Annotated in this window: 54 protein-coding genes; 51 read left to right on the top strand and 3 right to left on the bottom strand. The window is 41.4% G+C overall.

All coding sequences use genetic code 11. The features are described from left to right. The first annotated feature begins 263 nt into the window (after window positions 1-263). The 6 genes from HMPREF1210_RS08715 (at window position 264) to icmF (ending at window position 8,823) form a co-directional block, all read left to right on the top strand. Entirely contained in the window at window positions 264-1,457 is a 1,194-nt protein-coding gene (locus HMPREF1210_RS08715) for an acetyl-CoA C-acetyltransferase (RefSeq protein WP_016428292.1), read from the top strand. A gap of 36 nt (window positions 1,458-1,493) precedes the next feature. After that, window positions 1,494-2,345, top strand: a complete 852-nt coding sequence (locus HMPREF1210_RS08710) for a 3-hydroxybutyryl-CoA dehydrogenase (protein ID WP_016428291.1) — start codon at window positions 1,494-1,496, stop codon at window positions 2,343-2,345. Between the two features lie 12 nt (window positions 2,346-2,357). Continuing rightward, complete coding sequence (locus tag HMPREF1210_RS08705; protein ID WP_016428290.1) at window positions 2,358-3,494, top strand: acyl-CoA dehydrogenase; 1,137 nt, start codon at window positions 2,358-2,360, stop codon at window positions 3,492-3,494. Between the two features lie 284 nt (window positions 3,495-3,778). Beyond that, window positions 3,779-4,918 carry an acyl-CoA dehydrogenase gene (locus HMPREF1210_RS08700; protein WP_016428289.1) on the top strand — a complete coding sequence of 380 codons (1,140 nt, stop codon included), beginning with the start codon at window positions 3,779-3,781 and terminating at the stop codon, window positions 4,916-4,918. A 12-nt stretch (window positions 4,919-4,930) separates the two neighbouring features. After that, on the top strand, window positions 4,931-5,566 hold the full coding sequence (locus HMPREF1210_RS08695; RefSeq protein WP_036659863.1) for a TetR/AcrR family transcriptional regulator: 636 nt from the start codon (window positions 4,931-4,933) through the stop codon (window positions 5,564-5,566). Next, window positions 5,563-8,823 carry a fused isobutyryl-CoA mutase/GTPase IcmF gene (icmF, locus tag HMPREF1210_RS08690; RefSeq protein WP_016428287.1) on the top strand — a complete coding sequence of 1,087 codons (3,261 nt, stop codon included), beginning with the start codon at window positions 5,563-5,565 and terminating at the stop codon, window positions 8,821-8,823. Before HMPREF1210_RS08695 ends, icmF begins: the two co-directional genes overlap by 4 nt. Window positions 8,824-9,177: 354 nt before the next feature. Here the strand turns inward: icmF and HMPREF1210_RS08685 are convergent, their stop codons facing one another. Continuing rightward, a complete protein-coding gene (locus tag HMPREF1210_RS08685; RefSeq protein WP_231391069.1) occupies window positions 9,178-10,665 on the bottom strand; it encodes a hypothetical protein in 1,488 nt (495 codons plus the stop codon). A 632-nt stretch (window positions 10,666-11,297) separates the two neighbouring features. Here HMPREF1210_RS08685 and rpoE point away from each other — a divergent pair. The 11 genes from rpoE to HMPREF1210_RS08630 all read left to right on the top strand — a co-directional run bounded on the left by rpoE (window position 11,298) and on the right by HMPREF1210_RS08630 (window position 21,906). After that, complete coding sequence (gene rpoE / locus HMPREF1210_RS08680; RefSeq protein WP_016428284.1) at window positions 11,298-11,849, top strand: DNA-directed RNA polymerase subunit delta; 552 nt, start codon at window positions 11,298-11,300, stop codon at window positions 11,847-11,849. A gap of 295 nt (window positions 11,850-12,144) precedes the next feature. Next, window positions 12,145-13,740: a CTP synthase gene (locus HMPREF1210_RS08675; RefSeq protein WP_016428283.1), complete on the top strand. Its 1,596-nt coding sequence runs from the start codon at window positions 12,145-12,147 to the stop codon at window positions 13,738-13,740. 249 nt (window positions 13,741-13,989) lie between these two features. Then, window positions 13,990-14,349 (top strand): response regulator, encoded by a 360-nt coding sequence (locus HMPREF1210_RS08670; RefSeq protein WP_036659477.1) that lies wholly within the window; start codon window positions 13,990-13,992, stop codon window positions 14,347-14,349. Window positions 14,350-14,442: 93 nt separating this feature from the next. Further along, on the top strand, window positions 14,443-15,300 hold the full coding sequence (locus HMPREF1210_RS08665) for a class II fructose-bisphosphate aldolase (protein WP_016428281.1): 858 nt from the start codon (window positions 14,443-14,445) through the stop codon (window positions 15,298-15,300). 91 nt (window positions 15,301-15,391) lie between these two features. Beyond that, window positions 15,392-16,042, top strand: a complete 651-nt coding sequence (gene fsa / locus HMPREF1210_RS08660) for a fructose-6-phosphate aldolase (RefSeq protein ID WP_016428280.1) — start codon at window positions 15,392-15,394, stop codon at window positions 16,040-16,042. A gap of 32 nt (window positions 16,043-16,074) precedes the next feature. Further along, a complete protein-coding gene (locus HMPREF1210_RS08655; protein WP_016428279.1) occupies window positions 16,075-17,370 on the top strand; it encodes a UDP-N-acetylglucosamine 1-carboxyvinyltransferase in 1,296 nt (431 codons plus the stop codon). Between the two features lie 86 nt (window positions 17,371-17,456). Continuing rightward, window positions 17,457-18,425 (top strand): class II fructose-bisphosphatase, encoded by a 969-nt coding sequence (gene glpX, locus HMPREF1210_RS08650; protein WP_016428278.1) that lies wholly within the window; start codon window positions 17,457-17,459, stop codon window positions 18,423-18,425. A gap of 127 nt (window positions 18,426-18,552) precedes the next feature. Beyond that, the gene (gene rho, locus HMPREF1210_RS08645; RefSeq protein WP_016428277.1) at window positions 18,553-19,836 is read left to right on the top strand and encodes a transcription termination factor Rho; all 1,284 of its coding nucleotides are present in this window, start codon (window positions 18,553-18,555) and stop codon (window positions 19,834-19,836) included. Window positions 19,837-20,017: 181 nt separating this feature from the next. Continuing rightward, the gene (gene rpmE / locus HMPREF1210_RS08640) at window positions 20,018-20,233 is read left to right on the top strand and encodes a 50S ribosomal protein L31 (RefSeq protein WP_016428276.1); all 216 of its coding nucleotides are present in this window, start codon (window positions 20,018-20,020) and stop codon (window positions 20,231-20,233) included. A gap of 337 nt (window positions 20,234-20,570) precedes the next feature. After that, complete coding sequence (locus tag HMPREF1210_RS08635; RefSeq protein ID WP_016428275.1) at window positions 20,571-21,572, top strand: YeiH family protein; 1,002 nt, start codon at window positions 20,571-20,573, stop codon at window positions 21,570-21,572. An 88-nt stretch (window positions 21,573-21,660) separates the two neighbouring features. Further along, window positions 21,661-21,906, top strand: a complete 246-nt coding sequence (locus HMPREF1210_RS08630) for a hypothetical protein (protein ID WP_016428274.1) — start codon at window positions 21,661-21,663, stop codon at window positions 21,904-21,906. A 174-nt stretch (window positions 21,907-22,080) separates the two neighbouring features. On the opposite strand, the gene HMPREF1210_RS17665 is transcribed toward HMPREF1210_RS08630, so the two are convergent. Next, the gene (locus HMPREF1210_RS17665) at window positions 22,081-22,236 is read right to left on the bottom strand and encodes a DUF1540 domain-containing protein (RefSeq protein ID WP_016428273.1); all 156 of its coding nucleotides are present in this window, start codon (window positions 22,234-22,236) and stop codon (window positions 22,081-22,083) included. 334 nt (window positions 22,237-22,570) lie between these two features. On the opposite strand from HMPREF1210_RS17665, the gene HMPREF1210_RS08625 reads away from it, so the two are divergent. The 32 genes from HMPREF1210_RS08625 to HMPREF1210_RS17350 all read left to right on the top strand — a co-directional run bounded on the left by HMPREF1210_RS08625 (window position 22,571) and on the right by HMPREF1210_RS17350 (window position 50,009). Beyond that, complete coding sequence (locus HMPREF1210_RS08625) at window positions 22,571-23,185, top strand: thymidine kinase (protein ID WP_016428272.1); 615 nt, start codon at window positions 22,571-22,573, stop codon at window positions 23,183-23,185. A gap of 227 nt (window positions 23,186-23,412) precedes the next feature. Then, window positions 23,413-24,492 (top strand): peptide chain release factor 1, encoded by a 1,080-nt coding sequence (gene prfA, locus HMPREF1210_RS08620; protein ID WP_016428271.1) that lies wholly within the window; start codon window positions 23,413-23,415, stop codon window positions 24,490-24,492. Continuing rightward, the gene (gene prmC, locus HMPREF1210_RS08615; protein ID WP_016428270.1) at window positions 24,476-25,342 is read left to right on the top strand and encodes a peptide chain release factor N(5)-glutamine methyltransferase; all 867 of its coding nucleotides are present in this window, start codon (window positions 24,476-24,478) and stop codon (window positions 25,340-25,342) included. Before prfA ends, prmC begins: the two co-directional genes overlap by 17 nt. Window positions 25,343-25,386: 44 nt before the next feature. Further along, complete coding sequence (locus tag HMPREF1210_RS08610; RefSeq protein ID WP_016428269.1) at window positions 25,387-25,962, top strand: stage II sporulation protein R; 576 nt, start codon at window positions 25,387-25,389, stop codon at window positions 25,960-25,962. An 82-nt stretch (window positions 25,963-26,044) separates the two neighbouring features. After that, a complete protein-coding gene (locus HMPREF1210_RS08605) occupies window positions 26,045-27,079 on the top strand; it encodes an L-threonylcarbamoyladenylate synthase (RefSeq protein ID WP_016428268.1) in 1,035 nt (344 codons plus the stop codon). A gap of 57 nt (window positions 27,080-27,136) precedes the next feature. Next, on the top strand, window positions 27,137-27,628 hold the full coding sequence (locus tag HMPREF1210_RS08600; RefSeq protein ID WP_016428267.1) for a manganese efflux pump: 492 nt from the start codon (window positions 27,137-27,139) through the stop codon (window positions 27,626-27,628). A gap of 9 nt (window positions 27,629-27,637) precedes the next feature. Next, complete coding sequence (locus HMPREF1210_RS08595; RefSeq protein WP_016428266.1) at window positions 27,638-28,081, top strand: low molecular weight protein arginine phosphatase; 444 nt, start codon at window positions 27,638-27,640, stop codon at window positions 28,079-28,081. Between the two features lie 452 nt (window positions 28,082-28,533). Beyond that, window positions 28,534-28,974, top strand: a complete 441-nt coding sequence (rpiB, locus tag HMPREF1210_RS08590) for a ribose 5-phosphate isomerase B (protein WP_016428265.1) — start codon at window positions 28,534-28,536, stop codon at window positions 28,972-28,974. A 14-nt stretch (window positions 28,975-28,988) separates the two neighbouring features. Continuing rightward, window positions 28,989-29,540, top strand: coding sequence for a TIGR01440 family protein (locus HMPREF1210_RS08585; protein ID WP_016428264.1), 552 nt, complete (start codon window positions 28,989-28,991; stop codon window positions 29,538-29,540). Between the two features lie 21 nt (window positions 29,541-29,561). Further along, entirely contained in the window at window positions 29,562-30,800 is a 1,239-nt protein-coding gene (glyA, locus tag HMPREF1210_RS08580; protein ID WP_016428263.1) for a serine hydroxymethyltransferase, read from the top strand. A gap of 398 nt (window positions 30,801-31,198) precedes the next feature. Next, window positions 31,199-32,584 (top strand): amino acid permease, encoded by a 1,386-nt coding sequence (locus tag HMPREF1210_RS08575; RefSeq protein WP_016428262.1) that lies wholly within the window; start codon window positions 31,199-31,201, stop codon window positions 32,582-32,584. A gap of 369 nt (window positions 32,585-32,953) precedes the next feature. Beyond that, the gene (gene upp, locus HMPREF1210_RS08570) at window positions 32,954-33,583 is read left to right on the top strand and encodes a uracil phosphoribosyltransferase (protein ID WP_016428261.1); all 630 of its coding nucleotides are present in this window, start codon (window positions 32,954-32,956) and stop codon (window positions 33,581-33,583) included. 19 nt (window positions 33,584-33,602) lie between these two features. Beyond that, window positions 33,603-34,718: a non-hydrolyzing UDP-N-acetylglucosamine 2-epimerase gene (wecB, locus tag HMPREF1210_RS08565; RefSeq protein WP_036659473.1), complete on the top strand. Its 1,116-nt coding sequence runs from the start codon at window positions 33,603-33,605 to the stop codon at window positions 34,716-34,718. 474 nt (window positions 34,719-35,192) lie between these two features. Beyond that, window positions 35,193-35,405, top strand: coding sequence for an AtpZ/AtpI family protein (locus HMPREF1210_RS08560; RefSeq protein WP_016428259.1), 213 nt, complete (start codon window positions 35,193-35,195; stop codon window positions 35,403-35,405). Between the two features lie 240 nt (window positions 35,406-35,645). Further along, complete coding sequence (gene atpB, locus HMPREF1210_RS08555) at window positions 35,646-36,356, top strand: F0F1 ATP synthase subunit A (RefSeq protein WP_016428258.1); 711 nt, start codon at window positions 35,646-35,648, stop codon at window positions 36,354-36,356. Window positions 36,357-36,415: 59 nt separating this feature from the next. Continuing rightward, window positions 36,416-36,640 (top strand): F0F1 ATP synthase subunit C, encoded by a 225-nt coding sequence (gene atpE, locus HMPREF1210_RS08550; RefSeq protein WP_016428257.1) that lies wholly within the window; start codon window positions 36,416-36,418, stop codon window positions 36,638-36,640. A 150-nt stretch (window positions 36,641-36,790) separates the two neighbouring features. Further along, window positions 36,791-37,324: a F0F1 ATP synthase subunit B gene (gene atpF / locus HMPREF1210_RS08545; RefSeq protein WP_016428256.1), complete on the top strand. Its 534-nt coding sequence runs from the start codon at window positions 36,791-36,793 to the stop codon at window positions 37,322-37,324. Beyond that, complete coding sequence (locus HMPREF1210_RS08540) at window positions 37,321-37,857, top strand: F0F1 ATP synthase subunit delta (protein WP_016428255.1); 537 nt, start codon at window positions 37,321-37,323, stop codon at window positions 37,855-37,857. The genes atpF and HMPREF1210_RS08540 overlap by 4 nt, the downstream gene beginning before the upstream one ends. Window positions 37,858-37,884: 27 nt before the next feature. Continuing rightward, window positions 37,885-39,393, top strand: a complete 1,509-nt coding sequence (gene atpA, locus HMPREF1210_RS08535; RefSeq protein WP_016428254.1) for a F0F1 ATP synthase subunit alpha — start codon at window positions 37,885-37,887, stop codon at window positions 39,391-39,393. A gap of 42 nt (window positions 39,394-39,435) precedes the next feature. Beyond that, window positions 39,436-40,293, top strand: a complete 858-nt coding sequence (atpG, locus tag HMPREF1210_RS08530; protein ID WP_016428253.1) for an ATP synthase F1 subunit gamma — start codon at window positions 39,436-39,438, stop codon at window positions 40,291-40,293. A 30-nt stretch (window positions 40,294-40,323) separates the two neighbouring features. Then, window positions 40,324-41,739: a F0F1 ATP synthase subunit beta gene (gene atpD, locus HMPREF1210_RS08525; RefSeq protein WP_016428252.1), complete on the top strand. Its 1,416-nt coding sequence runs from the start codon at window positions 40,324-40,326 to the stop codon at window positions 41,737-41,739. Window positions 41,740-41,763: 24 nt separating this feature from the next. Continuing rightward, on the top strand, window positions 41,764-42,171 hold the full coding sequence (locus tag HMPREF1210_RS08520; RefSeq protein WP_016428251.1) for a F0F1 ATP synthase subunit epsilon: 408 nt from the start codon (window positions 41,764-41,766) through the stop codon (window positions 42,169-42,171). Window positions 42,172-42,491: 320 nt separating this feature from the next. Next, entirely contained in the window at window positions 42,492-42,728 is a 237-nt protein-coding gene (locus HMPREF1210_RS08515; protein ID WP_016428250.1) for a DUF1146 family protein, read from the top strand. Between the two features lie 370 nt (window positions 42,729-43,098). After that, entirely contained in the window at window positions 43,099-44,400 is a 1,302-nt protein-coding gene (murA, locus tag HMPREF1210_RS08510) for a UDP-N-acetylglucosamine 1-carboxyvinyltransferase (RefSeq protein WP_016428249.1), read from the top strand. 507 nt (window positions 44,401-44,907) lie between these two features. Beyond that, a complete protein-coding gene (gene spoIID, locus HMPREF1210_RS08505) occupies window positions 44,908-45,885 on the top strand; it encodes a stage II sporulation protein D (protein ID WP_016428247.1) in 978 nt (325 codons plus the stop codon). A 34-nt stretch (window positions 45,886-45,919) separates the two neighbouring features. Next, a complete protein-coding gene (locus tag HMPREF1210_RS08500; protein ID WP_016428246.1) occupies window positions 45,920-46,573 on the top strand; it encodes a M23 family metallopeptidase in 654 nt (217 codons plus the stop codon). A gap of 55 nt (window positions 46,574-46,628) precedes the next feature. Continuing rightward, window positions 46,629-46,901: a sporulation transcriptional regulator SpoIIID gene (locus HMPREF1210_RS08495; RefSeq protein WP_016428245.1), complete on the top strand. Its 273-nt coding sequence runs from the start codon at window positions 46,629-46,631 to the stop codon at window positions 46,899-46,901. Between the two features lie 182 nt (window positions 46,902-47,083). After that, window positions 47,084-48,079, top strand: coding sequence for a rod shape-determining protein (locus HMPREF1210_RS08490; RefSeq protein ID WP_016428244.1), 996 nt, complete (start codon window positions 47,084-47,086; stop codon window positions 48,077-48,079). Window positions 48,080-48,132: 53 nt separating this feature from the next. Beyond that, complete coding sequence (locus HMPREF1210_RS08485; RefSeq protein ID WP_016428243.1) at window positions 48,133-48,432, top strand: DNA-directed RNA polymerase subunit beta; 300 nt, start codon at window positions 48,133-48,135, stop codon at window positions 48,430-48,432. Window positions 48,433-48,656: 224 nt separating this feature from the next. Next, on the top strand, window positions 48,657-49,100 hold the full coding sequence (gene fabZ / locus HMPREF1210_RS08480) for a 3-hydroxyacyl-ACP dehydratase FabZ (RefSeq protein WP_016428242.1): 444 nt from the start codon (window positions 48,657-48,659) through the stop codon (window positions 49,098-49,100). Between the two features lie 95 nt (window positions 49,101-49,195). Further along, on the top strand, window positions 49,196-49,582 hold the full coding sequence (locus HMPREF1210_RS08475; protein ID WP_016428241.1) for a hypothetical protein: 387 nt from the start codon (window positions 49,196-49,198) through the stop codon (window positions 49,580-49,582). A gap of 85 nt (window positions 49,583-49,667) precedes the next feature. Next, the gene (locus HMPREF1210_RS17350) at window positions 49,668-50,009 is read left to right on the top strand and encodes a hypothetical protein (protein ID WP_016428240.1); all 342 of its coding nucleotides are present in this window, start codon (window positions 49,668-49,670) and stop codon (window positions 50,007-50,009) included. A gap of 115 nt (window positions 50,010-50,124) precedes the next feature. On the opposite strand, the gene HMPREF1210_RS08465 is transcribed toward HMPREF1210_RS17350, so the two are convergent. Further along, window positions 50,125-50,562, bottom strand: a complete 438-nt coding sequence (locus HMPREF1210_RS08465; RefSeq protein WP_036659469.1) for a YwpF family protein — start codon at window positions 50,560-50,562, stop codon at window positions 50,125-50,127. Window positions 50,563-50,826: 264 nt separating this feature from the next. Between HMPREF1210_RS08465 and HMPREF1210_RS08460 the strand changes: the two genes are divergently transcribed. After that, entirely contained in the window at window positions 50,827-51,246 is a 420-nt protein-coding gene (locus tag HMPREF1210_RS08460) for a single-stranded DNA-binding protein (RefSeq protein ID WP_016428238.1), read from the top strand. A 77-nt stretch (window positions 51,247-51,323) separates the two neighbouring features. Beyond that, window positions 51,324-51,467, top strand: a complete 144-nt coding sequence (locus tag HMPREF1210_RS18210) for a hypothetical protein (protein ID WP_016428237.1) — start codon at window positions 51,324-51,326, stop codon at window positions 51,465-51,467. Window positions 51,468-51,659: the final 192 nt, after the last annotated feature.

Below are 51,659 nucleotides of genomic sequence, written 5' to 3'. Positions count from 1 at the left end.
TGCGACGAGTAACCGCAGGAGCAAATAGTTACTGCGACAATACCAGAAAAAGCCGAATGGATAGAAACCGATCGCGAACGGTCATAAACACTCCGTGAGTGATCAAAAAATCATCACGAGTGGACGAAAACACTCAACGAATGGACAGAAACTCATCACGAGTGGACGAAACCAAAAATAACCAACAGATCCACATAATAAATTGTCGCAATTCTTTAAAAAAACAAAACTGTAAGCGTATACATTCAAAGGAGGCAACAATCATGACAAAAACAGTTATTTTAGATGGCGCACGTACAGCATTCGGGAAAATGGGAGGTGCACTCTCTTCACTTACTGCAAGCGATTTAGGTGGAGTAGCCATCAAAGAAGCATTGAACCGTGCAGGCGTTGCACCAGAATCAGTGGATGAAGTCATCATGGGTACGGTTTTGCAAGCTGGGCAAGGGCAAATTCCTTCTCGTCAGGCAGCTACAAAAGCAGGCCTTCCTTGGAGCGTTAAAACAGAAACAATCAACAAAGTGTGTGCATCAGGTATGCGCGCAGTAACGTTAGCAGATCAATTAATCCGTTTAGGTGAAGAAGAAACAATCGTTGCAGGCGGCATGGAATCCATGTCAAACGCTCCGTATTATTTGCCTAAAGGTCGATTCGGGTTACGCATGGGCGATGCACAAATGATAGACGGCATGATTTATGACGGACTTTCATGTTCATTCAACCCGAAACGTGTACACATGGGCACCTACGGCAATACAACAGCTGAGCAATTCGCGTTGTCTCGCGAAGCGCAAGATGCATGGTCATTCCGCAGTCATGATTTAGCGTTGAAAGCAATCGACAACGGAACATTCGCTGAAGAAATTACGCCAGTGGAAGTTCCACAACGTAAAGGTGACACATTGAAAATTGAACAAGACGAAGCACCCCGTCGTGATACATCAGTCGAATCTTTATCAAAATTAAGACCGGTATTTGGCAAAGAGGGTAGCATCACAGCAGGTAACGCACCTGGTGTAAATGATGGAGCTGCGGCACTTGTGTTGATGAGCGAAGATAAAGCGAAGGCAGAAGGCAAGACACCTCTTGCTTATGTCATCGGTCACGCGGAAGTTGCAATTGAGCCAGAAAACTTCCCACAAACACCGGGTCTTGTTATCAATGCAATCTTAGAAAAAACAGGCAAAACATTAGAAGACATCGACTTGTTCGAAATCAACGAAGCATTTGCAGCAGTAGCTTTGGCATCTGCACAAATCGCGAACCTGGATGAAACGAAAGTCAATGTAAATGGTGGAGCAGTAGCACTTGGACACCCAATCGGAGCGAGTGGAGCTCGTATTATCTTAACTTTGGCTTACGAGTTGAAACGCCGCGGTGGCGGAATCGGAATCGCAGCTATCTGTTCTGGTGGCGGTCAAGGCGATGCCATCATGATTGAAGTGCCTAAAGCTTAATTTAAACAGTGTGAACGTATAGAGGAGGACAACAAGATGACAATTCAAAAAGTACTCGTAATCGGAGCAGGTCAAATGGGGTCAGGAATTGCACAAGTGTGTGCACAAGCTGGCTTCGACGTAAAACTGAATGACATGAAAGAAGAATTTTTCCAACGCGGTCTTATGACAATCACGAAAAACTTATCACGCAATGTTGAAAAAGGACGCATGACAGAAGGTGAGAAGGAGCAAGTACTTTCTCGCATCACAAAGTCACTAGACTTAAACGATGCATCGGACGTTGACTTAGTGATTGAAGCGGCAGTCGAAAACATGGAAATCAAACAAAAGATTTTCAAACAACTTGATGAAATTACACCGAAGCATACAATTTTGGCTTCAAATACATCATCTCTACCAATCACGGAAATCGCTGCAGCGACAAACCGTCCGGCACAAGTAATCGGCATGCACTTCATGAATCCGGTACCAGTTATGAAACTGGTTGAAATCATTCGTGGACTTGCAACTACGGACGAAGTTTACACAAGCATCGAAGAAATGACGAAAAAACTTAATAAAGTGCCTGTTGAAGTAAACGACTTCCCAGGATTCGTTTCTAACCGCATTCTTATGCCAATGATCAACGAAGCGATTTATACATTGTACGAAGGTGTGGCTACGAAAGAAGCCATTGACGATGTCATGAAACTTGGAATGAATCATCCAATGGGACCTCTGCAATTAGCTGATTTCATTGGTCTGGATACTTGTTTGTACATTATGGAAATCCTGCATGACGGCTTCGGCGACAGCAAATATCGTCCGTGTCCATTGCTTCGAAAATATGTAAAAGCTGGCTGGTTAGGTAAGAAAACAGGTCGCGGTTTTTACGAGTACGAATAGGGGGTTTCATCAATGGAATTGAAATTTACAGAAGAACAATTAATGATGCGCAATATGGTACGTGACTTTGCAAAAACGGAAATTGAACCATTCATTGAAAGAATGGAACAAGGTGAATTTCCACGTGAAGTTTTAAATAAAATGGCGGAGTTAGGCTTGATGGGAATCACCATTCCAGAGCAGTACGGTGGATCTGAAATGGACTTCACAAGCTACATAATTGCGATTCATGAATTATCAAAAGTGAGTGCTGTAGTTGGCGTTATCTTATCAGTACATACATCTGTTGGGACGAATCCGATTTTGTATTTCGGAAACGAAGAGCAAAAACAAAAGTATATTCCGAAATTAGCGGCTGGAGAATATTTAGGAGCATTTTGCTTAACTGAACCATCAGCAGGATCAGACGTAGGCTCTATGAAAACAAAAGCAGTTAAAGACGGGGAACATTATAAAATTAACGGTTCAAAAGTTTTCATCACAAACGGTGGAGAAGCTGACGTTTATATTGTGTTTGCTTCAACGGATGCGACGCAAGGTTCGAGAGGGATATCTGCTTTCATCGTCGATAAAGACACACCGGGCTTGATTATCGGTAAAGATGAACACAAAATGGGCTTGCACGGTTCACGTACAGTTCAGCTAACATTTGAAGATATGAGAGTTCCGGTTGAAAACTTATTAGGTCAAGAAGGCGAAGGCTTTAAAATTGCCTTGGCAAACTTGGATGTTGGTCGAATCGGAATTGCAGCACAGGCTTTAGGAATTGCGGAAGCAGCATACGAGGCTGCAGTTGGATATGCAAAAGAGCGCGTTCAATTTGGTAAACCGATTGCAGCACAACAAGGTGTAGGCTTTAAAATCGCGGACATGGCTACAGCTGTCGAAGCATCTAAATTATTGGTTTATCGCGCGGCAGATTTACGTTCACGCGGCATAAATTGTGGAAAAGAAGCGTCAATGGCAAAACTATTCGCTTCTAAAACCGCAGTGGAAACATCCATCGAAGCAGTTCAAGTATTTGGTGGTTATGGCTACACAGAAGACTATCCAGTAGAACGCTATTTCCGTGACGCGAAAGTTACCGAAATTTACGAAGGCACATCTGAAATCCAGCGACTAGTAATCGGGAAACACTTACTGAAATAAAGACTACTAAAATATTGGCGATTATTTTGTTGATAGTAAAGGAATCTGCGACAAGCTTGTGCTCCTGCGGGAAAACGGACTGCCAAGACCCTACAGCGAAGACAAAGGAACGAAGGCTAAGAACGCCACCTCGTGTGGCAACGCCTTTGTGACCAACATCCTGTTGGCCCGAGGAGGCAAGGAAGTTCGTCCGCGGAAAGGGAGCAGATTCCCTCGTTTTGATAAAAATCAACTTATAGTTAACAAATCTTATATATTAATTTCACTTAAAAGGGGAATAGAAAATGAACTTCAAACTAACAGAAGAACATGAAATGATTCGTAAAATGGTGCGTGACTTCGCGACGAAAGAAGTAGCACCAACTGCTGCAGAGCGTGATGAAGAAGAACGCTTTGACCGTGAAATTTTCGATAAAATGGCAGAGCTAGGATTAACAGGGATTCCTTGGCCTGAAGAGTACGGAGGAATCGGTTCAGATTACCTTGCTTACTGTATCGCAGTAGAAGAACTTTCACGCGTTTGTGCATCAACGGGTGTAACACTTTCAGCTCATACATCTTTAGCTGGATGGCCGATTTTCAAATACGGTAACGAAGAACAAAAACAAAAATACCTTCGTCCAATGGCTGAAGGAACAAAAATTGGTGGCTACGGTTTAACAGAAGCTGGTTCGGGTTCTGATGCAGGCGGCATGAAAACAACAGCTAAACTTGATGGCGATCACTATGTGTTGAATGGTTCGAAAATCTTCATCACAAACGGTGGAATTGCTGACATTTATGTAGTATTTGCAGTAACGGATCCAACTTCAAAACATAAAGGTACAAGTGCATTCATCGTTGAAGCTGATTTCGAAGGCTTCTCAGTTGGGAAGAAAGAAAAGAAACTCGGCATCCGTTCATCACCAACAACGGAAATCATTTTCGACAACTGCCGCATCCCAAAAGAAAACTTGCTAGGTGAAGAAGGCGAAGGATTCATCATCGCAATGAAGACGCTTGATGGAGGACGTAACGGCATTGCAGCACAAGCTGTTGGTATCGCTCAAGGTGCACTCGACGCTTCAGTAGAATATGCGAAAGAACGCGTTCAATTCGGTAAATCAATCGCTGCGAACCAAGGGGTATCTTTCAAATTGGCTGACATGGCAACATCAATCGAAGCTTCACGTTTATTGACGTACCAAGCAGCTTGGTTGGAATCAAACGGTCATTCGTACGGGAAAGAATCAGCGATGGCGAAATTAATGGCAGGGGATACAGCGATGAAAGTAACAGTGGAAGCTGTTCAAGTATTCGGTGGCTACGGATATACGAAAGACTATCCAGTGGAACGTTACATGCGCGACGCGAAAATCACACAAATCTACGAGGGAACTCAAGAAATTCAACGTCTTGTTATTTCTCGTATGTTGACGAAGTAAGTCGTGACGCAAATGAAGCCCAAGCGCGAAGTCCAGTCGTCTGTGAAAGATGAAAGCCTAATTTCTAAACGCCGGAATCAAATGATTCAGGGGGCTGTCGCGCTCTTTAAACAAAAGGGCTTTCATCGCACCACGACTCGTGAAATCGCAAAAGAAGCAGGATTCAGCATCGGCACACTTTATGAATACATCCGTACGAAAGAAGACGTATTGTATTTAGTGTGTGACAGCATTTACGAAAAAGTGCAGGAACGTCTTACAGCTCTTCCAACGCAAGCTGGTACACTGGATGGCTTGAAAACAGCCATCCGTCACTATTACTTGCTTATTGATGAAATGCAGGATGAGTTCATGGTTATGTACCAGGAATCAAAATCCCTGCCAAAAGATGCACTGCAATATGTATTGAAAAAAGAACTCGAGATGGTAGCAATTTTTGAAGACATTCTTCATGCTTGCCGCAAATCGGGTGAAATTCAACTGTCTCAAGATGCCGTAAAATTGGCAGCACACCATATCGTGGTTCAAGGTCAGATGTGGTCTTTCAGACGTTGGGGACTCCACCGTGATCTGACCATCGAACAGTTCATTGATCAGCAAACAACATTTTTCTTACAAGGGATACAAGGGAATGGGGGAACAGCATGACAGCAACAGTGGAAATTTATCGTCCAAAAAACCACGTACGTTTCGTGACGGCTTCAAGTCTATTTGATGGGCATGATGCGTCAATCAACATTATGCGTCGCATCCTACAATCAACAGGTGCTGAAGTCATTCATTTAGGGCACAACCGCTCAGTGGAAGAAGTTGTGAACGCGGCAATTCAAGAAGATGCGCACGGTATTGCGATTTCATCTTATCAAGGTGGACACGTTGAATACTTTAAATACATGTACGATTTACTTGCTGAAAGAGGAGCTCCACATATCCGCATTTACGGTGGTGGTGGTGGTGTAATTATTCCAAAAGAAATTAAGGAACTTCATGATTACGGCATCGCGTGGATTTTCTCACCAGAAGACGGCCGTACACTAGGTCTTCAAGGTATGATCAATCGCATGGTAGAAGACTGTGATAAAGCTGTGGAAGCAAATAACGCTGTAGAGCAATTGGCTCAAGTTGATACGGACCATCCTGAAGTGTTGGCACATTTAATCAGTGTGGCTGAAGATGGCGCAAACAATGAAAATGCTGAAGCAAAAGCATTAGTAGAAAAAGCACGCGGACTTTCTAAAGGAACGCCAGTACTCGGGATCACAGGTACAGGTGGAGCTGGTAAATCTTCTTTGACAGATGAATTGATTCGTCGTTTCTTATCGGAATTACCGGATAAAAAAATTGCGGTTCTATCTATTGATCCTACAAAACAAAAAACAGGTGGGGCATTGCTTGGCGACCGTATTCGTATGAATGCAATCTTCAACAAACGTGTCTTCATGCGCAGTTTGGCAACACGTGGTTCTCGTACTGAATTATCAGGTGCAATTGGCGACGTACTGGATGTTGTCAGAGTGGCTGGCTACGATTTAATCATCGTAGAAACGAGTGGAATCGGGCAAGGGGATGCAGAAATCACAAACGTAGCAGACGTTTCTATGTACGTCATGACTAGTGAATTCGGAGCTCCTTCACAACTTGAAAAAATCGATATGATTGATTACGCTGACTTGATTGTCATCAATAAATACGAGCGCAAAGGTTCTGAAGACGCGCTTCGCCAAGTGCAAAAACAATACCAACGCAGCCGCGGCTTATGGGATGCTAGTATTGATACAATGCCTGTTTACGGCACGATTGCTAGTCAATTCAACGATAAAGGCACGAACTCATTATTCGCAGCTTTAGTGGCACGCGTAAATGAAGTATGCGGAACGAACTGGGAAACTTCGTATGAGCAATTTGTGAAAACGCAAAAGCAAAACGTTATTATTCCGAATGACCGTCGTTACTACTTGCGCGAAATCACGGATGCGGTACGTGGCTACCATAAAAAGTCCGATCAACAAGTAGAATTTGCACGTCGTTTGTTCCAATTAGAAGGTGCGATTGTAGCAGTCAACGAAAAAGCACCGAACGATGCATTAGTCGAGTCATTGACTTCTCTTGCACAAGGTGTTCGCGACGAATTGACTGCGGAATCAAAACGCATTTTAGACAACTGGAAAGCGCTCAAAGAAGCTTATGCCGGCGACGAGTTCATCACTCAAGTTCGCGATAAAGAAATCCGTACGATCTTACGTACAGAAAGTCTCAGTGGTCTGAAAATTCCGAAAGTTGTATTGCCGAAGTTCGTGGACTACGGTGAAATTTTACGCTGGGTTTATAAAGAAAACGTACCAGGTTCATTCCCATATACAGCGGGCGTATTCCCATTCAAACGTGAAGGGGAAGATCCAAAACGTCAGTTTGCTGGTGAAGGAACACCGGAACGTACAAACCGCCGCTTCCATTACTTATCAAAAGATGACGATGCGAAACGTTTATCAACAGCTTTCGATTCGGTAACTCTTTACGGAGAAGACCCAGATGAGCGTCCGGATATTTTCGGGAAAGTCGGAGAATCAGGCGTTAGCATTTGTACACTTGATGATATGAAGAAACTATACGATGGCTTTGATTTATGCGCACCTTCTACTTCTGTGTCAATGACAATCAATGGACCTGCTCCAATCATTTTGGCGATGTTTATGAACACGGCAATTGACCAGCAAGTGAAGTTGAACGAAGAAAAACTGGGTCGCACGTTAACGGTTGAAGAATTCACCGAAGTACGCGAAAAAACGATGCAAGTCGTTCGTGGGACTGTTCAAGCGGATATTTTAAAAGAAGACCAAGGGCAAAATACATGTATTTTCTCAACGGAATTCGCACTTCGCATGATGGGTGACATCCAACAGTACTTTATCGATTCAAAAGTACGCAACTATTACTCAGTATCGATTTCTGGTTACCATATTGCAGAAGCTGGAGCGAACCCGATTTCGCAATTGGCGTTTACGCTTGCAAACGGCTTCACATATGTTGAGTATTACTTGAGCCGCGGAATGAACATCGATGATTTCGCACCAAACTTATCATTCTTCTTCTCGAATGGTTTGGATCCTGAATATACAGTAATCGGCCGTGTGGCTCGTCGTATTTGGGCAGTTGTAATGCGTGATAAATACGGTGCCAATGACCGTAGCCAAAAATTGAAGTACCATGTACAAACTTCAGGTCGAAGCTTGCATGCGCAAGAAATCGATTTCAACGATATCCGTACAACACTTCAAGCATTGATGGCGTTGCAGGATAACTGTAACTCACTTCACACAAATGCTTATGACGAAGCGATTACAACACCGACGGAAGAATCCGTTCGTCGTGCAATGGCGATTCAAATGATCATTACAAAAGAACACGGTCTTGCGAAAAATGAAAACCCACTACAAGGTGCATTTATTATTGAAGAAATGACCGACTTAGTGGAAGAAGCGGTACTTTCTGAATTTGATCGTATCAACGACCGTGGTGGCGTACTTGGTGCCATGGAAACACAGTACCAACGTGGAAAAATTCAGGAAGAATCCATGCATTACGAAATGCTGAAACATACGGGGGAACTGCCGATTATCGGTGTGAACACATACTTGAACCCAAACCCGCCTTCAGCGGAAAGCATTGACAACATGGAAATTGCACGTGCAACAACAGAGGAGAAAGAAACGCAAATTCTCAACTTGCGTGCCTTCCAACAACTCAATTCTGTAGAAGCAGAAGCTGCGCTGAAACGCCTGAAAGAAGTAGCAGTAACAGGCGGCAACATCTTCGAACAACTGATGGACACAGTAAAAGTGGCCTCACTTGGTCAAATTACTAATGCTTTATACGAAGTAGGCGGCCAATACCGTCGTAATATGTAAACCGAAAAAAGCGACCCACTTTGGTGGGTCGCTTTTCTGTTTGGGAATATGAAGAATAGGGTGTTACGGCGACTCACACTTTATTTTTCGAGGAGTATAAGTCGAGATAAATGGTTGAGAGGGAATAAACCGCCGTCGTAAAGGAATAAACATCCTAACTAGTGTTATACACAACAGGAGCGAAGCGAAAACAAAACCATTAAATCTTTAAACCTGAATGGGAGCAATTTCGCTAAATCGCTGCATTGGCTCTTTTCTGTGAAAGAAGCTTGCTATATTTGAAAATCCCGGTTCCATGGAACAACTCCAGGGAAGCGGGATTATCATTTAACTCTTATAAATCATACCTATAACCTATAAAAAATACGGACCGATCAGGAAAAATAAAATCATGAAATTAACAGCCGTCGTATACAATATCAGCATATTACCATTGTCTTCCGACACTTTTGTACGCGAAAGGAAAACTGGCAATAAACATACTATTCCTGCCACAATAATTACTGCCGATACTTGCCAGAGCTCCGTTAAATAAGGAGCTTTCTGAACGATTTTTTCCGGATTAAAGACGGTTGCGAACAAGACAAGTTGGCTGACAACCAAAGCGACTGTATTCACCAATAAGGCAATGAAGTAGGCATTGGATCTACGCAATTTATGAAGTAAAGCAAGTGCGCCATAGCCAATACTTAGTGCCGGAACAAGCCAGGCGAAAGACAGCAACATCATCACGAAACCGTTAAACAAGATCGTTAACATGGTATAAAGTGCTTCTTTATTGTCGCCTTCCAGACCGTCTAAACTCTGTGCGCGTTTTTCTTCAGTAGTTGAAGAATACATGAGTTTTTGGACGGTTCCGTTTGACTGGAAATAAGCCAGGGTATCTATATTAAGTAAAATTGGATTGGTATAAAGATCTCCAATTTTCGTTGCAGCTGCCGCTTCAATGTGTTCATTGTCAGCAAGTCCAACATAAGCCTGATTCACTTTTTTGCCAGTTGAATCATAATGCGAAGCGGTGAAAGAAATATATGTATCGGCTTCACTCAGAAAAATACTTGGAAAACGGACATCTGTCAGTTTGATGCCGGTATTCTTATCGAAAAAAGCAAGTTGTGAGAAAGAAGGTGTCTCTTGCTCCGTTAACTCAAACGTGGCCGTTCTTATAGACTTTTGTCGAGAACCACCGGAATTGATTTCTATATCCAACAGCATTCCGAAAAGATTGTTTGGCTTCGAGAAAAGCGTCATCGATTGTATGATTTCACTTGAATTCGTGGTGAACTGGAACAATTCTTCCAATTCACTACCAGCTTCGTAAAGTGTGAACCGGTTAGTGAGAATGTCACGAGTCACGATGAAAATATGATCATCCAAAACTTTGGCTGTGAAAACTGGCTTCTCAGTGGTGAAAGGCATCACCGCACCATCACCTTGCTGAACGAACACTTTTTGATCAGTTGTCCAATAAACAAGCGTGTCGTCGGACTTTGTGAAATCCTCAACCTGGTCAGCAATCATTTCATTATTACCGTATTCAGTAGAGTAGATTAGCGAATCTTCAACGATAGTATAAGAAGTTTTTCCATCGCTCCATGTATTTTTCTTGGCATTTAAATCTGAATTCGACCATGCCTTCTCACAATCCATAGTCAATGAACATTCATATAAATCTAGTTGTCTAAAATTAAGCAAGCTAACTGCATAGCCATTTTTAGTCGGTACACTTTGAAGCTTTATATAATCACTTGCCTGTTCATCAGTAGGAAATGATCGGCTCCATTCAGGAGAAGGTGGCGCTTTTTGTTCATTCAAGTTAACCCAGTATTGGGAACCTATCAATAGGAGTAAGAGTCCTAAGGTGTATAATTTGAGTTTTCTGGTCATCATCGGGTCCTTTGCATCAAAGATGTATTTATTACTAGTATGGCATAGTTTTCCAATCGGATAAATATTAACAATTGGGCTTATTCAAAAAATCTAACTATTTATCATGCATTTGCGCTAGAGCCGCAGGTTTCGTATGAGCCAACTAGTAAGAATGTATAATTGTGAGTCTCATGAACATAAACTCTTTTTTAAAGGTAATGTTATATGAGAGCCGATACCCACTCTTATTAAAAAAGTACAAATAAAAGTTTACAATGCCAAAATTAAAAATATTCATAAATTCCATTTTAAAAAGATAAACTTATTAACTTAATTGGGTATAATAGAACAAGAGGAATTGGGAGGATGTCACAATGAAAAACAGCATACATATTGTCGTGGTTTTGGCATGCCTTATCGGGACATTTTTCTTGTATAACAAGCAAATGGGGTCGATTCCCTTACTGATATTATCGATTTACTTGTTTTATTTCGGGTGGACTACGATAAGGGAAACAAAAAACAACAAATCACGGTAGCATATTTCAATGAGGTTTGTATATAATGGTTATTATGCCAACGTATGTAGAAAGGACGTGCACGATTTGAAATTTCGTGAAATGACAACAGAACAACTAAGTGAAGAATCGTTTATCGATTTGGGATATGCAATATTGGAAGAAAAACACGAATCTCTGACTTTACAAGAATTACTAGATGAGATCAAAAAATTAAATAAATTTACTGAAGCTCAAATGAAAGAACGTATGCTTCAGTACTATACAGATATGAACATCGATGGTCGCTTCCTGGCGATTTCTGAAAACCGTTGGGGTCTACGCGAGTGGTACCCTGTTGAACAAATTGAAGAAGAAACAGCGCCTACTGTAAAAGTTCGCAAGAAAAAAGCAAAAGCTGATGTGGATGAAGACGATCTTGAAGATGATTCAGATGATGATGAAATCGCATTCGAAGAGGACTTCGATGAATTTGTTGAAGACGTAGATGGCGAAGAAGACTTCGACTTGGACGAGGACGACGATGAAGAAGAAATCGAAGAAGTGGCTGCTGAAGAACTTCTTGATACAGACGATGAATTCGAAATCGTGGACGAAGAAGATGAGGAAGATGAAGAAGACGAAGAAGACGAAGTATAATAACCCTTGACTTCTTAGTTCATTCAGATTAATCTTTTACTTGGGCTCCCTAAAAGGGAGATTGAACGCTTATATAATGCGCTCCCCCTGCAAACACTGCAGGGAGGGCGCTTTTTTTGTTTTTACAAGTGTAAAGCGCAACATTAGTTCAGAGTTGTCGAAAATAGCATGAAAACTCGTTTTTACTAAGTTTCAAAACTTACAATCGAGCCGAAGCTTGAAACGATCTTGAACTTTTTAACAGCACGCCTCACCCAACTTCATTTCAAATACACCATAATAGGAGGAGTTAGCTTTGACTAAATATATTTTCGTAACAGGTGGCGTAGTTTCTTCACTTGGTAAGGGAATTACCGCGGCTTCACTCGGCCGTTTACTGAAGAATCGTGGACTTAACGTAGCGATTCAAAAATTCGATCCATACATTAACGTAGACCCAGGTACAATGAGCCCGTACCAACATGGGGAAGTTTACGTGACGGACGACGGTGCCGAAGCAGACTTGGATCTTGGTCACTACGAGCGTTTCATTGACATTAACGTCAGCAAATTCTCAAACGTAACAACAGGGAAAGTATATTCTGCGGTCTTGAAAAAAGAACGTCGTGGCGACTACTTGGGCGGAACTGTACAAGTTATTCCACATATCACGAATGAAATTAAAGAACGTTTAGTTCGTTCTGCAAAAGAAACACATGCAGATGTGGTCATCACTGAAATCGGTGGAACAGTAGGGGACATCGAGTCACTGCCATTCCTAGAAGCAATCCGCCAAATGAAAGGCGACTTCGGTGCAGAAAATGTTATGTACATTCACTGTACGTTAATTCCTTACATCCGTGCTGCAGGTGAGATGAAAACAAAACCAACGCAACATAGCGTAAAAGAATTGCGTAGTTTAGGGATTCAGCCAAACATCATCGTGGTGCGTACCGAACATGAAGTACCACAAGATATGAAAGATAAAATTGCGTTATTCTGTGACATTAAAGCGAGCGAAGTAATTGAAGCGCGTGATGCGGAGTCTTTATATGAAGTACCGTTAGCGCTTCAAGAACAGCATATGGACCAAATCGTCCTAGATCACTTCGGCATTAATGCGCCTGAAGCGGATATGACGGATTGGACAGCTTTAGTTGACCGCGTGAAAAATTTATCGAAAAAAGTTCGTATTGGCTTAGTCGGTAAATATGTAGAATTACAAGATGCGTACATCTCAGTTGTAGAAGCCATGAAACATGCAGGGTTTGCATTCGATGCGGACATTGAAGTGAAATGGATTAACGCTGAGCACGTAAACGAGGAAAACGTTGCAGAATGGTTAAGCGATGTTGACGGCGTATTGGTTCCAGGTGGCTTCGGTGACCGCGGAGTTGAAGGGAAAATTGCTGCAACTGCTTATGCACGTGAAAACAACGTACCGTTCCTTGGTATTTGTTTAGGAATGCAATTGGCAACAGTTGAATTTGCACGTAACATTCTTGATTTAAAAGACGCTCATTCTGCTGAATTAAATCCAGCTACACCATACCCGATTATCGACTTGTTACCAGAACAAAAAGATATTGAAGATTTAGGTGGTACACTTCGTTTAGGATTACAACCATGTAAACTAATTCCTGGTTCAAAAGCATATGAAGCTTACGGACAAGAGTTAGTGTACGAACGTCACCGTCACCGTTACGAGTTCAACAACGAATACCGCGAGCAATTTGAAGCAGCTGGCTTCATTTTCTCTGGTACGAGCCCAGATGGTCGATTAATTGAAGTGATTGAAATTCCAAATCACCCATTCTTCGTCGCATCTCAGTTCCACCCAGAATTTATCTCGCGTCCACAACGTCCACAACCACTATTCCGCGAGTTCATCAAAGCGGCAGTAGGGGAATAATTTAACCAAAAGCCCGTTCCTTTGAAAATGAAGGAACGGGCTTTTGTTATACTATTTATGGATAAAATTAGATATTTTTTTTAAAAATGCACTACAGGTATGGAATATCCTGTATTATAATAAAGGGATTACATTTTCTCCTTCATAAAAGCAAATTATTATTGAAAAATATCTTTTTTATGCAGGATTATGGAAAAGATTGTAGAATTATTAGAAATAGTACCAGTGCAAGCAAAGGGGAACGTTTTCATGAAACAGTTACTGATTGTGGATGATCAACAGGGGATTCGTTTGTTATTAAATGAAGTGTTTAAACGTGAAGGTTACACGACATTTTTGGCTGCGAATGGAATTGAAGCATTAGAACTAGCTGAGAGAGTTAAGCCAGACGGTGTGCTCCTAGATATGAAGATACCGGGGATGGATGGAATAGAAATTTTGAAACGTATCAAAGCGCGTACTCCTGACTTGCCGGTCGTCATGATGACGGCATATGGAGAACTTGATTTAATCAAAGAAGCAATGGATTTGGGCGCTTCACATTATTTCACAAAGCCCTTTGATATTTATGAAGTGCGCGATGCTGTAAACGGAATGTTAAAAGACTGACATAAGCAGGCAGTGGCAAACACTGCCTGTTTTTGTTATTATAAAAGATGGTTAAAAGCAATATTTCCTATTCATGAAACGGAGGATTCCTCAATGGCTTTAGTATCGATGAAAGACATGATGATCAAAGGGAAAAAAGAAGGCTATGCAATCGGACAATTCAATATCAACAACTTGGAGTTCACGCAAGCCATTTTACAAGCAGCAGAAGCAGAAAAATCCCCAGTAATCTTAGGCGTTTCTGAAGGGGCAGCTAAATATATGGGCGGTTTCACAACCGTTGTTCACATGGTTAAAGGATTGATGCACGACTATAAAATTACGGTTCCTGTAGCGATTCATTTAGACCATGGTTCAAGTTTTGAAAAATGTAAAGAAGCAATTGATGCTGGATTCACATCAGTCATGATTGATGCATCACATCATCCATTGGAAGAAAACATTTCAACCACGTCTCAAGTAGTGGAATATGCACACGCTCATGGCGTGTCTGTTGAAGCTGAGCTTGGAACTGTGGGTGGACAAGAAGATGACATTATCGCAGAAGGCGTCATTTATGCAGATCCAAAAGAATGTGCTGAACTGGTTTCACGCACTGATATCGATTGCTTGGCACCTGCACTGGGTTCTGTTCATGGTCCTTACAAAGGAGAACCGAATTTAGGTTTTGCTGAAATGGAAGAAATCTCGAAATTATCAGATCTTCCACTTGTATTGCACGGTGGAACCGGAATTCCTGTAAAAGATATTCAACGTTCGATTTCACTGGGAACAGCGAAAATCAATGTTAATACTGAAAATCAAATTGCAGCTACAAAAGCAATTCGTGATTTCTTGAATAGCGATGCGGATGTTTACGATCCACGTAAATACTTAATTCCTGCTCGTGACGCAATCAAAAACACTGTACAAGGAAAAATGCGCGATTTCGGAAGTTCTGGAAAAGCATAAATAAAATAGCATAAATAAAACAAGAGAATGTAAGGAGAAGTGTCGGAATACGGCCTTCTCCTCTTTTTCCATCAAATGGAGGCAACTAAAAATGAAATTTTTTATCGATACAGCAAACTTTGAAGAAATTAAAGAAGCACACGCTTGGGGTATTTTGTCAGGCGTAACTACAAATCCATCACTTGTGGCAAAAGAAAATATTTCTTTCCACGATCGTTTACGTGAAATCACTTCACTAGTAGAAGGTTCAGTCAGTGCAGAAGTAATTGCTTTGGATGCTGAAGGAATGATTAAAGAAGGTCGTGAACTAGCGGCAATTGCACCAAATATCACAGTGAAATTACCAATGACACCAGACGGTCTGGCAGCATGTTCAGTATTTTCAAAAGAAGGCATTAAAACAAATATCACGTTGATTTTCAGCGCAAACCAAGCTTTGCTTGCAGCACGTGCTGGAGCAACTTATGTATCACCATTCCTTGGGCGTTTGGACGATATCGGTCACAACGGCATGGATTTAGTCGGTACGATTGCACAAATTTTTGAATTGCACAATATTGATACAGAAATCATTGCTGCATCAATTCGTCATCCACAACACGTGACAGACGCAGCGCTTCACGGAGCACACATTGGAACAATGCCGATAAACGTAATGAAACAAATGTTCAAACATCCATTAACGGATAAAGGAATTGAAGCATTTTTAGCGGATTGGAATAACCGTTTAAGTGCAGAATAAGTTAACTCTTGAATTGATTGTAGGTGAATTACATGGAAGTGTATAAAATTAATGGGCAAAAACGTTTACAAGGAACAATTAAAGTGAGCGGTGCCAAAAACAGCGCAGTTGCTTTAATCCCGGCATCCATTTTAGCCAATTCTCCTGTCACGATTGAAGGATTACCGGAAATCTCGGATGCTTGGACACTGAAAGAGTTGCTAGAGGAAATCGGTGGGGATGTATCTTTCGACGACGGCACTATGAACATTGATCCTACTAAAATGCAAGGCATGCCTTTGCCAAACGGCAACGTTAAAAAACTTCGAGCATCCTATTATTTGATGGGTGCCATGCTAGGTCGCTTTAAAAAAGCGGTCATTGGCTTGCCAGGAGGCTGTTTCTTAGGACCTCGTCCGATCGATCAACACATCAAAGGCTTTGAGGCGCTTGGTGCCAAAGTGACGAACGAACATGGTGCCATTTATTTGCGTGCGGATGAATTGCGTGGAGCTAAAATTTATTTAGACGTTGTCAGTGTTGGTGCCACCATCAACATCATGCTGGCTGCCGTAATGGCTAAAGGGCAAACGACCATTGAAAATGCCGCGAAAGAACCTGAAATCATTGATGTAGCGACTTTGTTAACAAACATGGGAGCGAAAATCAAGGGTGCAGGAACGAACGTCATTCGAATCGATGGAGTTGATGAACTACATGGGACGAACCACACGATTATCCCCGATCGAATTGAAGCAGGAACATTCATGATAATGGCTGCAGTGGCTGGTGACGGTGTTACAATTGACAATGTCATCCCATTCCATGTTGAAGCGCTGACTGCAAAACTGCGCGAAATGGGCGTTAAGATCGAAGAAGGCGAAGAAAGTATCTTCATTCCGAAATCAGAGAACTTGCAGGCAGTGGATGTGAAAACACTGGTGTATCCTGGTTTCCCAACGGATTTACAGCAACCGTTCTCTCTTTTAATGACCCAGGCCAAAGGTTCATCGGTCATTACAGACACCATTTATTCAGCCCGTTTCAAACATATCGATGAGTTGAAACGTATGAATGCCAGTGCACGTGTAGAAGGGCGTACAGCGATTATTTCAGGTCCGACGAAATTGGAATCCGCTTCAGTTCGTGCATCAGATTTGCGTGCAGGAGCAGCCTTGGTATTGGCTGGATTGATTGCCGAAGGAGAAACTGAAATTCGCGATATTTATCATATCGAACGAGGCTACAGCTCGTTAATTGATAAATTGCATGGGCTCGGTGCAGATATTCGCCGCGAAACTATCGAAGATGAACACGAACATTCGAGCACAGAAGACAACGAAAAATAAAAATCTGACCACTTGTCACGTATGGTACAATGACAGGTGGAAGAATGACGCAAATAAATGACCGGATAACGGGAGGAACACACAAAATGGAACGCAGTTTATCAATGGAGTTAGTGCGTGTAACAGAAGCAGCAGCAATCGCTTCGGCACGTTGGATGGGCCGAGGTTTGAAAAATGAAGCGGATGACGCAGCGACTACAGCTATGCGAAACGTTTTTAACTCTATCCCGATGCAAGGGGTCGTCGTAATAGGCGAAGGTGAAATGGACGAAGCACCGATGCTATATATCGGTGAAGAACTAGGTCTTGGCATTGGCGGTCCGGAAGTGGATATCGCAGTTGACCCTCTCGAGGGAACAAATATCGTGGCTTCAGGCGGATGGAATGCGCTTGCAGTTCTTGCAATCGCAGACAGAGGCAACCTGCTGAATGCACCGGATATGTATATGGACAAATTGGCAGTAGGACCTGAAGCAAGAGGCCAAGTGGACATCAACGCTTCTGTAACAGATAACTTACGTGCGGTTGCCCGTGCTAAAAACAAAGACATCGAAGACGTTGTGGCAACAATTTTAAACCGCCCACGTCACCAAAAAATTATTGATGAGATTCGTGCATCAGGTGCTCGAATTAAATTGATCAATGATGGCGACGTTGCAGGTGCAATCAACACAGCATTCGATGAAACAGGCGTAGATATTTTATTTGGACTGGGTGGCGCGCCAGAGGGCGTTATTGCTGCAGTTGGCTTGAAATGTCTAGGTGGCGAAATACAAGGTAAATTAGTTCCTACCAACGAACAAGAATTACAACGTTGTATTCGTATGGGACTTGATGTAAACCGTGTATTCCGTATGGAAGACCTTGTAAAAGGTGACGACGCAATCTTTGCGGCAACGGGTGTAACGGATGGAGAACTTCTGCGTGGTGTACAATTCAAGGGATCATATGCAGAGTCTCATTCATTAGTTATGCGTGCGAAATCAGGCACAGTCCGTTTCGTAGAAGGGCGTCACAGCTTGAAGAAAAAACCTCATCTTATGATGGAAGACTAACTTCAAAAATATGTGCCTGGCCATAACTTGGCCGGGCATCTTCTACTAAAATCAATTCATTGCAGAACCAATCCTACCTTCAACTTGAATCGACACAACAAAATATGTAAAAGAGTGGTGCCATTTTATGACAACCTTAAAGATTGCTGAACTAGAAAGTATGACGTTAAAAGAACTGTATGCACTTGCACGCCAGTTCAAAATCTCGTACTACAGCAAACTAACGAAAAAAGAACTTATTTTTGCGATATTAAAAACACGCGCAGAACAAGAAGGCTACTTCTTCATGGAAGGTGTCCTGGAAATTATTCAATCTGAAGGGTTCGGTTTCTTGCGCCCCATCAACTATTCTCCAAGTTCAGAAGATATCTATATTTCCGCATCTCAAATTCGCCGTTTCGACTTACGTAACGGAGATAAAGTAACAGGAAAAGTACGCCCACCAAAAGAAAATGAACGATACTACGGCCTATTGCACGTAGAATTAGTAAATGGTGAAGACCCGGATTCTGCAAAAGAACGCGTGCATTTCCCGGCACTCACACCGTTATATCCAGATCGTCACATCAAGCTTGAAACAGAGTCAAACAAACTATCAACCCGCATCATGGATTTAGTAGCACCTGTCGGATTCGGTCAACGTGGCTTAATCGTGGCACCGCCAAAAGCGGGTAAAACGATGTTACTAAAAGAAGTGGCAAACTCGATTACGACAAACTATCCGGATGCAGAACTGATTGTCTTGCTAATTGACGAACGTCCAGAGGAAGTTACGGATATCGAGCGTTCTGTGAATGCCGATGTTGTAAGCTCAACGTTTGACGAAGTACCAGAAAATCACGTAAAAGTTGCGGAATTGGTTCTTGATCGTGCGATGCGTTTAGTTGAACACAAACGTGACGTCATCATCCTGATGGACTCCATTACACGACTGGCACGTGCGTACAACTTAGTGATTCCACCAAGTGGTCGTACATTATCTGGTGGTATTGACCCTGCTGCATTCCATCGTCCAAAACGTTTCTTCGGTGCAGCACGTAACATTGAAGAAGGCGGAAGCTTAACAATTCTTGCAACAGCTCTAGTTGATACAGGATCACGTATGGATGAAGTGATTTACGAAGAATTTAAAGGAACAGGAAACTTGGAGCTTCACCTAGACCGCAATTTGGCAGAGCGTCGTATTTTCCCGGCACTCGACATCCGTCGCTCGGGAACACGAAAAGAAGAACTACTTATTCCTTCAAATCAACTCGAAAAACTATGGGCAATTCGCAAAACATTCTCGGATTCGCACGATTTCGGCGAACGCTTCCTAAAAAAATTGCGTCAATCGAAATCAAACGAAGATTTCTTCAACCAGCTCAATGACGATATGAAAGCTCATCGTGGTGGCAAGGGACTGCTATAAGATAAATTGTAGTTCCTTATTTAAACAAAAGGGTTGATTTCGTAAGTCCTTTTTGCTATAATTTAGTTCGGTAGATTTACCATACTCTGTGACATATACGGCTGAACTGAACGGGTCGTGTAAGGTGACAGTTAAATAACCCACTCTGTTCCAGATGGTTCAGGGCGAGAGGAGATTTAAGATGAAACCAGGAATTCATCCCGATTACAAAACAGCTACAGTTACATGTTCATGTGGTAACTCGTTCGAAACAGGATCAGTAAAAGAAGACATCAAAGTTGAGTTTTGCTCAGAATGTCATCCATTCTATACTGGCCGTCAGAAATTCGCAGCAGCGGATGGCCGTGTTGATCGTTTCAACAAAAAATACGGTCTTAAAGAAGAAATCAACGAATAATCACAAAATACCCGCTTAGAGTTTCGACTCTATGCGGGTATTTTTTATTTTATTTAAGGTGAGCGGTCAGTTAGTTGAATTCTGGGGAGTTTAGTTGTAAAAAGAGAAATTTGATTGAATTGAATAAATAATGGAAGTGAACTCTTAATCTCATCACAAATAGAAAAGCTACCCTGTAAAGGCAGTCGGTTCTTCAACTAAGCACTCCTTAGTTGATAAATGAAATCTTCCTGTTGTTGGTATTATTCTAGACGGTTCCCAAAATAGATAAAGTGTAATATATGTTAAAATAATCTTTGGGCGTGAGCGAAAGAAAACTATTTAGTGAGGTAGAGAAATGACGAGAAAAGTTGTATACATTTTACCTGGACTACTGGTTTGTATTGCAATTGCAATGATAGGTATAGCACTCGGAAGATTTTTCCCTAATTTAGGGAGTGGTTTATTTGCAATTCTAATTGGTATATTAATTGGTAATTTAAAAATAGGTTCTTATTCCATATTAAAGCCGGGGGAAAAGTTTTCGGGAAGTACTTTACTGTACTTTTCCATTGTTTTATTAGGAGCAACCTTAACATTCAATTCATTATTTGAAATTGGAATGTTAGGTCTTGCTTATATTCTCATTCAAATGGCAGGAACGATTTTGTTTGTTATTTGGTTAGGAAAGAAACTGCGATTCGGTGAAGATTTTGGTTTGCTGATGGCAAGTGGAAATGCGGTCTGTGGTTCATCTGCGATTGCGTCGACTGCACCAGCTATCCAGGCTAAAGAATCTGATGTGGCCGTTTCTATTACGATTGTCAATCTGTTGGGTACGGTTTTGATGATCTTGTTACCAGTGATAACAAGTGCGATTTTTCAAAACGATGTATTGCAGTCGTCTGCATTAATAGGTGGAACATTACAATCTGTTGGACAAGTAGTAGCTAGTGGTAGCATTGTTGGTGAAGCGGTAAAGGATCAAGCAGCCGTCTTTAAAATCAGTCGAATTATCTTTCTGGTAGCTGTTGTTTTTGTTTTGAAACAGATCAAACTTAATAATGGAGAACAGCCAAAAACGCAGGAGTCATTTCAATGGCGTACAATCGTTCCATGGTATGTCGGGGGCTTTTTCATACTATGTTGTTTGAATAGTATTTTATATTTCCCTGCAACAGTTACACATTCAATCAAGGGGTTCGGAAACTATTTGGAAATCATCGCTTTGGCGGGGATTGGAATGAGTGTGAAAATAAAAGACCTTACACTGCACGGCTGGAAGTTATCAGCTTATGCCGGGGGAATCGGTCTATTCCAGATTGTATTTGCTCTATTATTGATTTTTATTTTATTGTAAGCTTCACATAAAAAAACGTCTCATGAATCCTTATTGTTAGCCATATATTTAAACAATATAAGTTGGGATATAGGAGGATGAGTAGATCATGCAAACAAAAGAAATGCGCTTACGTCGAATCCAACATCTTGCTCATGAAATTATGGATGAGATGAATGTAAGGAAAGAGCTAAGACGATTTGATACAAGACTTGTGATTGATAATCTATCCCGGGCAATCGGCGATTTATCAGATCCATTGGGTAATTATTCACTTGACTATTTAGAAGAAAAAGTGGGAAATGCACATTGCCTGCTATTTAAAACTGAAAAAAACATACACTTTCATCCTTAACTCCACTTGGGGTACCTCAGCATAACACAGCTGGTATAAAATATTTTTACTCCATTCCTTTTTCAAAGCGGATAGAAAAAATAAAATGAATTCATAAACTTGAATGAAAAAGATAATTATCATCATTACTATAAATAATAAAGGGCAACCAAAATGATGGTTACCCTCAAAAGTTTAAGCTTTTGTTACAAATGTTTTGCAATCCGTTTCTTCACTATTGGATGCCTTTTTGCCCTTATGACTGACTACATAAATAGAATCCGCTTTACATTTGTTTCCGGAGTCCCAATACTTACAGTTATTCACTTCACACAGAACATCTTGAGCCATAGTATCACACCTCCTATTTTGTTATTATTAGCAAATTTGAGGTGACTGATACTTTTTTTATTTAAGTGGAGTGTAATTCTTACTGTATGTATTAAAAGTTAAGCAAAAGGCTGCCGAGCAAAGCGAATAGCCCTGTTATTAAAACCTTTGAATTGCGCCACACACGGATGTTTAGTGGTGTTTCTATTTGAGAAGACAATTGATAGAATGATGACTGATATTCTAGAATAAATATTTTCCTCTATATCACATAACTTTATGAAAGAAAAGACGGGAAATGCAACATAATTTTCTGTATGATAGGGAATAGAGAGTTTTGAAAGGAGTGACTTCCATGTACGTGATGTCACAAACTGGCTGGGTAGAAGTCATTTGCGGAAGTATGTTTTCTGGGAAATCAGAAGAATTAATTCGTCGTGTACGACGCGTGCAATTTGCGAAACAAAAAATTGCCGTGTTCAAACCACGTATAGATAATCGTTACAGTGAAGAAGAAGTTGTAAGCCATAATGGCACGAAAGTGATTGCGATGCCAGTTGAGCGCGCAAAAGATATATGGGCGTATATTTCGGATGAATATGATGTCATTGGAATCGATGAAGCCCAATTCTTTGACGAAGGAATTGTGGATGTCGTGGAACGTCTAGCGAATCATGGATTCCGCGTTATTGTTGCTGGTCTGGATCAAGATTTCCGAGGGGAACCATTTGGACCAATGCCAAAACTAATGGCAGGTGCTGAACAAGTAACGAAATTACAGGCTGTTTGCCAAGTGTGCGGTTCACCTGCAAGTCGAACGCAACGACTTATTAACGGAGAGCCAGCTGGCTATGAGGATCCAATTATTTTGATTGGAGCAACAGAAGCTTACGAACCTCGTTGCCGTCACCATCACGAAGTACCAGCAGGCGTTACTCATCAAACTTCATTAGTGTACGAGAAAGAGTAGCGATTGCTGCTCTTTTTCTTTTTGGCTTTGTAAAACAATACTGTTCTTTTGCTAGACGAAAATGTACTCTTTCGTTTGATTTTCAATTTCAACAGCACTCTTTGCCGGTTCGTCTGCGGAAAGGGAGCAGATTCCTTTACGTTATATCCAGCTAAGCTGTAGTGGCAATTTCGCCTCTTTTTCTATATAATTATACTGTTAATCACATGAACGGATGAGGTGAAAGTATGTTTGATCGCTTACAATCGGTAGAAGACCGATATGACCGCTTAAATGAATTGCTCAGTGACCCTGAGATTGTTAATGATATGAATAAACTACGTACGCTTTCGAAAGAACAGTCGGACTTACAAGATACGGTCAATGCATACCGTGAATACAAACAAGTAAAAGAGCAGCATGCTGATGCGAGAGCCATGCTTGACGATAAGCTCGATGCAGATATGCGTGAAATGGTGAAAGAAGAAATGAACGACTTGGCGGCTCAAATTGAAGAGCTGGAAGAACGTTTGAAACTGTTATTGATTCCGAAAGACCCGAATGATGAAAAGAACGTAATCATGGAAATTCGTGGAGCTGCCGGTGGAGACGAAGCTGCTCTATTTGCAGGGAACTTATTCCGCATGTACAGCCGCTACGCAGACACGCAAGGCTGGAAAATTGAAATTATGGATGCTTCTCCTACTGGAATTGGTGGCTATAAAGAAGTGATCTTCATGATTAACGGTAACGGAGCGTACTCGAAAATGAAATATGAAAACGGTGCTCACCGTGTTCAACGTGTTCCTGAAACGGAGTCTGGTGGACGCATTCATACGTCGACAGCAACCGTTGCATGTCTTCCAGAAGTGGAAGAGGTAGATGTAGAAATTCATGAAAATGATATTCGTACAGATACGTATGCATCTTCAGGTGCCGGCGGTCAGTCCGTTAATACAACAATGTCAGCTGTTCGTCTAACACATATTCCGACTGGCACGGTAGTAACTTGCCAAGATGAAAAATCACAAATTAAAAACAAAGCTAAAGCCATGACGGTTCTTCGCGCACGTGTTGCAGATAAATTCCGTCAAGAAGCACAAGCTGAGTATGACGCTGTCCGTAAATCTGCAGTAGGTTCAGGAGACCGTTCAGAACGAATTCGCACATACAACTATCCACAAAATCGCGTGACTGACCACCGCGTTGGATTGACCATTCAAAAATTGGATCAAATCATGGAAGGTAAACTCGATGAAATCGTGAATGTTCTCATAATGACGGACCAATCCGAAAGACTTGAGCGCATGAATGAAACCAATGTGTAAATATGTATACGAGGCTCTCGCGCGAGCCTCGTCTTTTTTAATAGAAAACGGTCGAGAAGAACCTGTCGCGCGTATGTTGCTACAACATGTTTTAAATAAAACACACGTCCAGTTACTCATGGATATGCGTGAAGAAATTTCAGACAGCCAATTCAATCAGTATTGGTCACTCATTGAACAGCACAAAGACGGAAAGCCTGTTCAATACATTATCGGGTCGGAAGAATTTTATGGTCGAACGTTCACTGTCAATGAACATGTTCTTATTCCTCGCCCTGAGACGGAAGAACTTATTGTGGAAACGACTGCCCGTATAAAGCATTTGTTCAACAATAAAACGGAGTTAAATCTTGCGGATATTGGGACAGGCAGTGGGGCAATCGCCATTACAATGAAGGCTGAAGTTCCTGCTTTACAAGTCACAGCAACCGATTTATCCCCACAGGCACTGAAAGTGGCACAAGCAAACGCAGCTGAACTTGATGCAGACATCACATTCAAGCTTGGTGATTTAACCGCTCCTATTGCAAATGAAAAGTGGGATATCGTATTATCGAACCCTCCCTATATTGCACACGAAGAAGCTACGACTCTATCAGATACTGTATTAAACTATGAACCTCATAGTGCTCTTTTTGCTGATGAAGAGGGACTTCAGTTATATAAAAGGTTAGCTGTAGAACTCCCTGCAATCTTGAATCGACCTGCACTGATTGGTCTGGAAATCGGCTATGCGCAAGGTCCCGCTGTCCAATCTTTCTTCCAAAAATCGTTCCCAACTGCTCAAGTTGATATAGTAAAAGATATAAACGGAAAAGAAAGAATGATTTTTTGTGAGATTCGTGAATAAACTATCAACACCTTGTCCACAATGATGTCAAGGGGGAATGAACAGTGATACAAGATTACGAGATTTTCAGAAACGAAGAACAGCAAACGAAGCGGTCTCCATGGATTGAACTCATCCTGTCGCTCTTACTCATTCAAACATTACTATTTTTATTGCCAGTTATTAGCGGTGCAGCCGAGGCAGTACCAGCAGACGCTATTCAAATAAGAATTGTTGCAAACAGCAACACTAGCGAAGATCAGCAAATTAAATCGTTAATTCAGCAAGAAATTCAACCACTTCTTGAAAAAGCAGCTGCCAGCGTTCAAACAACGGCACAACTTGAAAAAGAATTGAATGCGCTATCTACGGAAATCACGTTAAAAGCACAAGCTATCACAAAACAGGCAATCCAGATCAGCTTGGCAAAAGCATTGATTCCACCAAAAACAGATGGCACTTACTTTTATGCACAAGATTTTCACCAATCACTTGTTGTGACAATCGGAAGTGGCAAAGGTGACAACTGGTGGTGCGCATTATTTCCAAAGGTATGTTATCAAGAAGAAGAAGAAGAAGTGATAGAAGAAGAGCCTGTGAAGTTTTGGACATGGGAGTGGATAAAAAGCAAGTTTTGGTAAGAGTTATACACATTTACACACCTAGTTATCAACAACATGTGCATAACTAACACATTACCCTAATAGAAAGGAGAAATATCGCATGAAAACGAAAAAACTCATTGTGGATAACGGTGTGAATAAAATCGAAGTTTATTCACAAGCTGTGGAAAAATTAATGTCTGGTGAAGTTGTCGCATTTCCGACTGAAACAGTTTACGGTTTGGGAGCAATCGCTACGAATGAACAAGCAGTCGCGAAAATCTTCGAGGCAAAAGGTAGACCTTCCGATAACCCATTGATTGTTCATGTTGGTAAAGCTCACGACATCGTAAAATACGTCACTTCTGTTCCAGAAAAAGCAGATGCGTGCATCAAAGCGTTTTGGCCAGGTCCATTAACACTGATTTTAGACGCAAAACCGAATACTTTCGCTCCGAATGTAACCGCTGGCTTATCAACAGTAGGGTTACGCATGCCTGATCATCCAGTTGCACTGGAATTACTGACCATGCTTAATCACCCCGTTGCCGCACCAAGTGCAAACCGCAGTGGCAAACCAAGCCCAACAACTGCTCTGCATGTGGAAAAAGATTTGAACGGACGAATTCCTCTCATCTTAGATGGCGGGGCTACCGGAATCGGACTTGAATCAACCGTTGTGGATTTTACTGTTGATCCACCCGTGATCCTGCGTCCAGGCGGCGTTACAGCGAACATGCTACAAGAAGTTATTGGCAAAGTAATTGAACCAGAAACAACCAAAGTGGATGAAGCATCCGTACCACGGGCACCTGGCATGAAATATGCACATTACGCACCTGATGCGCCAGTGTATTTAATTCAACCAGATGTGAACTCGGTAAAGAAAGCCATTCAGACAATACATATGAACCATCAAAAAGTTGCTTTACTCGCTACAGATGAATTCAGTCAAGGCGGGGCAGACTGGTTCTTTTCACTCGGCAATCAACAAAATCTCGAAACTTCTGCACAACATTTATACGCGCATTTACGTTCGTGCGATGAAACAACGGCTGATATGATACTCGTTACGGTACCTGAAAAAACAGGTGTTGGTGCAGCCATTTTCAATCGTCTGGAAAAAGCAGCCGATGGCAACTGGTGGCACTCCTAATCTCTTCCTTTTTTGCATATGCTAGAAGCAATGCAATAGAGGGGGGAGATTTTTTCATTGCCTACAGAAATGCTTGCGGGGCTACTTACCGCACTGGATGTCGTCGCACTTTATAGTGTATTACCAAAAATCCGCTTCCCGCTCATCCTTGCCATTTGGACAGGAATTTTACATATGATTTTCCCGCTCCTCGGTTTTCTAGCAGGAGAGTGGGTTACCTCGTTCATCGTTGAAGGTGGACGTTTCATCTCCAGTATTCTTTTATTTCTTACAGGTGTTCATTTATGCTTATATCAACAAAAACCAAAATCCACACTCATTCCCCCCATTTTACTTGCCATTGTTGTCAGCATTGATACCTTTTCAGTTAGCCTTTCTTTTGGTATGCTTCAATTACAAAAGTGGTTTTTCTTATTCAGTGCCGGCTTTTTCGCTTTAGCGTTTTCATATGTTGCGCTAAAAAGCAAACTGATCAAAGGACCATTGCTAACACGCATATCAGGAGTATGTCTCATGTTGATGGGATTGCTCACTTTGCTAAATAAATGAGGGATTCACGTGAACATCTATTTCATATGTACAGGAAATACTTGCCGCAGTCCGATGGCGGAAGCAATATTCCAATCTCATAATAAAGAAGGAATGCACGTACGTTCAGCAGGAATCTATGCAATGGACGATGGTGACATTTCGGAAAATGCCAAACAAGTCATTCGTGAAGCCGGCATTGATTTCACACACTATTCCCGTCAGGTAAGTGGAGAGGATGTACGCTGGGCAGACCTTGTATTGACCATGACCTCTGCACATAAGCAACTAATCATGCAAGCTTTTCCTTTTGCTGCAGACAAAATATTCACCTTGAAAGAATACGTACGCCCATACGGTTCCCACGACGTGTCCGATCCATTTGGCGGTGACGTGTACATGTACCGTCAAACTTTCCAGGAGCTCACTCAACTGACGAATGAATTACATTCAAAATTAAACGAAGAACAATGACGGCTCTTAATGATTGGGAGCTGTTTTTTTTTTTTTGCAAGGCTAGATTTTCAGGTTTTAAGATTTAATAGTTTTGTTTTCGCTACGCTCCTGTTTTGAAGAAGTGATATCTCACAACAAGTAGACTTGTGAGACAGGTTGTTGCTGTCTTTTCCGTTTGTGAAAAATTTAACGCTCAAACTGGCTTGTTTATCGATCAATCTAGAGATTTATCGCTCAAACAAGTCTCGTTGGCAAGTTAACTTAAGGAGACGGCAGGCTTCATTTCTAGATAAACACCTTCGAAATGGAGATATACACCAATGAAATAAAGAAAACCACCTCTGATTCCTCCATATCCACTTACGAATTCAAGATAACCCAAATCAAAGAATGGCTAGAAAGGCACTTTGCGCTTTTCTTAGTAAAAATGGTAAGATAAAAGCGAATATGAATAGAAATGAGGGACTGAAATGAATATCGCGATATCTTCCGATCACGGGGGCAATACTTTGCGTAAAGAAATTACTTCTTTACTTGACGAACTGGGACACACATATCAGGATTTCGGTCCACAAACGAGCGATTCAGTCGATTATCCGGACTATGCAGGACCTGTTTCAGAGGGGGTTGCTACTGGGAAATTTGACCGAGGCATCTTAATTTGCGGTACAGGTATTGGCATGTCAATTGCAGCCAATAAAATCAAAGGAATCCGTTGTGCATTGGTTCACGATGTGTTCAGCGCAAAAGCGACACGTGGCCATAATGATTCCAATATATTAGCAATGGGCGAACGCGTAATTGGTGGCGGTCTGGCTCGTGAAATTGTAAAAACATGGTTGGAAAGCGAATTTGAAGGTGGACGTCACGAACGTCGCGTCGCAAAACTTTCAGAACTCGAAAACAAATAGAGGAGTTTGGTCATATGGATGCACACACAATGTGGCAGCCGCAACTCGAACAATTGCTCAGTGAGTTTGCGACACAAGTCACGTTCACACCAGGGCAAATCATTGTTATCGGTTGCTCGACCTCTGAGATTGTTGGAAAACGAATTGGCTCGGCAGGAGGGCTTGAAGTGGCGGAAAGCTTATTCGAACCGTTGCAAGCATTTGCAAGCAAGCATGAGATTCATTTAGCTTTTCAAGGGTGCGAACATATTAACCGAGCGCTAACGATGGAAAGACAAACGGCACATACCTATGGTATAGAACCGGTAAATGTCATTCCAGTTCAAAAAGCGGGAGGTTCCATGTCTGCCTACGCCTATACACATTTCAATGATCCGGTTGTGGTCGAGCAAGTAAAAGCCCATGGTGGCATCGATATTGGACAAACTTTGATCGGCATGCACATTAAACCTGTAGCAGTACCGATCCGAACATCTGTAAAACAAATTGGTGAAGCCGTTGTCACACTCGCTACTACCCGTCCGAAACTCATCGGCGGAGAGCGAGCAGTATATAAAATCAAGTAGACATAAAGGGGATATGGACACATGAAGAAGATTGCTGAGCAAGACAAAGCTATTTTTGAAGCAATGACTGCTGAAAAAACACGTCAACAAGGGAATATCGAATTAATTGCATCTGAAAACTTTGTTTCAGAAGCAGTAATGGAAGCTCAAGGATCTGTATTAACGAATAAATATGCAGAGGGCTACCCAGGAAAACGTTATTATGGTGGCTGTGAACACGTAGACGTAGTGGAAAACATTGCGCGTGACCGTTTGAAAGAAATTTTTGGAGCGGAACATGCGAACGTGCAACCACATTCTGGCTCTCAAGCAAATATGGCGGTTTACATGACTGTACTTGAGCAAGGCGACACGGTTTTGGGAATGAATTTATCCCATGGCGGTCACTTGACGCATGGTTCTTCAGTCAACTTCAGCGGGATTCAATATAAATTCGTTGAATACGGTGTGGACGAAATGACTGAAACAATCGATTACTCGGATGTGCGCGAAAAAGCCTTGCAACATAAACCAAAAATGATTGTTGCTGGAGCAAGCGCGTATTCACGTACACTTGATTTTGCTAAATTCCGTGAAATTGCAGATGAAGTCGGAGCGTACTTAATGGTTGATATGGCTCACATTGCTGGCTTAGTAGCAGCTGGAGAGCATCCAAATCCAGTACCTCATGCTCACTTTGTAACCTCAACGACACACAAAACACTTCGTGGTCCACGTGGCGGCTTGATTCTTACAACCGAAGAATTTGCGAAGAAAATTGATAAAACAATTTTCCCAGGGATTCAAGGTGGTCCATTGATGCATGTAATCGCTTCGAAAGCAGTAGCATTTGGAGAAGCGCAACAACCTGAATTCAAAACGTATATTCAACAAGTGGTCAAAAATGCAAAAGCATTATCTAACTGCTTAATTGATGAAGGCATTGATGTTGTTTCAGGCGGCACGGACAATCACTTACTGCTCGTTAACTTAAAGTCTTTGAACTTAACTGGTAAAGTAGCAGAAAAGTTATTGGACGAGGTTGGCATTACAGTGAACAAAAATACGATTCCTTTCGATAAAGAAAGCCCATTCGTTACTTCAGGTATCCGAATTGGAACACCAGCTGTAACATCTCGTGGTTTCAAAGAACCAGAAATGAAAGAAATCGCGTCAATCATGTCGAAATTATTGAAAAACCACGAAGACGAAGCAGTTCATAAAGAAGCGGCTGAACGAGTAGCAGAACTTACTTCTAAGTTCCCTCTTTATCAGGTATAGAAGAATTGATTTTTGCATAAGTATTGAAGGACTTCTCCCATTTGGAGAAGCCCTTCTTTTTTATGGAAAATCATTCTATTTGAAATATTGAAATACTATAATAGTAATTCAATATTAGAAATTATTTTGGCTAAAATAATGTTCAGCCGAGTGATATTGGGGTATTCCTACCATTTCCTCAAGACCGTAAAGTTTGGAAAATAATTTCCAAAATATTGTGTGGGAGGCATATTCATCTATTTTGAATAGTAAAATCGTCGCTTGCTACTAGCACATATGTAACTAGTCAAACTATTATAAATGTTTTATATTTATATAATACTTATTTTAAAAGAGTATTATAAATTGAAAAACTATTTTTCATCACGAAGAACAGAAGAACTAAGGGGGATTTAAATATGAAGGGCAAGACGCAACCAAAAGGTCTTCAACGGGGGCTTGAAGAAAGGCATATAACACTGATGTCTTTAGGAGCAGCCATCGGAGTAGGACTGTTTCTTGGATCTGCAACGGCAATAAAGTTAGCAGGACCGAGTATTTTATTTGGATATGCATTCGCCGGGATGATGATGTTCTTTATTATGAGAGCACTTGGGGAAATGGCTATTCACAAACCAGTAGCGGGTTCGTTTAGTAAATACGCACGTGATTACTTAGGACCGTTGGCAGGATACATAACTGGATGGAATTATTGGTTCTTATGGGTCGTAACTTGTATGGCCGAAATCACGGCTGTTGGTATTTATATGGAATACTGGTATCCAGACACGCCGCGCTGGATTTGGGCTTTAGCAGCATTAGTTGCAATGGCTTCGATTAACTTTTTAGCAGTCAAAGCGTATGGTGAATTGGAGTTCTGGTTTGCTTTAATTAAAATCGTCACAATTATCGCGATGATCTTTATTGGGGCAGGCATGATTGTATTTGGTATTGGTAACGGGGGCATCGCAACCGGTATCAGTAATTTATGGGAACACGGGGGCTTCTTCCCGAACGGAATTGAAGGGCTTTTATTATCTCTGCAAATGGTTATGTTTGCTTTCCTTGGTATTGAAATGATCGGTGTAACAGCTGGAGAAGTCAAAAATCCAGAGAAATCGCTTGCAAAAGCGATTGATTCGGTTTTCTGGCGCATTCTGATTTTCTACGTAGGGGCACTATTTGTCATCATGTCCATTTATCCATGGGAGGAAATCGGATCAAAAGGAAGTCCGTTTGTAATGGCATTTGAACAAATCGGTATTCCTGGCGCAGCTGGTATCATCAACTTCGTTATTTTGACAGCAGCACTATCTTCTTGTAACAGTGGGATTTTCAGTACTGGAAGAATGTTGTTTAACTTAGCAGAACACGGTGAAGCTCCAAAGAAATTTGCAAACCTGACAAGAAACGGTGTTCCAGGAAAAGCCGTTATTGCAACAGCAATAGTTTTACTGGTTGGGGTAATTTTGAATTATATAGTGCCGGCTAAAGTATTTACATGGGTAACGAGCATCGCAACTTTCGGTGCAATCTGGACGTGGGGGATTATTTTGGTTTCTCAAATCCAATTCCGTAAGAAACTAAAACCTGCGGAGAAAGCAAAACTGAAATACAAAGTTCCTTTCTTCCCGATCACATCTTATATTGCACTTGCTTTCCTAGTGTTTGTTATCGTTGTAATGGCATATTCCCCGGATACAAGAATCGCACTTGTTGTTGGGCCACTATGGCTAGTTTTCTTAACAGTTTATTATTATGGAAAAGGGTTCCACAAAAAGAACCGAGCCCATCACTCGAAGTAAAATAGTGTGGAATTTTAAGGCACCATGGACGATTAGTCTGTGGTGCTTTTCTTGTTTTTTCGACAGACATGATTTGAAAGGATAAAAATAGGTTAAAACATTATAAGGTAATTTCCATAAGGGAAAACTTGGTGTGCTTGTATTGAGAATTCAAATAAATTATATAAAAGGAATAAACATTCGCGAAAGGGAACAAATCAAAATAAGAGAGGGAATAAACACTCCTCTCCAATCAGAAAGGAACCTTTCAATCAATCATCTTGTCATATAAACGAAACTTTCTTAAAAATGTAAATATGAAGGGAGTCGAGCGTAACCGTTTTTTTCTGCTATAATAGATAAAGTTTGAACGTTAAAGGAGAGGACAAAATGGGAAAAGTATACGTATTTGATCATCCATTGATCCAACATAAATTAACATACATCCGTGACAAGAAGACGGGTACGAAAGAATTTCGCGAATTGGTAGATGAAGTAGCAACATTGATGGCTTTTGAAATTACACGCGATATGCCTCTTGATGATGTTGAAGTAGAAACGCCAGTAACAACAGCTAAAGCAAAAGTTTTATCTGGTAAAAAATTAGGCATCGTGCCAATTTTGCGTGCCGGTATCGGTATGGTAGACGGTATTTTAACATTAATCCCAGCGGCTAAAGTCGGACATATCGGCTTATACCGTGATCCAGAAACTTTACAGCCTATCGAATATTATGTGAAGCTCCCAGCGGACGTTGAAGAGCGTGATTTTATATTAGTTGATCCAATGCTTGCAACGGGTGGATCTGCACTTGTTGCAATCAATGCTTTGAAAAACCGCGGTGCAAAAAGCATTAAATTTATGTGCTTAATCGCTGCTCCAGAAGGTGTAGAGGTTCTTCAACAAGCACACCCTGATGTTGATATCTACATTGCTGCCCTTGACGAAAAATTGGACGACCACGGTTACATCGTGCCAGGACTTGGCGATGCTGGTGACCGTTTGTTCGGAACAAAATAAGTAAGGAAGTGCTTTGACCTTGACGAAAAAATGGAAAGTCATGACGATTTTTGGGACACGCCCAGAAGCAATTAAAATGGCACCACTCGTATTGGAATTGGAAAAACATACAGACGAAATCGAATCCATCGTGACCGTAACGGCGCAACATCGCCAAATGCTTGACCAAGTGTTGGACACATTCGGCATTACACCTGACTTCGATTTGAACATTATGAAAGACCGCCAGACTTTAATCGACGTGACAACACGTGGACTTGAAGGATTGGATGCAGTCATGAAAGAATCGAAGCCCGACATCGTCTTGGTACATGGCGATACGACAACGACTTTCATTGCAAGCTTAGCGGCTTTCTATAACCAAATCGCAGTTGGTCACGTAGAAGCGGGACTTCGTACATTTAATAAATACTCACCATACCCTGAGGAAATGAACCGCCAATTAACTGGTGTTATGGCAGACCTGCATTTCTCACCAACGGAAGTGTCTGCAGATAACCTTCGCCGTGAAAACAAACCGGAAGATCGCATTGTCGTAACAGGCAACACGGCGATTGACGCGTTGAAAACAACGGTTCGCGAAGAGTACTCGCATCCTGTACTGGAACAAATCGGCTCAGACCGAATGATTTTATTGACGGCACACCGTCGTGAAAACTTGGGTGAACCGATGCGCAACATGTTCCGTGCAATCAAACGTTTGATTGAAGAACATGACGACGTACAAGTTGTCTACCCAGTTCATATGAATCCTGCTGTACGTGAAATAGCTAGTGAAATCCTTGGAAATGATCCACGCATTCACTTGATCGAGCCTCTAGAAGTACTCGATTTCCATAACTTCGCAGCACGTTCTTTCATTATATTGACTGATTCAGGCGGCGTGCAGGAAGAAGCACCTTCTTTAGGGAAACCGGTTCTTGTATTGCGCGATACGACTGAACGTCCAGAAGGAATCGCGGCAGGAACATTGAAGCTAGCGGGTACGGACGAAGAAACAATTTATGGTTTAGCAAAAGAATTGCTGACGAACGATGAAGCTTATGCATCAATGTCTCATGCATCCAACCCGTATGGTGACGGTGAAGCATCAAGACGAATCGTTGAAGCGCTGAAAGACTATTTAAATAAGTAGAAAAAAGGAAAAGGGACAGCCTCGGCAGTCCCTTTCACTATGAGATTGTTAGGGAATTGTATTAGAAAACGTGAATTTTAGATATAGTTGTCCGAATTCTAGATAAACGTAGGTGAAATCTAGATAACGCTGCACGAATTGAAGATATCACCACACAAAATGCAAATAACCTTCTTCGAATACGAGATAAACTCGAGATAACCACTACTAACCAATCTGCATCAGCACCAAAAAAGAGTTATTTCATAACAACTCAGCCTGCTGTTTGCAAATTTGTCGACAATATGTCGATTGAGGCGACTTTGTGAAGTTTTTCACGGGAATCAATTGACATCATTTTACCCCTATTGTATGCTTACAAAGGGTATGAATGAGAGGGCTTTCATGTGTATAATTCACGTTGAAACCTTGTCGTATCTACTTTCTATCAGATTCGCGATTTTTACAAAGTCATGCAAAAACGTGAGGATCACCATGCGTCAAACGAGACGTCCTTTACAAGAAATGGCCCTTTATTCGGCTATTCTCTCACAACTTGTTGGTTCTATTTTAATAGGAGTTTTCACTGGAATGTGGCTCGATGACAAAATAGACACCACCCCGTTATTTTTAGTGCTTTTTCTGTTCATTGGCCTTGCAGTCGGTGTAACAGCCATGATCTTGACCATTCGAAAGAGTGAATCATGATTTAGACCGTTATTTATGTATAGGAAGAAACTCATTTAACAGTTTCAACAGTAAGACCATACATAGAAACTACTTTCCGTTTAAACACCCTTTGCAAGAATTTCTTTCGGTTTGACATGAAGAATGTCGAAATCAGGAAGAAGCATGAATTCAGTAATCTCGATTGTCTTCTATTAATAGTAGACAGGATTATATACATGAAAAACTCTATACCGAATTGTGAAAGAGAGGTGAATGCACGTGCATCATGAGAACCCGACGGTGGTATGGCTTGGGCTTACGTTCAACCTATCAAACGTTATGATGCTAACAGTAACGGCACTTATCGTTCTATTAATCGCAGTAGTTTCTACTCGGAACTTAAGTTTAAAGCCAACTGGTATGCAAAATTTTATGGAGTGGTTAATGGACTTCGTAAAAGGGATTATCAAAAGCAATATGGACTGGAATACAGGTGGACGATTCCATGTTCTAGGTATTACGCTTATCATGTTCATCTTTGTAGCGAACATGTTAGGTCTACCATTTTCAATCGTTATCAATGGTGAATTGTGGTGGAAATCTCCAACCGCAGATCCAATCATAACGATGACGTTAGCGGTTATGGTCATGATATTAACTCATTACTATGGCATCAAGTTAAAAGGTCTTTCCGAGTACGGAAAAGATTTCTTGAAACCTTTACCGTTCCTTCTGCCCCTTAAGATTGTAGAAGAGTTCGCCAATACGGTGACACTTGGTCTTCGACTTTACGGGAACATTTATGCAGGGGAAGTATTGCTAGGGTTACTAGCAGGTATTGGTGGCGCAAGTATTTTTGGTTTTGCAGGAGCATTGATTCCAACATTAGCTTGGCAAGGTTTCTCGATTTTCGTAGGAACGATTCAATCGTTCATCTTCGTCATTTTAACAATGGTTTATATGTCTCACAAAGTGAGTCATGATCATTAAGTATAACTTGTTCAATACTTGAACAAAGAAAAAACAAATTTCAAGGAGGCAACACACACATGGAAGGTTCAATTGGTATTTTAGCAGCAGCAATCGCAATCGGTTTAGGAGCTCTAGGAGCAGGTATCGGTAACGGATTAATCGTTTCAAAAACAATCGAAGGTATGGCTCGCCAACCTGAAGCACGTGGATTATTACAAACAACAATGTACATCGGGGTTGCATTAGTAGAAGCCCTTCCTATCATCGCAGTAGTTATCGCGTTCATCGTTTTAAACAAATAATATATATATACTCACAAATGGTAATGGCGAAGTTGATCTTTGACGATTCTTCGTCATTCTCTTATGAATATTGATCGTTTTTAAACATAGAAAATCCATCTGTTTAGATTCAGATAAAGACTTGAAGCTCTTGAAGGGAGTGAAACAATCGTGTTTTTGGATTACCTCGTCCTAAATGCCACTACAGAACATGCTGTAAAAGCACTTAACACTGGTGACATTTTTGCTACTTTAATCGTTTTCATCCTTTTAATGGTCCTATTGAAGAAATTCGCATGGGGTCCGTTGATGGGAGTAATGAAGCAACGTGAAGAGTTAATTGTTAGTGAAATCGAAGCAGCTGAAAAAAGCCGCCAAGAATCACATCAATTACTTGAAGAACAACGTGCCTTATTAAAAGAAGCACGCACAGAAGCACAAGCGATTGTTGAAAACGCGAAGCAACAAGGCGATGCACAACGTGAAGAAATCATCACAACTGCACGCGCTGAAGCAGGCCGTTTGAAAGAATCAGCTGTCCGTGAGATTGAAACAGAAAAAGAAAAAGCTATCGCAGCAGTACGCGAAGAAGTTGTATCTCTATCTGTTCTTGCAGCATCTAAAGTTCTTGGAAAACAAATTTCTGAAGAAGATAACCGTGCGTTAATCGAAGAAACGATTGCGAAGGCAGGCGATGTAGTGTGAGTCAATCAACTGCAGCGAAACGTTATGCCCTAGCATTGTTTCAACTAGCACAACAACATAACCAACTAGCTCACGTGGAAGAAGATTTCCGTGAAGTGAAAGTGGTATTTAAAGAAAATCGTGAATTGCAGGTTATGCTTGCTTCTCCAAAGCTTTCTTTAGACCGTAAAAAAGAGTTGATTCGTGAGTTATTCGGTAAAGCTAATCCTTTCGTAGTGAATACACTGCAAGTGTTGATTGACCGTAAACGAATCAATGAAGTAGTGGCAGTAGCTACTGAATTTGAAACACTTTCAAACGAAGCACAAGGTATTGCTGACGCGAAAGTATTCTCTACACGTCCTTTGACTGATGATGAGCGTGCGGCGATTTCGTCTGCATTTGCACACAAAGTAGGGGTGAACTCTTTACGCATTGAAAACGAAATTGATCCATCATTGATTGGTGGCATTCGTCTTCAAATCGGGAATCGTATTTTCGATAGCAGCGTAAGCGCTAAGCTAGACCGCTTGAAAAAACAACTTATTGGTTAATATTATGAAACGAAAGAGGTGACATACATGAGCATCAAAGCTGAAGAAATCAGTGTCTTGATTAAACAGCAGATTGAAAATTATCAATCTGAGATGAAAGTTAGCGATGTGGGTACAGTTATCCAAATTGGTGATGGTATCGCTCGTGCTCATGGTCTCGACAACGTCATGGCTGGAGAGTTATTGGAATTCTCTACCGGTGTTATGGGTATGGCACAAAACTTAGAAGCGAACAACGTAGGTATCGTTATTCTAGGACCATATGCAGATATCAAAGAAGGCGATGAAGTACGTCGTACAGGCCGTATTATGGAAGTACCAGTTGGACCAGAATTGATTGGCCGTGTTGTCAATCCACTAGGCCAACCAGTTGATGGCTTAGGCCCAATCAACACAACAAAAACTCGTCCAATCGAAAGCCCAGCACAAGGTGTTATGGCCCGTAAATCGGTTCATGAACCATTGCAAACTGGGATCAAAGCGATTGACGCACTAGTGCCGATCGGCCGTGGTCAACGTGAGTTAATCATCGGTGACCGTCAAACAGGTAAAACAGCTGTTGCGATCGATACAATCCTTAACCAAGCTGACCAAAACATGATTTGTATTTACGTAGCAATCGGTCAAAAAGAATCGACTGTTCGTAACGTAGTTGAAACGCTTCGTAAAAACGGCGCATTAGAATACACAATCGTTGTTACTGCATCAGCATCTCAACCAGCTCCATTATTGTACCTAGCTCCTTACACAGGTATTACAATGGCGGAAGAATTCATGTTTGATGGCAAGCATGTACTAATTGTTTATGATGATTTATCTAAACAAGCTGCTGCTTACCGCGAACTTTCATTATTACTTCGTCGTCCTCCGGGTCGTGAAGCATATCCAGGGGATGTATTCTACTTACATAGCCGCTTGTTAGAGCGTGCTGCTAAGTTGAATGAAACACTTGGTTCAGGGTCAATTACAGCTCTTCCATTCGTTGAGACACAAGCTGGAGATATCTCTGCTTATATTCCAACAAACGTAATTTCGATTACGGATGGACAGATCTTCTTACAATCTGACCTATTCTTCTCAGGTGTTCGTCCAGCAATCAACGCGGGTCTTTCAGTATCACGTGTTGGTGGTTCAGCTCAAATTAAAGCAATGAAAAAAGTTGCGGGTACACTACGTCTTGACTTAGCTGCATTCCGTGAACTTGAAGCATTCGCTCAATTCGGTTCTGACCTTGATAAAATAACTCAATCCAAATTAAACCGTGGTGCACGTACAGTAGAAGTATTGAAACAAGACTTGAACAAACCGCTTAAGGTTGAAAAACAAGTTATTATTCTTTACGCTCTTACACGTGGTCACTTAGATGATATTCCAGTTCAAGATATCGTTCGTTTCGAGAACGAATTGCACAGCTGGTTAGATTCAAACCACACAAACGTTTTAGATCACATCCGTACAACAAAAGATCTTCCTGCTGACGAAGACTTAGTAAACGCGATCTCAGCGTTTAAAAAGACATTTGCTAAATCAGAGTAATCTTTTTGGATGAATAAAAAACGATAAGGTGGTGAAATACCAGTGGCATCATTACGCGACATTAAAAGCCGAATAACATCGACAAAGAAAACGAGCCAGATTACAAAAGCGATGCAAATGGTGTCGGCTTCGAAATTGAACCGTGCAGAATTGAATGCGAAATCATTCGTTCCTTACATGGCGAAAATTGAAGATGTCGTAGGAGCAATCGCTTCAGGAACTAGCGATAATGGGCATGCAATGCTCAAATCTCGCCCTGTAGTTAAGACAGCTTACCTCGTCATCACAGCTGACCGTGGACTTGCGGGTGCATACAACAGTAACGTGTTACGTGCTGTAACGAATGCAATTCGTGAACGTCACACATCAAATGATCAATTTGTAGTCTTTGCAGTTGGACGTATCGGTCGTGATTTCTTCACGAAACGCGGCATTACAGTAATTGAAAGTGCAGTCGGTTTACCGGATCAGCCTTCATTTGCTGATATTAAAGAAATAGCGCGCAAGGCTGTTGGTATGTTCACAGAAGGTATGTATGATGAACTTTATATGTACTACAACCATTTTGTTAGCGCCATTCAACAAGACGTTACAGAGAAAAAGGTGCTTCCGTTAACGGACATCGCTATGACAAGCACGGCTGCTTCATATGAATTCGAGCCTTCAGGCGAAGCAATTCTTGAAGTACTGCTTCCACAATATGCGGAAAGCTTGATCTACGGTGCTTTACTAGACGGCAAAGCAAGTGAACATGCTGCACGTATGACAGCAATGAAGAGCGCAACCGATAACGCAAGTGAACTAATCAGTTCATTGACATTACAATTCAACCGTGCACGTCAAGCAGCGATTACCCAAGAAATTACGGAAATCGTCGGCGGCGTAGCGGCTCTAGAATAGAAGAAGTAAGTAAGACAGGAGGGAACAAGTATGAACATAGGACACGTTCTTCAAGTAATGGGTCCAGTTGTTGACGTTAAGTTCAACAACGGCCAGTTACCAGCAATCTATAACGCATTGACAGTTGCGATTGAACGTCCAAACCAAGAGCCAACAACGTTAACTCTTGAAGTTGCGTTACACCTTGGTGACGACTCTGTCCGTACAGTAGCTATGTCATCTACAGATGGCTTGAAACGTGGTGCGGAAGTTACAGACGCTGGATCAGCAATTACAGTTCCAGTTGGTGACATCACATTAGGTCGTGTATTCAACGTACTTGGTGAAGTAATTGACTTAGGCGAAGAGATCCCGGCTGAATTACGCCGTGACCCGATTCACCGTCTTGCACCAACGTTCGAACACCTTTCAACAGAAGTTGAAATTCTTGAAACAGGAATCAAAGTAGTAGACTTATTAGCTCCTTATATCAAAGGTGGTAAAATCGGTCTCTTCGGTGGTGCTGGTGTAGGTAAAACTGTACTTATTCAAGAATTAATCAATAACATCGCACAAGAACACGGCGGTATCTCGGTATTCGCAGGTGTTGGTGAGCGTACGCGTGAAGGAAATGACTTATTCCACGAGATGAGCGATTCTGGCGTAATCAAGAAAACAGCAATGGTATTCGGTCAAATGAACGAGCCGCCTGGTGCACGTATGCGTGTTGCCTTGACTGGTTTGACAATGGCTGAGTATTTCCGTGATGAGCAAGGTGCAGACGTACTATTGTTCATCGATAATATCTTCCGTTTCACTCAAGCAGGTTCTGAGGTATCAGCCCTTCTAGGTCGTATGCCATCAGCCGTTGGTTACCAACCAACACTTGCTACTGAAATGGGTCAATTGCAAGAGCGTATCACGTCTACTAACGTAGGTTCTGTAACATCGATTCAAGCGATTTACGTACCTGCCGATGACTATACGGATCCAGCTCCAGCAACAACATTTGCTCACTTAGATGCAACAACAAACTTAGAACGTAAACTTTCTGAGATGGGTATTTACCCAGCGGTAGATCCTTTGGCTTCAACTTCTCGTGCATTGTCACCTGAAATCGTTGGCGAAGAGCACTACTCAGTTGCTCGTCAAGTACAATCAACACTTCAACGCTACAAAGAACTTCAAGATATCATCGCGATTCTTGGTATGGATGAGTTATCTGATGATGACAAGTTAACGGTTAACCGTGCTCGTCGTATTCAGTTCTACTTATCTCAAAACTTCCACGTAGCTGAGCAATTCACTGGCCAAAAAGGTTCATACGTACCGGTTAAAGAAACAGTTCAAGGATTCAGACAAATTCTTGATGGTAAATATGATCACCTACCTGAAGATGCATTCCGTTTAGTTGGACGCATTGAAGAGGTTATTGAAAAAGCGAAAAGCATGGGCGTTGAAGTTTAATAACAGGGACCAGGAGGGGAAAAAATGAAGACCATCAAAGTCAATATTGTCACTCCCGACGGCCCGGTATACGATTCTGAAGTCAACATGATCATTGCCTCTACAACAACTGGTGAAATTGGTGTGCTACCTGGACACATTCCAATGGTTGCTCCACTTAAAGTGGGTGCCATTCGTCTGAAAAAGGAAGGAACAACTGAAATCGTTGCAGTAAGCGGCGGTTTCTTGGAAGTCCGACCTGACCAAGTATCCATTCTAGCTCCATCAGCTGAAGTAGCTAGCACAATTGATATCAATCGTGCGAAAGAAGCAATGAAACGTGCTGAAGAACGTCTGAACTTATCAAAACAAGACGACGTCGATTTCAAACGTGCGGAACTATCATTGAAACGCGCAATGAATCGTATCAACGTTAATGAGGGTAACATCTAATAAAAGATGGCGAGTCGAGGAGTAGTATTCTCCTCGACTCGTTTTTTTATTTGATAGGTGGGGGTCTCTCTATTTCACAGATCGATATAGAGGATTCACTGTTGTTTATTTACAATGCGCAATGTTATATCTGAATGTAATGAATGTATTTCTGGAAATGAGTTTTCAATCTCCAATTTCATTTTTCAACACAATTCGTAACGTGATAAGTTTATTAACTTAATTTTTCACATTCGTACGTATGCTGCCAGACAACATCTTAACAAAAGTGTTTTCCTTACTTAATTCGACCACTTTTCATACAAAAAGGAGCAATCACCATGTATACACAAATTGGGCAACAAGCAATCCTTGGCATTTTATCGCATACATTTTTTATCGGAATTACATTTTTTGCACTTCGTGCTGTCATGATCGAAAAAGTTGTCAAAAAGCAACATGTTTTTCAAGTGCAACTACTATACATTCTTTTGAGCATTGCAATCGGTTCTTCAGTGTCGAACTTCTTTCTGCACATGTCGACTTGGTCGAAACAGATTCCGTTCCTCTTTTCATAAAGAGTCTCTTTATGTCCATAAAGATGAACGAGTTTCGTAGCTATGGCCATGGAGAGAACAAATATTACCCGGGAAATAAATTGTCGAAGGATGGTTTAATCCTAGTGTCGAAGGGAATTAGTAGGTAGAATAACTTAACAAAAAAGAGTTTAAAAGAGTTCCATTTTGACCGACACAAAGAACTTGTGACTTACGTATCATATAAAACAGTTACTTGTCAAAAAGTTCACAAAAAATGAGGGAATGGGTACTTGTGTTATACGAGAAATGTCTGTAATATGAGTAATGTTTTTATTCCTAATAAATGACATCATACGAGTTTAATCGACACATAGAGAAAAATCATTATATAAAACATGGAGGGTCAACATTGGATAAAATTATTGTAAGAGGCGGCCATAAGTTAACAGGGAAAGTAAGAGTAGAGGGTGCAAAAAATGCGGTACTACCGGTATTGGCAGCAGCTCTTTTAGCATCAAAAGGAAAAAACATCATTCGTGACGTAGCGAACTTAGCAGATGTTTACACGATAAATGAAGTATTGAAAAGTTTAGGTGCATCAGTGCAATATTTCCCAAAACAAAACGAAGTCATTATCGATTCTTCAGCTACATTATCAAGTGAAGCTCAATTCGAATACGTTCGTAAAATGCGTGCATCGATCTTAGTAATGGGACCGATTTTAGCTCGTAACGGCTTTGCGCGTGTAGCACTTCCAGGGGGCTGTGCAATCGGTTCTCGTCCAATCGATCAGCATTTAAAAGGTTTTGAAGCGATGGGCGCTGAAATCTCATTTGGTCATGGATTTGTTGAGGCAAGAACAGAAGGTCGCTTAAAAGGTGCTAAAATTTATATGGACTTCCCAAGTGTTGGGGCAACTGAAAACATCATGACGGCAGCAGCATTGGCAGAAGGAACGACAATTCTTGAAAATGCTGCAAGAGAGCCGGAAATTGTAGATTTGGCGAACTTCATCAACGAAATGGGTGGACGTGTTATCGGGGCTGGTACCGACACGATTCGCATCGAGGGTGTAGAAGAATTAGAAGGTACACTTCACCATATCATTCCTGACCGTATTGAAGCAGGTACATTCATGGTGGCAGCTGCCATCACAAAAGGTGATGTAACAATCGAAAACGCAGTTCCTGAGCATATGGCAGCGTTAATTTCCAAAATGGAAGAAATGGGCGTTCATATCAATGAAGAAGAAGACGGACTTCGTATCCGTGCAACTGAAACATTGAAATCAGTGGATATTAAAACAATGCCGCATCCTGGCTTCCCGACTGACATGCAATCACAAATGATGGCATTGATGTTAACGGCAACTGGCACGGGAATGTTGACTGAAACGGTATTTGAAAACCGCTTTATGCACGTAGAAGAATTCCGTCGCATGAACGGGAATGTAAAAATTGAAGGTCGCTCGGTTATTATGCAAGGACCATCTGAACTTCAAGGCGCAGAAGTGGCAGCAACTGATCTACGTGCAGCTGCAGCATTAATTTTAGCGGGCTTGGCTTCAGAAGGCGTAACACGCGTTACTGAACTTTACCATCTTGACCGTGGATACGTGAACTTCCACTTGAAACTACAGGCACTTGGAGCAGACATTGAACGCGTTTCATCTGAGTCTTCTGATGAAAAAGTAATGCAACAAACCGTTTAATCCATATCCTATCCTATTCCAAAAACCGACATCTTATACCCAAGATGTCGGTTTTTTGTGGAAAATTTTATTCCCGTTAATACTCAGTTTTGGGAAGAGGGGGTAGGGGGATATTTAGTTTATGCCATTTCCTTTTTATTTGTTCCTATTCGGAAAGCTCACTTTGTTTATATTAATCCGTAACAGTAATACCCCTCAGAATGAAGTGGGAGGGGGCAAGTTGGTTTGTTTACGCTTTACTCCTGTTAGAAGTGTGGCAATATTAACGGGAGGGAATTTTTATTCCCTTTCAAGATTTGTTCCTATTAAGGATACGTTTAATCCCTCTCGCGAGTACTTTATTCCCGTTCGCACTATTCCCGTTCGCCCAGTTACTTCCAAAAAATATCCATAGAAGTGTAAAATGGTTTTGTTTCAGTTGCGATGCTGATAAGAGGTCTCGACATACGATATGAAGAAACCCATTTGAAATCTAGATTTACTCGCATTAAATCCAGATAAATTCTAATGCTCTCTGTAATTCATATTCTTTACTCTATCATCATATATTCCACCATGAGATACTTAGCCATTGTCATCACCTGTCTCTGTTTATTCCTCCTGCCACTGCAAATAATTAAGAAACTACCGCAACAAGGGCAAGTGTCAGCACCCGAACCCGAAACCGACAATGTTGTAGCTTGTGAACCTATACTAATTCGCGTGGAAGGGCATGCTGAGCCGTTTCCATTAGAGGACTATGTCAAAGGTGTCGTGCAAGCAGAAATGCCAGCTACGTTCAAGCTAGAGGCCTTAAAAGCGCAAGCAATTGCCGCACGAACATTCGCACTCAAAACAACCAATTTTGGTTCAAAATCTATTAAACCAACTACTTCACACCAAGCGTTCATCTCACCGAGTGAACGCATATCCCCTCCAAACATCGCACAAGCAATCACGGAAACTGCCTCACAAATTCTTACCTATAATAATGAACTCATCACAGCCATGTTTTTCTCCACGAGCAATGGGAAAACGGAAAGCGCGAAAGGGTATAGTGGCAACGACATTCCATATTTAGTCATCACGGATAGCCTGGGGGATACCATATCTCCGAAGTTCAACAACACGAAAACATTCAGCCTGAAAGAATGGAACGAGGCATTCGGCTTTAATTGGACAGCCGATCACTTCAAGACACTGGTGCTGACGCCAAATGAATCACAACGAGTCAAACAAATGACGACCACTCAGCACGAATGGACAGGCCGTGAAATACGGGATATTTTAGGGCTCCCCTCCACGGATTTCGAAATTGATGCATCCAATCCAAATCTTATCACCGTATCAACGAAAGGATACGGGCATGGAGTCGGGATGAGTCAATACGGAGCAAACGCTATGGCGCAGGAAGGGAGTAAGGTAGAGGAGATTTTGAAACACTACTATCCGAAGACGGAAATAAAAAATTTCCAATCTATTCAACCAGGATGTTTAAAACCTTGAATCGCTGACAACACTAGCATCAGAGGTGATGAATATGCGAGAGGAAAAATCTAATAATCCTTCTCTACCAAAAAAACCAAGTAAAAAACAAACGTGGCTATGGCCAGCGATTTACGTAGGGTTTTCGCTGCTATTTGTCGGCATGATCTGGGGGTACAATGCGTTTATTGATTCTGATAATGTCGCAAAAGGTCCACGAACTGAAGACACGGGAGCAAAAGAAGTTGCTGTAACGTCTCAAAAAGAGTCAATGAAATTCCCATTTGACGAAGCGATGCTTGACCAAATGACAATTCTGCAAGATTTCTATGATCCTACTGCAACGGACGAATCACAAGAAAATTCTCTTCTTGTATTCAACCAAACTTACGAAACAAGTAGCGGTGTGACCATCTCAATTGAAGGCGAACCGTTTGAAATTTTAGCTGCAATGAGTGGTACAGTAAAAGAAGTAAATCTTGATCCATTCCTTGGGGACGAAATCGTTCTAGAACATGAAGACGGCCTACTTACACAATACCGTTCCGTAAAAGAAATTTCAGTGAAAGCCGGTGACCATGTACAACAAGGTCAACCTATGGCAACTGCTACTGAAAATGAATTCAACCCAACAGCTGGCGTTCATTTACAGTTTGAAGTGTATGACAAGGGAGAAGCAATTAATCCACGTACGTACTTAGCGTTCTAATTCCCAACTTTAAGGCATACGGTATAGGAAACGTTCGGTACGGAAGGATGCGGTCTTGCACGAACAGATCCGGAAACGTTGCCTAGAGCTTGGCGTATTGGTGCATGAAACGGGCTTAACGGTACGCGCGGTTGCAAAGAAAACGGGCTACTCGAAAAGCACGGTGCACAAAGATTTAACAGAACGTTTAAAACTAGTAAATGAAGCACTGGCCAAAGAAGTTAGTGAAATCCTTGCCTATCATAAGTCGATTCGGCATATCCGGGGCGGGGAAGCAACGAAACAGATGTGGAAACTTAAAGAGGAACACACAGAAGAAACGTCATGACGATTACTCGTCATGGCGTTTTTTCATGTGGTAAAAGAACACCGAAGCTTCGTTTTCAGAACAGGACTATTTACTAAAAAAGATGTAATTATTTGCTCTCTATGATAGAATAGTCAGTTAGTAGAGACAAAGATAGAGAAAGTCAACTATTATGGGATTTGTAGGAAGGGGAAACAAGGTTCATGTTTGCTAAAGATATTGGAATTGACCTTGGAACGGCTAACGTTTTAATACATGTAAAAGGTAAAGGCATTGTATTAAACGAGCCTTCAGTAGTAGCAATGGATCGCAAAACGAAACGTGTGTTGGCAGTAGGCGAAGAAGCACGTAAAATGGTAGGGCGTACTCCTGGAAATATAGTGGCGATTCGTCCGCTAAAAGACGGAGTAATCGCTGATTTTGATGTGACTGAAGCGATGCTGAAACACTTTATTAATAAACTGGATGTAAAAGGATTTTTATCAAAGCCACGTATCTTAATTTGTTGCCCAACGAATATCACAAGTGTGGAACAAAAAGCGATTCGTGAAGCGGCGGAGAAATCTGGCGGCAAAAAAGTTTTCCTCGAAGAAGAACCAAAAGTGGCGGCGATTGGAGCGGGCATGGATATTTTCCAGCCAAGCGGAAATATGGTCGTTGATATTGGTGGGGGAACAACAGATATCGCGGTCCTTTCGATGGGCGACATTGTAACGTCCGAATCGATTAAAGTAGCCGGCGATGTGTTTGATAATGATATTTTACAGTACATAAAACGCGAATATAAGTTATTGATTGGCGAACGTACGTCTGAAGATATTAAAATAAGAATCGGTACGGTATTCGCTGGTGGACGCAAAGAAGAAATGGAAATCCGCGGCCGAGATATGGTTACAGGCTTGCCACGAACTATTCTAATCACTTCTGAAGAAATCGAAAAATGTTTGCGAGAATCCATTGCCATGATCGTGCAGGCTTCGAAAAATGTTCTGGAAAAGACACCTCCAGAATTATCTGCAGATATTATCGACCGTGGCGTGATTTTAACAGGTGGCGGCGCACTGATGCACGGCATTGATTTCTTGCTTGCACAGGAATTGAAAGTACCGGTTTTAATAGCCGAAAACCCAATGGACTGTGTAGCCATCGGTACAGGTATTTTGCTTAATAATATTGGCAAAGCTTCCACTCGACTGTAGAGATCACCAACAAATATACATGCACAATTGATGGACGATAAGGAGAACGGCGAATGACGAATGAAGTAAAAGACGAACAACTACAGGTAAAAACACAGCCAGTTGCTTCTAACCGAAAACAGCACAAAGCTGAAAAAGCCGAAGCTAAGGGTCAAAAGAAAACTTGGTGGGTTCAAATACGTCTTTTCCCGATTTGGCTTCGTATTATTTTGGTTTTAGCTCTTGTCGTTGCTGCAATTGCAGCAGGATTAGTTATTGGCTATGGTTACATCGGAGATGGTGAACCAAAAGATGCACTTAAGTGGGAAACATGGCAACACATTTTGGACATTTTAAACGGGAAAGTGAAGTAAATCGACTCTTTGCACGTCTTTAGTAAAAATATTGTCTAGCTACAAGCGCCAGCTCGCACCTCCGGTTAGGTCCATAGGATGTGGGTCATGAAGGCGTTCCGACACGATTTCGGGACACTAGCCTTCATATCGAAACAATTCGAAAACAGATTTTCGATTCGTTTCTTCCACCATCGGAGTCGATCTGAAGTGGCGCTTTACGCTTTTCTTATGGAGGTTTTACAGTGACATTATCAGCTCAACAAATTCAAGCAATTTTACCACATCGTTATCCATTTTTATTGGTCGATCGAATTACTGAAATTGAAGACGGCAAACGTGCAGTTGGTTTGAAAAACGTTTCAATCAACGAAGATTTCTTCAATGGGCATTTCCCAGGATATCCTGTAATGCCAGGTGTTTTAATTATCGAAGCATTGGCACAAGTTGGTGGAGTAGCGTTATTGAACAAAGAAGAAAACAAAGGACGTCTTGCATTTTTGACTGGTGTAGATAACTGCCGTTTCAAACGACAAGTCGTGCCTGGCGATCAACTTCGCTTGGAAGTGGAATTCGTAAAACTTCGCGGGGCAATGGGCAAAGGTCATGCCATCGCGACAGTAGACGGCGAAATCGCGTGCGAAACAGATATTTTATTTGCTCTCGGACCAATTGTTGAAAAAGAATAATCACTATTCAACAAGTAAAAGTTGTTTAATGCTAATCGTCTGAGGGAATAATAAAGCAGACGGTGTAGCCTTTCAAGTAGGAGGTTTTCCGCTTCATGTATAAAGAATTACCAACCGGAGTAAAAAGTAGCATTACACGCTCCATCAAAACCGTTTTTGAACATTATATGGCTTCGATTGAATGGTCTGAAAATCGTTTCAGTATGGAAGACTTCATTCAAGCTTGGCGTATATATATAAGTGAAAGTGCTACATGGACAGACAAGATTTCTGAAGAATGTAAGCAAGATCCAGCATTTCACGAAGAAATTGCCAAAAAAATGAATCAAGCCATTGATAAAATTTTGAATGAGCCACCGTCTGAAGAACAAGTTGCAAAAATTGAAATCATGCAAGAACAACTCAAAACTCATTATGATTATGCGTGTAAAGCGGAAGCGGCATACGTCGAATCCATTTTAAAAGAAAAACTAAACGCATAGTCGGATAGTTCCTTCCTTTCCCGGGCAACATACAGTGAATCACATTAATTGTGGTGAACAATTGCCGGAAAGGAGGGAATTTTTTATGTGGAAAAAAGCAACGATGGTCTTTGGTATGAGTGCACTTTTACTTGTCGGATGTAACATGAATAACGACAAAGTACCAGGAAACGAAACCCCAATGGAAAACGACGTAGAAAACGATGTAAATGACGTAGAAAACAATGTAAATGACGACGTAAATGACGTACGTGAAGATACCCAAGATTTAGTGCCTGGTACTGAAGGTGAAAATCATGTGGATCCAACAAAAGAAGATCAAAACAAAGATAATGATAAAGACATGATGAAAGACGCGAATACAGATGAAGAAGAAATCCTTGAAGATGACATGGATAGACGTGACGCGGATAACAAAGACGAATAATACTGAATTATGAATAATCCCGAATGTCTTTTCTGGACGAAATGAATCGAAAATTTGATTGAGTTTCTGAAGCTAAGACGCGAATTGGGCTCGCTTTAATACAAAAAAGACTCGGCTAAATTTCAGCCGAGTCTTTTTTTAAATGAGGTCGTTGTCGCATATCGTTTTCAAAGCGAGTAATAAGCTTTTCACCTGTTAATCCATCTTGGACGAGTTCTGTCAAAAGTTGCAAGGCATACTTACGACGGGTGCGAATTAACATCCCTTTCAACAGTACCGAAACATAATCACCAATTTCTTTGACAGCATATACTGCAACTTCAAAGCTTGCAGGTTCATTTTCAGGATACGAAATGACGACTTTCACTTCAACCAATTCCCCAGAACCATTGTATTGCTCAAATATCGTACTGTCTTTTTTATCGACATACATTTCTAATATCCATGATCGGTGGCTGTTTTCTTGATTGATGATGATGCCATCTACGAGAGGAATCGCAATGGTTTGGTCCCCTTGAACCAATGTCATAGACAACATTTTAAAGGTTTTCAATAAGCTCACAGCCTTTCCGCAAAGTTTAATTGACTCTATTATATCATAGACTTCAAAAATCTTAGAGAACTAGCCAAAACCGCATTTTAAAGAAATGCTTCACACTTAGAGCCACATGGTATAAGAAGAACTTTGTTAATATGTGGTACTTGCAAAATTAAATTTTTACAGGCTCAAAAGAGGGCAAAATTAATTTTTGGTCCTTTGCACACAATTAAATGTGCTTTGTACAATAAATTCAGTAACCTGAAAGGAGGTGAATAAATGAATCAAATCGGGATGATTGGCCGCATGACAAAAGATCCAGTATTTCGGCAATTGTCTGAAGGAAGGGTGCAAGCAAGTTTCGTGTTGGCTGTACAACGTACTTACAAAAGTGCAAAAGCGGATGAAGCAGATTTTGTATTGTGCACTGTATGGGGGAAACTTGCTGAACACACAGTAAAGTATTGTGGAAAAGGCTCGCTTGTAGGAATCAGTGGACATATCCACTCGAGATCCTACCAAAAAGAAGATGGCAATCGTGTCTTCGTGACCGAAGTCATCGTTGAAGAAGTTCAATTCTTACAAACGAAACCGAAAGCAGGACAATCTTCAGAAATTCCTCATATGAAAAAAGAATCGCAAGCGAAAGAAGACTTTATATTCTCTGAGGAAGAGCATAAAGAATTACCGGTTGTGTAACTATGTTTTCCACGGTAGACCGCACCGTTGGTTAGTACACAAGATTTCCCAATCCAAGAGAAAGGAATTCACCCAATATGAAAGCTTCATCATCTGATCATCTCATTCGAATGGAACTACATATGGAACAACTAATTCGTATGATTGCGAATTTGAATGAGCGGATTCAAGTGCTCGAACACAAATTAACCGAACCCGCATTACGCGTAGTGGGCAAATAAGATTTTACTAGATTGGCAAGAGAGGAAACCGGCCGCGTGAAGCACGGTCGGTCTTGTACATAGAAAAGCTGAAAGCACCACTCTAGCTCAACACCGGCGCTGGAAGGCACGGTTCCCTTTGCGACGAGTAACCGCGGGAGCATTACCTTTGCGACGAGTAACCGCAGGAGCATTACCTTTGCGACGAGTAAC

Origin of the sequence: Paenisporosarcina sp. HGH0030, assembly GCF_000411295.1 — a bacterium.
In the GTDB taxonomy this organism is placed as follows: Bacteria; Bacillota; Bacilli; order Bacillales_A; family Planococcaceae; genus Paenisporosarcina.
The sequence above is the reverse complement of the archived record's forward strand: the minus strand, read 5'-3'. Positions and strand labels throughout refer to the sequence as shown.

Bases quoted from the DNA above. Each gene is read 5' to 3' on its own strand.
- HMPREF1210_RS08715 (WP_016428292.1), top strand. From the start codon at position 264: ATGACAAAAACAGTTATTTTAGATGGCGCACGTACAGCATTCGGGAAA.
- HMPREF1210_RS17665 (WP_016428273.1), bottom strand. From the start codon at position 22,236: ATGGCTCAAGATGTTCTGTGTGAAGTGAATAACTGTAAGTATTGGGAC.
- HMPREF1210_RS08585 (WP_016428264.1), top strand. From the start codon at position 28,989: ATGGATGCACACACAATGTGGCAGCCGCAACTCGAACAATTGCTCAGT.
- rho (WP_016428277.1), top strand. From the start codon at position 18,553: ATGACAACCTTAAAGATTGCTGAACTAGAAAGTATGACGTTAAAAGAA.
- HMPREF1210_RS08475 (WP_016428241.1), top strand. From the start codon at position 49,196: ATGTATAAAGAATTACCAACCGGAGTAAAAAGTAGCATTACACGCTCC.
- upp (WP_016428261.1), top strand. From the start codon at position 32,954: ATGGGAAAAGTATACGTATTTGATCATCCATTGATCCAACATAAATTA.
- HMPREF1210_RS08500 (WP_016428246.1), top strand. From the start codon at position 45,920: ATGCGAGAGGAAAAATCTAATAATCCTTCTCTACCAAAAAAACCAAGT.
- prfA (WP_016428271.1), top strand. From the start codon at position 23,413: ATGTTTGATCGCTTACAATCGGTAGAAGACCGATATGACCGCTTAAAT.
- fsa (WP_016428280.1), top strand. From the start codon at position 15,392: ATGAAATTTTTTATCGATACAGCAAACTTTGAAGAAATTAAAGAAGCA.
- HMPREF1210_RS08560 (WP_016428259.1), top strand. From the start codon at position 35,193: ATGCGTCAAACGAGACGTCCTTTACAAGAAATGGCCCTTTATTCGGCT.
- HMPREF1210_RS08635 (WP_016428275.1), top strand. From the start codon at position 20,571: ATGACGAGAAAAGTTGTATACATTTTACCTGGACTACTGGTTTGTATT.
- HMPREF1210_RS08520 (WP_016428251.1), top strand. From the start codon at position 41,764: ATGAAGACCATCAAAGTCAATATTGTCACTCCCGACGGCCCGGTATAC.
- HMPREF1210_RS08655 (WP_016428279.1), top strand. From the start codon at position 16,075: ATGGAAGTGTATAAAATTAATGGGCAAAAACGTTTACAAGGAACAATT.
- spoIID (WP_016428247.1), top strand. From the start codon at position 44,908: ATGCTCTCTGTAATTCATATTCTTTACTCTATCATCATATATTCCACC.
- HMPREF1210_RS08670 (WP_036659477.1), top strand. From the start codon at position 13,990: ATGAAACAGTTACTGATTGTGGATGATCAACAGGGGATTCGTTTGTTA.
- HMPREF1210_RS08485 (WP_016428243.1), top strand. From the start codon at position 48,133: ATGACGAATGAAGTAAAAGACGAACAACTACAGGTAAAAACACAGCCA.
- glpX (WP_016428278.1), top strand. From the start codon at position 17,457: ATGGAACGCAGTTTATCAATGGAGTTAGTGCGTGTAACAGAAGCAGCA.
- HMPREF1210_RS08710 (WP_016428291.1), top strand. From the start codon at position 1,494: ATGACAATTCAAAAAGTACTCGTAATCGGAGCAGGTCAAATGGGGTCA.
- atpE (WP_016428257.1), top strand. From the start codon at position 36,416: ATGGAAGGTTCAATTGGTATTTTAGCAGCAGCAATCGCAATCGGTTTA.
- atpD (WP_016428252.1), top strand. From the start codon at position 40,324: ATGAACATAGGACACGTTCTTCAAGTAATGGGTCCAGTTGTTGACGTT.
- atpA (WP_016428254.1), top strand. From the start codon at position 37,885: ATGAGCATCAAAGCTGAAGAAATCAGTGTCTTGATTAAACAGCAGATT.
- rpmE (WP_016428276.1), top strand. From the start codon at position 20,018: ATGAAACCAGGAATTCATCCCGATTACAAAACAGCTACAGTTACATGT.
- HMPREF1210_RS17350 (WP_016428240.1), top strand. From the start codon at position 49,668: ATGTGGAAAAAAGCAACGATGGTCTTTGGTATGAGTGCACTTTTACTT.
- HMPREF1210_RS08625 (WP_016428272.1), top strand. From the start codon at position 22,571: ATGTACGTGATGTCACAAACTGGCTGGGTAGAAGTCATTTGCGGAAGT.
- prmC (WP_016428270.1), top strand. From the start codon at position 24,476: ATGAAACCAATGTGTAAATATGTATACGAGGCTCTCGCGCGAGCCTCG.
- glyA (WP_016428263.1), top strand. From the start codon at position 29,562: ATGAAGAAGATTGCTGAGCAAGACAAAGCTATTTTTGAAGCAATGACT.
- HMPREF1210_RS08665 (WP_016428281.1), top strand. From the start codon at position 14,443: ATGGCTTTAGTATCGATGAAAGACATGATGATCAAAGGGAAAAAAGAA.
- HMPREF1210_RS08700 (WP_016428289.1), top strand. From the start codon at position 3,779: ATGAACTTCAAACTAACAGAAGAACATGAAATGATTCGTAAAATGGTG.
- rpiB (WP_016428265.1), top strand. From the start codon at position 28,534: ATGAATATCGCGATATCTTCCGATCACGGGGGCAATACTTTGCGTAAA.
- HMPREF1210_RS08705 (WP_016428290.1), top strand. From the start codon at position 2,358: ATGGAATTGAAATTTACAGAAGAACAATTAATGATGCGCAATATGGTA.
- HMPREF1210_RS08695 (WP_036659863.1), top strand. From the start codon at position 4,931: ATGAAGCCCAAGCGCGAAGTCCAGTCGTCTGTGAAAGATGAAAGCCTA.
- HMPREF1210_RS08575 (WP_016428262.1), top strand. From the start codon at position 31,199: ATGAAGGGCAAGACGCAACCAAAAGGTCTTCAACGGGGGCTTGAAGAA.
- HMPREF1210_RS08490 (WP_016428244.1), top strand. From the start codon at position 47,084: ATGTTTGCTAAAGATATTGGAATTGACCTTGGAACGGCTAACGTTTTA.
- HMPREF1210_RS08515 (WP_016428250.1), top strand. From the start codon at position 42,492: ATGTATACACAAATTGGGCAACAAGCAATCCTTGGCATTTTATCGCAT.
- HMPREF1210_RS08460 (WP_016428238.1), top strand. From the start codon at position 50,827: ATGAATCAAATCGGGATGATTGGCCGCATGACAAAAGATCCAGTATTT.
- HMPREF1210_RS08630 (WP_016428274.1), top strand. From the start codon at position 21,661: ATGCAAACAAAAGAAATGCGCTTACGTCGAATCCAACATCTTGCTCAT.
- HMPREF1210_RS08605 (WP_016428268.1), top strand. From the start codon at position 26,045: ATGAAAACGAAAAAACTCATTGTGGATAACGGTGTGAATAAAATCGAA.
- icmF (WP_016428287.1), top strand. From the start codon at position 5,563: ATGACAGCAACAGTGGAAATTTATCGTCCAAAAAACCACGTACGTTTC.
- HMPREF1210_RS18210 (WP_016428237.1), top strand. From the start codon at position 51,324: ATGAAAGCTTCATCATCTGATCATCTCATTCGAATGGAACTACATATG.